The organism is Myxococcus hansupus, assembly GCF_000280925.3.
Taxonomy (GTDB): domain Bacteria; phylum Myxococcota; class Myxococcia; order Myxococcales; family Myxococcaceae; genus Myxococcus; species Myxococcus hansupus.
On the sequence record NZ_CP012109.1, the window covers coordinates 971,751 to 1,029,421 of the forward strand.

Here is a 57,671-nt window from a genome sequence, read left to right on the forward strand (position 1 = left end):
GACGCCCCAGCCGGAGCGTGTCCCGGCGCCACTCGCGAAGAGGAGGTAGAGCGCCGCCGGCGCGAGCATTCCTCCCAGCGCCGCCGCCACGGGGAGCGCGGCGCGCCGCCAGGTGGACAGCTCGCCGTGGTGAATCTCGCGGCGAATCTCCATGCCCACGACGAAGAAGAAGATGACCATCAGGCCGTCGTTGACGACCCATTCCAGGCTGCGCTCGAAGGTGAAGTCGCCCACGCGGATGCCCAGCGGCGTGTGCCAGAAGTGCGCGTAGCTCTCCGCCCACGGCGAGTTCGCCCAGAGCAGGGCCACGGCCGCCGCGACGAGCAGCAGGATGCCGCTGGCGGCCTCGATGCGGAGGAAGCGCTCGAGCGGCCGGCTCGCGAACCGTGAGAGCCGCAGCAGCGGCTCCCAGGCTTCAGGCGGAAGAGGGGCATTCCCCGGGGTGGAGGTGGTCGACATGCACAGTCCCCTCCGGTGGTGTCACCGGTGGGGATGGCGGCCCGACCATCCGTGGTCCTGCGGCGCGCATCGCCGCACCCTTCGATTGTGGGCGGCACCCTCCCATGAGGCCTCGTTCCGGTCGAGCCTTTCCGGCGTGATGGGCCGCGGGCGAACGTGTGGCAGGTGGGCCTGGTTCAGCGTGCCGCGCGGGCCTTGGCCAGCCGCTCGGGCGTCAGCGGCAGGTCGCGCAGGCGGATGCCCGTCGCGTCGAAGAGGGCGTTGCCCAGCGCCGCCGCGGAGGGGCCTTGTGAGGCCTCGCCCACGCCGAGGGAGGGCTCTCCCGGGCGCTCGATGAGCTCCACCTCGACCGATGGGACTTCGGAGAAGGTGAGGATGGGATACGTGCTCCAGTCGCGCGACGTGATGCGCCGCGCGTCGTAGCGGACCGCTTCCTTCAGGCTCCAGCTCAGCGACTGGATGAGTCCGCCTTCGAGCTGGTTCGCGGCCCCATCCGGATTCACCACCTCGCCCGCGTCGGCGACGAGCACCGCGCGCAGCACCCGGATGGCGTGCGTGGTGGCGTCGACCTCCACCTCCATGCAGACGGCGCAGTAGCTCGCGATGTTCTTGTAGCGCGCGAAGCCGATGCCTCGGCCTCGTTGGGGCGCGCGGGGTGTCTTGCTCCAGCCGAACCGCTCCACGGCCTTCTGGATGACGGCCTTCGCCCGTCCGTCCTGCAAGTGCCGGAGCCGGTACGCCACCGGGTCGACCTTCGCCGCGTGGGCCAGCTCGTCCATGAAGGACTCGATGGCGAACACGTTGCCGTAGGCCCCGAGGCCACGGAGCGAGGAGACGCGCACGGGCATCCGCGTGACGAGATGGGTCGTCACCTTCCGCCCGGGGAAGTCGTAGAGCGGGATGGCGTTGCGGTCCGCGGAGTAGTTCGGCGGCCCGCCGCCCCCTGGCACGGGCATGGGAAACGGCGCCTTCAACGAACGCCCCGCCAGCAGGTTGCCCGGGTCGCCGCCTGGCCGTGTGCCGTGCGGCGTGGACCAGAGCTCATAATCCCAATCGAGCACGTTCCCCTCGGCATCCACGCCCGCGCGCGCCTTCAGCACCATGGCGGAGCCGTAGGGCTCGCATGCGTGTTCATCCTCTCGGGACCACTGCACCCGGACGGGGTGCCCGGGAAAGGCGCGGGCCAGGAGCGCCGCGTCGGCGGCGGCATCGTCCGCGCCGTTGTGTCCGTAGCACCCCGAGCCGGGCAGGTGCATCCCGTGGACATGCTCCACGGGGATTCGCAGCATCCGCGCGATGGCGGCGCTGGTGTCGAAGACGCTCTGGCTGTGGGTGTGCAACGTCAGGCGCTCTTCAGCCCACTCCGCCACCGCGCATGACGGCCCGATGGCGCCGTGCATCTGGTAGGGCCGGTGGTAGCGCGCTTCGAGCGTGCGCTCGGGGGCGACGTCCGTCACCCGCACCGTCTCCTCGATGATGCTGTCCCGTGAGGGTTGCTTCAGCAGCCAGTCGTACGGGTCCGCGGGCAGGGCGGCCTGTTCCTTCCACCGCGCGCTCCGTGCGAGGGTCGCGGCGGCCTTGATGGCCTGCCACTCCTTCGTCGCGATGACCCCCAGGAAGTCACCGTCGCGGACGACCGTGTGGACGCCCGGCATGCGCTCCACCGTGGCGACGTCGGCGGACTCCAGCGTGGCGCCATAGGAGGGCGCGCGGACGACGCGGCCGTGGACCAGGCGCTCCGGCCGGTAGTCCTGCACGAAGCTCGGCTCACCGGCGATCTTGCCTGGCAGGTCCACGCGGGGCACGGCGCGGCCCGCTTGTTGTCGCTCGCCAGGAGCCTTGGGTTTCACGGTGCCCGTGGCCACCTGGTTCAGCGCCTTGCCGCCGACGAGGCTCCAGTAGGTGACGGAAGCGCCCCCCGAGGGCGCGGTGATGGTGCCATCGGTGACGCGCAGCCGCTCCGCTGGGACGCGTAGCTGCTGGCTGGCCATGCGCAGCAGGAGCGCGCGGACCTCCGCGGACGCGTAGCGCACCGCCTTGCCGCCCTCGGAGACGGAGTTGCTGCCGGCCGTGGTGCCCTCATAGGGCGAGACGGCGGTGTCGCCGGAGATGATGTGCAACCGGTCGAGGTGGATGTCGAGCTCGTCCGCGCAGAGCTGTCCGAGCGCCGTCAGGATGCCCTGGCCGAGCTCCACCTTGCCCGTCTTCAGCGTGACGACGCCGTCGGCGCCAATGCGAATCCAGGCGTCGAGCTGGCGGTTGCGCCGCAGGCTGCCCGGCAGCTCCGTGCCGCCCGCCGCCGCGCCCCATGCGCGCGGACCCGCGAGCGCGAAGGCGAGGAGGAGCGAGCCCTGGAGCACCGAGCGGCGGCTGATGTCTCCACTCATGGCGCCAGTTCCTTCGCCGCGCGCTGGATGGCGCGCACGATGCGGTTGTGCGAGCCGCACCGGCACAGGTTCGCGTCCAGCGCCGCGTGAATCTGGGCCTCGGTGGGTTGCGGCGTGTGCTTCAGCAGGGCCGCCGCGGTCATGACCATGCCGGGGATGCAGTAGGCGCACTGGCCGGCTTGTTCGGCGATGAAGGCGCGCAGGAGCGGGTGTTGCGAACCGTCCTCCGCGCGGAGTCCCTCCACCGTGGTGAGCGACCGTTCTCCCAGGGCCGAGGCGGGGACGACGCAGGAGCGAAGCGGGGAGCCGTTGCTCAGCACGGTGCAGGCGCCGCACTGGCCCACGCCGCAGCCGTAGCGGGCGCCGTGGAGCCCCAGCTCGTCACGCAGGACGTAGAGGAGCGGGGTGTCGTCCTCGGCGTCGATGGCGTGCTTGGTGCCGTTGACGTTGAGCGTGAAGGTCATGGCGCCGCTCCTCCGGTGGTCGCCGGAGCGTAGCGCATGGACGTGAAGTGTCCCGGAGGATGTGTCCCGTCGCCGCGATATCGGGCACCCGGGATGCCATGCCGTGCAGCAGTGCACATCGCAGGGGGCGGCGTTCAGCCTGGGTAATGGATGTGTATCGACGATGCGCGGTGGGAATGCGAGGCAGGGGTGGCCGTTGGCCACGCATCAGGTAGGGTGCGGCTTCCCTTGGAGGGGTGCAATGCGGTTGCGGACCTTCCTCACCCTTGGAGCAGTTCTCCTCGCGGTTCTGGGACTGGGGTCGGCGGGTGGTCTCTTCTGGATGACGACCCTGCTGCAGCGTCAGACCACCAGCCTCATCGACGCGGCGGAACGGGTGCGCGCGGCGGCGGAGCTGGAAATCACGCTGTTGCTGCTCCAGTACGCGCACGAGGTCGAAGTCATGGGTGCCCCCAACTTGCTGGGGCCCACCATGGACGTGGATGACCTGGTGGGGGAGGTGCCGGAGCGGCTCGCGCACGTGGAGCTGTACACGGAGACGGAAGCGGAGCGGGGGCTGGTGGCCGCGTCGCGCGCGAGCGTGGAGACCTACCTGAGCGCGTCCGAAGGGGAGCGGCGGACGCGGCTGGCGCAGGCCATTGATTCAACGCGCGCGGTGATGGATTCGAGCATCGCCCGGGCGCGCACCGCGCGGGATGACGCGCAGGCGGTGCGGCGGAACGTGCGGCTCATCGGGACGCTGCTTGCGATTTTCGTGCTGACGGGCGTGGTGCTGTTCCTGGCCATCGCGCAGACGCGCATCTACCGGCCGCTCGTCTCCATCCGCCGGGCGCTGAGTGCCTTCAAGTCGGGCCGGCGCGAATCCCGCGTGACTCGGGAGGGGCCTCCGGAGCTGCAGGAGATTGGCGCCGAGTTCAACGACATGGCGGAGACCGTCACCAGTCAGGACGCTCGGCAGCTCCAGTTCCTCGCGGGCGTGGCGCATGACCTGCGCACGCCGCTGAATGCGTTGAAGCTGTCCGCGCAGATGTTGCTGCGGGCGAAGACGCTGCCTCCGCCGGAGAAGGTCCGCGACTCGCTGGTGCGCATCTCCACCCAGGTCGACCGGCTGGAGCGCATGGTGGGGGACCTGCTGGACCGGACGCGCATCGAGGCGGGGAACCTGGAGCTGCGGCTGGAGGAGTGTGATTTGCGCTCGCTGGTGGAGGAGGTCGTGGAGCTGCACCGGCCTTCGAGCGAGCTGCACCGCTTCGAGTACACGGTGCCCGACACGCCCTTGCCGTGGCGGTGTGATTCGACGCGGTTGTCGCAGGTGCTCACGAACCTGGTGAGCAATGCCATCAAGTACTCGCCCAAGGGGGGGCTGGTGTCGCTCCGGCTCGAGGCCACGGACCGGGAGGTGGTGGTCTCGGTGACGGACGAGGGCTTGGGAATCGCGCCGGCGGACATCGACAGCCTGTTCGAGCCCTTCATGCGGAGCCGGTCGGCGTCGAAGGACATCCCCGGCGTGGGGCTGGGGCTCTCCGTCTCCCGCCGCATCGCGCTGGCGCATGGCGGGGATATCGAAGTGGAGAGCCGCGCGGGCATCGGCTCCACCTTCCGTTTGCGGCTGCCTCGCTCGGGGTAGCCCTGGCCGCCTCCGACGCCTGGAATGACGCTTCAGGCGCACTTTGACCTCATCGCATGAGGTGGAGGCGGCGCGGGCTGTCAGGTCAGTGGACGGGCGCGGCCGTGTGGACCGGCGGCCCCGCGGGCCGGCCCGGGGGCGGCGGCGGGGGCAGGACGTTCGCCATGCCGATGGAGGGCCCCGGCACGCGGCCGTCACCCACGCTGGTGGCCAGCCGCAGCGAGAGGATGGACCGCCCATCCAGGGACACGTCGCGGTGCTCCACCAGCTCCCGCATGGGAACCTCCGTCGAACCCAGCAGCTCGCTCCCGTGCGGACCGTCCATGAACACCTGGAAGATGACCCGCCGCTCGTCGAACGCGTTCGCGATGGCGACGAACTCGGCGTCATATGGCGTGTAGATGCCGTTGCGCGGCTGCGTCGTCAGGTGCATCCCGTCCGGGTGCCGGACCTCCACGCGGAGCGTCGGGCGATTCTCGTGCGGAAGGCTCATGGCCAGGTCGACCACCAGGTCCGTCATCTGACGCCGCTGGGCCATCTGCGTCACCCGGTTGGCCAGCCGCACGAAGATGTCGTTGTTCGGACCCACCCACGCCCGGCCATCCGGACGCCCCGGCGTCACCAGCACCGAGCGCAGGACGACGCGGTAGGGCCGAAGCTGCACGCGCTCCAACTGCTGCGCGGCGTAGCCGTCATCCTGACCCGTGTGCTGCGCCGCGCGGTAGCCGTCCGCCGCCCCGTGCCAGTCCTGGCTCGCGAGCCGCTGCTCGGCATGGCCCATGTGGCGCGAGTACGCCTCCAGCGACGCCGCACGGCCGCCCTGCCGCAGGCTCAGCGCGGAGGCGTAGCTCTGCTGCGCGCGAATCCAGTCGTGCTGCGCTCGCGCGGCGTCACCGTCGCGCGACAGCCGCTCGACCTCCTCGGTGATGAAGTGCTCGTACTCCGTCGCGATCTGCTGCGCCCAAGCGGACGCCGACCCGTCCAGCCGCAGCACCAACTGCGCCAGCTCGTGGGCCGCGATGTAGTTGCCCTCGTGAAGGTACCGGTCCGCCTGGACACGCCCCTGCGTGATGACGATGCGCCGCACGTCCTCCGCGCGCGTGGACACCTCGGGCACGGACGAGAGCTGCAGCGCCCGGTCCATCAGCGAGACGGCCTCGCCATACTGGCCCTGCTGCGCCTGGGAGACGGCCGTGTCCAACTGCCCCAGCGCCACCTGCTGCGCCGCGTGCGCGCGGAACCCGGCGATCTCCGCGTTGCCCGGCTCCACGGAGAGCGCGAAGTCGGATTCCGCCAGCGCGCAGCCCCAGTCATTCACCTGCGCGCACGTCTGGGCACGCTGCTGGGCATCCTGGAGCGCCCGCTCACGGGCATTGTCGAACTTGAGCTTGAGCTCGGGGTTGTTCGGCTCCTTGGCCACGGCCTGACGGTAGGACGAATACGCCGACTTCCAGTCGCCCACGGCCGCGGCGCGGTCTCCCGTCTTCTCGTGCGCGGCGCACGCATTCAGGAGCACGGCCGCGATCAATCCCAGAACCACTCGCTTCATGTCTGCTGACTCCCCTCGATAGGCGAGGGGACGATAGCCGACACGGTGTCTGGAATCAGGCCCCCTCCCTGGGTCGGGATTACCCCCGCTGCCCGGAGGCTGCCTGCCCGCTCGTCCTGTCCGGAGGGCCCCCTCCCACGGTGAAGAGGGGGCCTCGGCGTCGCGGCTCAGCCCGCGGTGGGTGCGGACGTGGCCGGAGCGGGCGTCGCGGCCAGGGCCGCCACCTGCGTCAGCAGCCCCGTCATGCGCCGCGCGAAGCGGTTGGGGTCGGCGATGGTGCTGCCCTCGGTGAGCAGCGCCTGGTCGTGCAGCAGCTCAATCCACTCCGCCACCTGGGTCGCGGCCGGGTCCTTCTCGTGGACGGCCTTGAGGTGCTCGATGATGGGGTGCTTGGGGTTCACCTCCAGGATGCGCTTCACGCGCGGCATTCCCGCGCCCCGGCCACGCTGCTGGAGCAGGCGCTCCAGGTACGCCGGCGAGCCGCCCTCGGGCACCACGAGGCACACGGGCGAGTCCGTGAGGCGGTCCGACACGCGCACCTCGCGCACCGACTCCTGGAGCACGTCCTTCATCTTCTCCGTGAGCGTCTTCAGGCCTTCGGCGTGCTGCTCCTGCGCCTTCTTCTCCTCGTCCGTGGACTGGAGCTTCAGGTCCGCCTGGAGCGCGGACACCAGCGGCTTGCCCTGGAACTCCCGCAGGCCCTGCGCGGCCCACTCGTCCACCGGGTCCGTCATGTAGAGGACCTCGAAGCCGCGCTGCTTCAGCGTCTCCAGGTGGGGGCTGTCCGCCACGGCCTTCCGGGACTCGCCGTAGACGTAATAGATGGCCTCCTGGCCCTCCTTCATGCGGCCCACGTAGTCGGCGAGGGACGTCAGGCCCTCCTCGCGCGAGCTCTCGTAGCGCAGCAGGCCGCCCAGCTTGTCCTTGTGCTCCGCCTCCGTGGCGAGGCCTTCCTTCAGCACGGTGCCAAAGGCCTTCCAGAAGGTGAGGTAGTCCTCCGGCTTGTCCTTGGCCAGCTTCTCCAGCAGGTCCACCGACTTCTTCACCAGGTGCTTGCGGATGGAGCGCACCACCTGCGAGTCCTGGAGCAGCTCGCGCGACACGTTCAGCGGCAGGTCATCCGAGTCGATGACGCCGCGCACGAAGCGCAGCCACTGCGGCACCAGCTCCTCGCAGCGGTCCATGATGAACACGCGCTTGACGAACAGCCGCACCCCGCGCTGCTGCTGCGAGTCCAGGTCGAACGGAGGCTGCTTGGGCACGAAGAGCAGGCCGGTGAACTGGGTGTTGCCGTCCGCCTTGAAGTGGGTCCACGCCAGCGGCGCTTCCCAGTCGTGCGTCAGGTGCTTGTAGAACTCCTGGTACTGCTCGTCGGTGATGTCCGACTTGGCGCGCTGCCACAGGGCGCTGGCCTTGTTGACGACCTCCAGCGACGTCTCCGTCTTCGCGTCGTCGCCCGTCCCCGTGGACTTGCTCACCTGGAGCTTGATGGGGTGGCCCACGTAGTCGGAGTACTGGGTGATGAGCGAGCGCAGCCGCCACTCGCCCAGGAACTCCTTCTGGTCCTCCTTCAGGTGCAGGGTGATGGAGGTGCCGCGCGTGGCGCGCTCGGCGGGCTCGACGGTGAAGGAGCCCTTGGCCTCGGACGTCCACCGCCAGGCGGACTGTTCCTGGCCGGCGGCGCGGCTGACCACCTCCACGCGGTCCGCGACCAGGTAGGCGCTGTAGAAGCCCACGCCGAACTGGCCGATGAGCTGCACGTCCTTCTGGCCCTTCTGCGCCAGCGTCTCCAGGAACTCGCGCGAGCCGGAGTGGGCGATGGTGCCCAGGTTCTTCACCAGCTCGTCATGCGACATGCCGATGCCGGTGTCCTCGATGGTGAGCGTGCCCTTCGCCTCGTCGGGGATGAGGCGCAGCTCCAGGGCCGGCTCGTCCGCGAGCAGCTCCGGCTCCGTGATGGCGCGGAACCGGAGCTTGTCGAGCGCGTCGGACGCGTTCGACACCAGCTCGCGGAGAAAAATCTCCTTGTGGCTGTAGAGCGAATTGATGACCAGGCTGAGGAGCTGGTTGATTTCCGCCTGGAAGGCGTGGGTCTCCCGCTGGGGGACGTTCTCGACGGTCATGTGAAAAGGGCCTCCGGGCGCTCGGTGGAGCGCCAGCGTCGCTCTCCCTTAACCATGGATACCGGCTTGTCGAGTCCGCGCCGTCCGCCCGGCCGCTCAGGGGCGGGTGTGCTGGTGGTTCACCCCGAAGTTGTTGTCCCAGTACGTCTGGCCCGCCACCTCGTAACGCACGGCGTAGAGCACCACGTTGCCGGGGAGGGCGGGGATGTGGGCCTGCCAGCGCTCCACGTTCTGGACGTTGGGGCTGGCGATGTAGGCATAGCCCGACGAGTAGCCGGAGACGTAGGACGCGGACGCCTCGTGCGAGGTGGCCCAGCCGTCCGTGGAGTACACCACCGTCACGTTCTTGGCGTAGGCCAGGTTGTGCACGTCGATGCTGACGTCCAGGTCGCCGTTGTCCCGCCAGAAGCTGGCGGCCACCAGCACCGGGTTGTAGGGCTGGTAGGGCCCGTCACCGCGGCCCACGTGGTGGTGGTTGAACTGGTTGGTGTCCCAGTACGTCTGGCCGGCGACGGTGTACTTGGCCGCGAACTCCAGGTCGCGCGAGGGCTGCGGGTCCAGGCCCCAGCTCGTGTACATGCGCGTCACCTTCCAGATTTCACGTCCGGAGGCGCCGCTGCCCGCGGGCCCCACGTAATAGGCGGGCAGGTCCGCCCAGGTGCCGTCCGGCTGCTTCATGCTGACGGAGACCTCCTTGTGGTACGCGAGGTTCTTCACCAGCAGGGTGATGGAGAGGTCCTGCCACGACTGGCCATAGCGGCTGCTGACGGTGCTGACCGCCTTCTGGACCAGGATTTCCTCGCCGGCCCGGGCGGGGGTGGCGCTGAATCCCATGGCCAGCGCGGCGAGGGCGCCAAGCAGGGACTGCCAGCGGAAGGGGGACTTCGCGGGGGACGTGGAAGTGGGCGTCATCAGGGGCCTCGGGGGGGGCGTGCGGGGATGCTGCCGCCAGCGCCTGGGACATCCAGGCGCGGGCATGGTGGCACAAGGCCCTGACTTCCGGGTGTGCCCGAATCACCTGGAAATGTCGGACGGTGGGTTTTCAATCGCGCGGAACGCTGGGAGGGCGCGGCGGGGTTGGAGTAGGGAAGGGGACATGAACCGTACCCTCCTGTCCCTGCTCGGCGCGGCGATGCTGTCCGGTGCCGCCTCCGCCGCGGAAAAGGCGCCGCCCACGCGGTTTCCGGATGCCGCGGAGCTTCAGCGCCTCACGGCGCGCTTCGCCCCCGTGGAGCTCCGGGTGGACCTGACGGCGCTGCCCGACACCGAGCGCCGCGCCCTGGCCCGCATCGTCCAGGCGTCGAAGCTGATGGACGCGCTGTTCCTGCGGCAGCGCTGGGCGGGCAACGAGACGCTGCTCCTGGACCTGCTCCACGACACGACGCCGCTGGGCCGCGCGCGGCTGCAGGCGTTCCTGTTGGACAAGGGGCCGTGGAACAGCCTCGACGAGGCCCGGCCCTTCCTCCCGGGCGTGCCCGCCAAGCCGGAGGCCGCCAACTTCTACCCCGCTGGCGCCACCAAGGCGGAGGTGGAGGCGTGGGTGAAGTCGCTGCCCGAGGCGCAGCAGAAGGAGGCCACCGGTTTCTACACCACGATTCGCCGGGGCCCGGACGGCCGCTTCATCACGGTGCCCTACAGCGTGGAGTACCAGGGCGAGCTGGCCCAGGCCGCCGCGCTCCTGCGTGAGGCCGCCGCGCTCACCCAGCAGCCCACGCTGAAGGCGTTCCTCACGTCCCGCGCGGACGCGTTCCTGTCCAACGACTACTACGCCAGCGAGGTGGCGTGGATGGAGCTGGACGCCAGCGTGGAGCCCACCATCGGGCCCTACGAGGTCTACGAGGACGAGTGGTTCAACTACAAGGCCGCCTTCGAGGCCTTCGTGGGCCTGCGCGACGACGCGGAGACGCAGAAGCTGGCGAAGTTCAGCGGCCAGCTCCAGGGCCTGGAGGACCACCTCCCCATCAACCCGAAGATGCGCAACGCGAAGCTGGGCGCCCTGGCCCCCATCCGCGTCATCAACAGCCTGTTCTCCTCCGGTGACGGCAACCGCGGCGTGCAGACGGCGGCCTTCAACCTGCCCAACGACGAGCGGGTGTCGGAGAAGATGGGCTCCAAGCGCGTGATGCTGAAGAACGTGCAGGAGGCCAAGTTCGAGCGCGTGCTGCTGCCCATCGCCAAGGTGGCGCTCACCCCGCAGGACCAGAAGGATGTCTCCTTCGACGCCTTCTTCACCCACATCCTGATGCACGAGCTGATGCACGGCCTGGGGCCCAGCAACATCACCGTGGGCGGCAAGGCCACCACCGTGCGCAAGGAGCTGCAGTCGGCGTCCAGCGCCATCGAGGAGGCGAAGGCGGACATCTCCGGCCTGTGGGCGCTCCAGCGCCTGGTGGACACGGGCGTCATCGACAAGTCGCTGGAGCGGACCATGTACACCACGTTCCTGGCCTCCGCGTTCCGCTCCATCCGCTTCGGCATCGACGAGGCGCACGGCAAGGGCATCGCGCTGCAGCTCAACCACTTCCTCGACACCGGCGCGGTGAAGGTGAACGCGGACGGCACCTTCTCCGTGGTGCCCGCGAAGATGAAGCCGTCCGTCGTCTCGCTGACGAAGCAGCTCATGGAGATTCAGGGCCGGGGGGATAGGAAGGCCGCCGAGGCGCTGCTGGCGAAGCAGGGCGTGGTGCGGCCTCCCGTCCAGCGGGTGCTGGAGCGCCTCCAGGGTGTGCCGGTGGACATCGAGCCCCGCTACGTCACCGCCGAGGAGCTGGTCCGCGACGTGAAGAAGTAGCCACCGGTGCATCGCCCTGGTCCGCCGCCTGGCGTTTCCCGTGCGCGGCGGGCCGGCGATGCTCAGAAAGCAGGAGAGATGGAGACTCCAGCCCGCCAACTCCGTCCGGCACCGCCCGGCCCTTGGGGTGTCATCCTCTCGCTCATCGTCATGGGCGCCTGGGGCGGGCACCTCGTCTGGGCGCTGACGCGGGCCGAGCTGCCGTGGGTGGCGCCGCTCACCTGGCTGCACGTCGCCCTGCAGGCGTGGCTGTGCACGGGGCTCTTCATCACCGGACACGACGCCATGCACGGCACCGTGTCCGGCCGCCGCTGGGTGAACGAGGCCGTGGGCACGGTCGCCTGCTTTCTCTTCGCGGGGCTGTCGTACCGGCGGCTGGTGGTGAACCACCGCGCCCACCACGCGCGGCCCACGAGCGAGGACGACCCGGACTTCTCCCTGCGCAGCCAGTCCTTCTGGCCCTGGCTGGGCACCTTCATGGCCCGTTACACCACGCTGCCCCAGATTGGGGTGATGGCGGCCAAGTTCAACGTGCTGCTCTTCCTGGGCGTGTCCCAGCCGCGCATCCTCGTCTTCTGGGTGCTGCCCTCGGTGCTGGGCACCTTGCAGCTCTTCTACTTCGGCACCTACCTGCCGCACCGCCGGCCGGAGACGCCGGACATGGCGCCGCACCACGCGCGCACGCTGCCGCGCAACCACCTGTGGGCCCTGCTGACCTGCTTCTTCTTCGGCTACCACTGGGAGCACCACGAGTCGCCCGGCACGCCCTGGTGGCGGCTGTGGCGCTTGAAGGACGCCCGGGCCCGCGAGGCCGCGCTGACGCAGGAGCCCGCGAGCACGCTCCCGGGACAAGAAGGCGCCACCCGGTAACGCCCGGCCGCCCTGGGCCGTTATACAGGGGCCATGAGCGACACGCCGCCCGCCGAGCCCCCCAGCTCCGAAGTCACGCCGGAGAAGACGTACTTGCGCCGGCGCGAGCTGCTCAAGAACGCGGGCCTCTTCGCCGGGACGGCCGTCGCCGTGGCGGGCGGGCTCCACCTGCTGGGCCGCAAGCAGACGCGCCCCATGGACCGCTTCGTGCCGGACGCGGGCCGGGTGACGTTTCCGGTGGTGAAGGGGCCGTACGACACGGACGAGCCGCCCACGTCCTACGAGGACGTCACCACCTACAACAACTTCTACGAGTTCGGCTTCGACAAGAACGACCCGGCCCGCTTCGCACACACGCTGAAGACGCGGCCGTGGAGCGTCGTCATCGACGGCGAGGTGCACAAGCCCCAGACGGTGGACATGGAGCAGCTCTCGTCCTGGTTCCCGTTGGAGGAGCGCGTCTACCGCATGCGCTGCGTGGAGGCCTGGTCCATGGTGATTCCGTGGTTGGGCTTTCCGTTGGCCGCGCTACTCCAGCGCGTGGCACCCACCAGCCATGCGAAGTACGTCGCGTTCACCACGCTGCTGGATTCGGAGCAGATGCCGGGTCAGCGCCGGGGGCTGTTGGACTGGCCCTACACGGAGGCGCTGCGGTTGGATGAGGCCCAGCACCCGCTCACGTTGATGGCCACGGGCCTCTATGGGCGCGAGCTGCCCAACCAGAATGGCGCGCCGCTGCGGCTCGTCGTTCCGTGGAAATATGGATTCAAGGGCATCAAGTCCATTGTCCGCATCACCCTCACGCGCGAGGAGCCGATGACGACGTGGCGGCTGGCCGCGCCGCGCGAGTATGGCTTCTACGCCAACGTGAATCCCGCCGTGTCCCACCCGCGCTGGAGCCAGGCCTCCGAGCGGCGCATCGGTGACTTCGAGCGCCGCCCCACGCTGCCCTTCAACGGCTACGCGGAGCAGGTGGCGCACCTCTACACCGGCATGGACCTGCGCCGGTTCTACTGAGTCCTCGCGCCATGGCTTCGTCTCCCTACCCGTGGTTGAACCCCGCGCTCGTCGTGGGCGGCCTGTCGCCGTTGGTGATGCTCGCCGTGCAGGGCCCTCGTGGAGAGCTGGGGCCCAACGCGATTGAGGCCGCGCTCCACCAGACGGGGCTGCTCGCGCTGGTGCTGCTGCTGGCGTCGCTGGCGTGTACGCCGCTGCGGCTGGTGGCGGGGTGGACGTGGCCCGCGCGCGTGCGCCGCACCCTGGGCCTGCTCGCCTTCACGTACGCGGTGGCGCACTTCCTCGTGTACGCGGTGGTGGATCAGGGCCTGGCGTGGGGCACCTTGTGGGCGGATGTCACCGAACGCCCCTTCATCACCGTGGGCTTCGCCGCGCTGGTGCTGCTGGTGCCCTTGGCGGTGACGTCCACGAATCGCTGGGTGCGGCGGCTGGGCTTCCCGCGCTGGCAGCGGCTGCACCGGCTGGCCTACGTGGCCGCGGCGCTGGGCGTGGTGCACTTCGTGTGGCGGGTGAAGAAGGACGTCACCGAGCCGCTCCTCTACGGCGCGGTGCTGGCGGTGCTGCTCGCCCTCCGCGTGGGGGAGGCCCTACGCAAACGCCGGGTCCGTGCCGCTGCGGCGGCCCGGAACCCGGCGTGAAGTCGCGCGTCTGGGCGCGGGGGCTTACTTGCGCGGCAGGGGAAGGATGGTGTCCACCAGCGTCATCAACTGTGCGCAGCTCACCGGCTTGCGCACGAAGGCGCTGATGCCGGCCTTCTGACCCAGGGCGCGCACTTCCGCCACGTTCGGGTCGCCCGTCATCATCAGGATGGGGACCTTGGCCAGCTTGGGGTTGCCGCTGGCGCGAATCTGCGCGGCGAAGTCCGCGCCGTTCATCCCGTCCATGTGGAAGTCGGTGAGGACCAGGTCCACCGGCTCCGCTTCCGACACCTTGAGGCCTTCCTCGGCGGACTCGGCCTCGAGGAACTCGAAGTTGCGGGCCATGAGGTAGATCTTCAGCAGCGTGCGGATGGAGCGGCTGTCATCCACCAGCAGCACGCGCTGCGGGACGGTGCCCGCGGCGGGGCGTGCCCCCAGGGGGCGGGTCGTCTCCGTGGCGGAGCGGATGGGGAGGGGCTCGGGGAGGGTTCCGGCCTTCATCGGATCATCAACCTCAAGAGGGGCAAGTCCCCTGGGGAACACCGGGCATGTTGGCGGATGGAGCGTTCGAAGTCAAAGCACCGCCACTCAGGGAACCTCCAGATAGAAAGCCTGACTTTCCACTGCGGGAAGGCCCAGTCCAGACGCGAGGGCGGGCGCCAGTTCGTTGGGCACACGCCACGTTTGACCACTGGGTTGGATCAGCACCACCGCGTAGCGACCCCGGGGCAACTCCATCAGGGGCACTGGGTTCTCGGGCACCCGGGCATCCAATGCCTGGGGGCGCACCACCACCTGCAACTCCGGGATGATGGCGCCCTCCATGCGAGGGTTGCCGTTTTCGTCGGTGAGCGCGGCGAGCGGGCCGTCCGGCAGGAGCCCCGCGGCGAGCACGACGACATCCGTCAGGCCATCCGGGGCGCCGGTGTCCGCGCGTGCGTAATCCACACCCACCGGGTCCGGCACGCCGTCGCGGTCGAGGTCATTCTCGTCCAGCAGGTTCGAGCCCTCGGCCGCCAGCTTGCGCACCACCACGCGCGGCCACAGGTCGGGGATGCCGTCGTTGTTGGCGTCATCCGGAATGCCGTCGTTGTTGGCGTCCACGTAGCTGACGGCGAACCCGTTCGGGCGCTGGTCCACCGCGCCGTCGTGGATGACCAGCGGCTGCAGCCGCAGCGTCTTCGTGGACATGCCCATCTGCGAGTCGCCCTGCACCACCTGGAACGTGGGCCTGTCGCGCAGCACGCGCGCCGCGTCCGAGAAGCTCACCGTGACGCCGGTGAGCGGCTGCGGTTGTCCGGCCTCGTTCTTGGCGACCTCCAGCACCAGCGGCCTGCCCGTGGTGGGGTCCACCGCGGCGCCGCCCACGTCACCCGCGTTGGGCTCGCCGGTGACGCCGTACCAGGGGTTGAAGTCGGGGTGGCGGCAGTACGCGCCCACCTCCGTGCCGCAGTCCTCCACGTCAATGAAGCCGCGGAGCATGTAACGCCCCGCGGGCACCAGGCTGAAGTTGAAGGGCGCGACGAAGGGACCGGCCGTGTCACCCGCCAGCGCCGGGCCAAAGACGCGCTCGGCGGGGACGACGGTGAAGGTGATGGGGCGCCCGGTGCCTTGCGGCGGAGGGGGCCGGTTCGCGTCGTAGAGGAACACCACCACGTTGCCACGCGCGCGCGAGTTCACCACCAGGTGGCCGTCGATGCGCGCCGTGCGGGTGTTCTGCCGCACGTCGGCGGTGGGCACCACGGGGGGCGAATCACAGCCAAGGCCCATGAGGGACGCGAGGATGAGGCCGCCAGCGGCCCGCTTCCAGGACAGGGTAGGGCGGCTCATGGAGTCACCGTCAGGGTCGCGTAGACGCGCCGCTCGATGCGATTGCCGAAGGGGTGCTGCGAGTGCGCGCCGCCCAGGTGGCTGCCCACCAGCGCGACGGTGACGGTGTCCTTCACCGCCGTGTAGCCCACGCGCGCGTTGACGACGGTGTAGGCCCGCAGCGGGTTGGACACCAAGTCGATGCGCGTGGGGTCCGCGGCGGCGGGCTCGCGCTCAATCCAGGTGGAGGCGGAGGTGTAGGCCGCGTCCACGCCGAACTCCAGGTCCGCGCGCGAACGGTAGGTGAGGCCGCCGTACAGCCGGAACTGCGGCGCCTGGTTGCAGGGCCCGCACTCGTCCGCGGACTCGCGGTCGGAGGTGATGTCCTGGAGCGACGCGCTCACCTTGAGGCCCAGGCCGTCCACCGGGGCCAGCGTGATGCCCGCCTCGGCGCCGCGCGCGGTGTAGATGGCGTCCTCGTTCACGAAGGACGACGTGCCCAGCAGGAACGAGCCGGTGCCCGGGTCATACGACTGCCCCGGGGGCAGCCGCCGTACCGCGGACAGGCCGATGAGGTCCCTCACCGTGTTCTGGTACGCGGCCACGTCCAGGTCGATGCCCAGCTCCGGGAACTCGCCGCGCCAGCCCAGCTCGAAGGCAGTGAGGCGCTCGGGGCGGAGCTGCTGGTTGCCGGTGGTCAGCGAGCTGGCGCCGTTGACGCCGGGCACGGGCACCGTGAGCTGCGTGTAGCTCTCCAGGAACGTGGGCTCGCGGAAGGCGGCGGCCGCGCTCGCGCGGAAGGCGTGGTTCTCCAGCGGCTTGAACAGCGCGGAGACGCGCGGCGAGTGCGCCAGGCCGGGGCGGCCCTGGTTGAGCAGCGGGTGCCGGTCCACGCGGTAGCTGGCCACCAGCGAGAGCGGCTCCACGATGCGCCAGTCATCCTGCACGAAGAACGCGGTGTGCACCTGCTCGCGCAGGGGGCCCAGGTAGTCACCCCAGGCCACGCGCTTGAGGCGGCCCTCCACGCCGACGTTGAGCTGGTGGATGCCGCCCAGCTCGAAGTCGCGCGCGAAGAGCAGCTCCGCGTTGAAGAGGTTGGAGCTGAGCGCCGTCACCAGCGAGCGCTGACCCGTGGGCTCGTACTGGGGCCCCGCGTCGCTGGAGATGTGGTTCCAGAACGTCTTCAGCTTCAGCGGCCCCAGCTCCACGTCGCCCTTGGCGAAGGCGTTGAGGCCGTCGATGAAGTAGTTGCGCAGCAGGCCCGGTGGATAGATTTCCGTGGTGAAGCGATTCACGCCGCCGGACAGGCCCACCTTGCGGCCCTCCGCGAAGGTGTACTCGGCGGACAGCGAGCCGCGAGCGCCGCGAGCGCCCAGGTCCGGGTCGGGGCCGCGCAGCGTGATGTCCGGCAGGCCGCCGTCGTAGTCGCGGCTCCACTTGTCCGTCTGCGAGTAGCCCGCCGCCGCCCGGTAGCGGAGCCCGCCCGAGCCGCCGTGGCTGACGAACGAACCCGCGGCGGTGTTGCCGGTGCCGCCGGTGACGGTGAACTGCGCGCGCGGGCCCGTGCCCGGGGCGCGGGTGATGATGTTGACCACGCCCAACATGGCGTTGGCGCCGTACAGCGCGCTGCCCGGGCCGCGGATGACCTCGATGCGCTCGATCTCCTCCAGGCCAATGGGAATGGAGGACCAGATGGTGAGGCCGAGGAAGTCCTGGTACTCCGTGCGGCCGTCCACCAGCACCAGCACCTTGTTGGCGATGCGCTGGTTGAAGCCGCGCAGCGACACGTTGGCGCTGCCCACGCCCAGGGCCATCACGTCCGCGCCCGGCACGCGCCGCAGCAGCTCCGGCAGCGTGGTGGCGCCCGACAGGCGGATGTCCTCGGCGGTGATGACGGTGGTGGCGTTGGGCGCTTCCAGCGAGGACTGCGCGCGGCGGCTCGCCGTGACCACGCGCTCCTCGTAGGGCACCGCGCCCAGGTCCTCGCCGCTGGCCGCCTCGTCGCCGCTGGCGGGCGCGACACCGCCCGGCGTCAGGCCGGGAATCGCCGCCGAGCCCACCGGCATGGCCTCCGCGCGCTCCACGGCCTTCTCCAACCGCTCCAGCAGCGTGACGAGCTGCTGCTGCGTCTGCACGCTGGCCGGAGGCGGCGGCATGGGGAGGGCGGACGTGTCCGGGGCGGGGGCGGCGGCCTGGGCCTCCGCCTCCTTCAGCTTCTGCTCCAGCGCCACCGCGATGGGCCGCACCGTCGCCGCGTCCGGCGGATTGGTGGCGAGGTAGCGCTGGTACACCTCCAGCGCGGCCTCGGGCTGGCCCGCGTCCTGGTATGCGCGGGCGATGTTGAAGAGCACGTTGGGGTGCGGCTTGATGGCGTACGCGGCCTCGAGCTCGGCGATGCCTTCGGCATACTGCTTCTGGGCGATGAGGCTCATGCCACTGCGGAAGTGGCGCCGGGCCTCAAGGCGGGCGTCCGCCAGGGCCTCCCCCGCGCACAGACACACCGCGAGGAGGCCCGCTCGTTTGAGGGCTGTCAGGGTTTTCACTAGTACGGGTCGTCCTTGTAGGGCGACGAGTCAGGGCCCTTTCCGGGCCGCGGGCTCGCCTTCTTCTTGGGCACGAGCTTCTGCGTGAAGCGCTCCTCGGGGCCCGCGCTTCGGGCCACGGAGCGCGCGCGCTGGTAGCCATCCAGGGTGAAGGTCAGCGCCGCTTGCGCCACGCCGCTTTCATCCGGGGCCACCTCGAGGTTCAGGGGCGTCTCCCCCAGGTCCTTGCCCTCGTACGTCACGCGCGCGCCCAAGGGCTCGCTGACGATGAGGAAGCGCACCGGCGCGGCCTTGATGCGCTCCAGCGGCGCCAGGTCCAGCTCCTCATCCCCCAAGCCCTCCTCGGGCGGCGGCTGCGCGGCGGGCTGCTGGGCCTCCGCGGTGGCCGGCTCACGCGGCGCGAGCGTGGGGGCCAGGGGATTGATGACGGGCTCTGGGGGCGCGGCGGGTCGCAACGCCAGGGTGACGGCCGCGCCGAGCCCCACCAGCATCGACGCGCCACCGAGCACCAGGGCCAGCGTCTTGGGGCTGCGCTTCGCCGGCGCCTCCTCCACGGAGATGTCGAGCGCCACGGTGGCGGGGCCGGAGCCCGGCGTGCCGTGGGGGCCGCTGATGGGGCCGCTGCCGCCGACGTTCCCCGCGCCGAAGCGCGCGCCGCTGAAGGCCCCGCTGACGCCCACCGTGGACAGCGTGCGGCGCGTGGCGTCCATGACCTCGTCCATGGACTGGTAGCGGTCCGCGGGCGCCTTGGCGAGGCACTTCATCACCAGGGCCTCCACCTCCGCGGGGATGCCGTGGCCGGGGTAGAGCGAGCCGAAGGCGGGCGGCGGCTCGTTGATGTGTTTGACGATGACGTCGATGCTCTGCGAGGCCAGGAAGGGCGGCCGGCCAATCAGCATCTGATAGAGCACCACGCCCATGCTGTACACGTCGCTGCGTGGATCGGCGAAGTTGCGCGCCTGCTCCGGCGCCATGTACTGCGGCGAGCCGAGGATGATGCCCGCCTGCGTGAGCGACGTGTCCTGCGGCACCTGCGCGGCGTCCCCGGTGAAGGACTTCACCAGGCCGAAGTCGAGCACCTTCACCACGTCGTGGTCCGTCTCCTGGTTGAGGACCATGACGTTGGCGGGCTTGAGGTCGCGGTGGATGAGGCCGACCTTGTGCGCCTCGCGCAGCGAGCGGGCGATCTGCTGGGTGATGTTCAGCGCGCGCGGCCAGGGCAGGGGCCCGAGCTGCGTGAGGAGCTGTCCCAGCGTGAGCCCCTCCAGGTACTCCATGGCGATGTAATAGATGCCGTCTTCCGTCTTGCCGTAGTCGATGACGGTGACGGTGTTCGGGTGGCGCAGCTTCGCGGTGACGCTGGCCTCCAGGAAGAAGCGCTTCTGGAAGCCGGGGTCCTTGCCTTCGCCGTACTGCGGATTGAGCACCTTCAGCGCCACCAGCCGGTCGAGCGGTGACTGCATGGCCTTGTAGACGCGGCCCATGCCTCCGGCTCCGAGCGTCTCCAGGATGCGGAAGCGCTCGTTGAGGACCCGGCCCAGCATGGGGTCCGCGACGTCGGGTGGGGCGCCATTCGTCGGGGCGTTGCTCTCCATCATGACTGCCCCCACCGACCGGTAAGGCACTGGACACGCCGGTCGAACATGAAGGCAGATGCTAACACTGCAATCGTCCACCTCCCAAGCGACCTGCCGGGTTGGCGCAGTGCGCCACCGGCCGAGAATCCGGCTCGGGCGCCGCAACGTTTCACAGCCGACACACGTGCGTGAATCCGTGACTCTGAGTGTGGCGCGCGCCCATGCACCGCGCACTGTCGCGTGCGACAGGCACGTTGCACGGAGGCGGGCGCGGTAGGTTGCGGCACCGCATGAATGCCCGACTTTCCGAGTTGCTGTCCGGAGCGCCGCCCTATCCCCGCCGCGTCGTGTGTCTCACCGAGGAGACGACGGAGGTGCTCTACCGCATCGGCGCGGAGGACCTGGTGGTGGGCGTGTCCGGCTTCACCGTGCGGCCGCCCCAGGCGCGCAAGAAGCCGCGGGTCAGCTCGTTCCTGGACGCGAACTTCGAGCGCATCCTGGAGCTGAAGCCGGACCTGGTGCTGGGCTTCTCCGACTTGCAGGCGGACATCGGCCGCGAGCTGGCGAAGCGGGGCGTGCCCGTCTACCTGTTCAATCAGCGCTCCATCGCGGAGATTCTCCAGTCGGTGCGGCTGACGGGCGCGCTGGTGGGCCGGCCCGAGGCCGCCGAGGCGCTGGCCACCGAGCTCACCGCCAACCTGGCGCGGCACGCGGACGCGGCGGAGTCGCTGCCACGCCGGCCGCGCATCTTCTTCGAGGAGTGGCATGAGCCGCTCATCTCCGGCATTCGCTGGTGTTCGGAGCTGGTGGAGCTGGTGGGCGGCGTGGACGTGTGCCGCGAGTCGCGCGCGTCGCAGGGCGCGCAGGGCCGCATCTTCCCGCCGGAGGAGGTGGCGCGCCGGGCACCGGAGGGCGTCATCGCGAGCTGGTGCGGACGCAAGGCGAAGCGGGAGAAAATCGTGGAGCGCCCGGGCTGGGCCCAGGTGCCCGCGGTGCTGGAGGATCAGCTCTACGAGGTGAAGAGCTCGCTCATCCTCCAGCCGGGGCCGGCCGCCCTGTCGGACGGCGTGGAGCGGCTGGCGCGCATCGTCGCCGCGGTGGCGCGAGGGGAGAAGCTGCCTCCCCTGCGCCAGGGCGAGCTGCGCTCGGCCGGGGCCTAGAAGTCCTTCACCCGGTCGGCGAGGCTCGCGTCCTCGACGAAGGCGTTGGAGTTGCCCTGGATGTTGGCGATGCGGCGGTTGCGCTCGAGCTCGGCGTCGTCCACCGCGTCGAGCTTGTTCCACGCCTTGAGCACCGCCTCCTCGGCGTTGGGGATGGACTTGTTGTAGGTGGCCGAGAAATAGAACATCGCCCGCGCCACGTTGCCCTTGTGGGAGTCGGGCGGCTCGAACACCATGTTGCCGCGCGCGTCGGTGCCCAGCTTGGCGCCATTCTGGCTCCACCGCACGTTCACCACTTCACCGAAGGGGAAGCTGCTGCGGCGCGAGTTGGCCTTGCTGTCGGTGGGGTAGAGGTGGTGCAGGTCGCTCTTGGCGGCGCCCGTGGCGCCCTTCGACTGCGGCCAGGTGTGCTCGGTGTTCATCACCGAGTTGTTGGGAATCTTGCCGCCTTTGACTTCGATGCCCGTGTAGACGCAGACGATGTTGCCGTTCGCGTTCACGTCCAGGCTGGAGAACATCAGCCGGCGGGCCTCGTTGTAGCTGACCACCTTCTTGCCGGACGAGTAGTCCTGGAGCGCGTCCAGCAGCGCCTCGTCGCGCAGGCCCTCGAAGAGGCCGCCTTCGGGCTCCTCCGGCTCCTCGGGGCCCGTGACGGGCGTCTCGGGGACGATGTCCAGGCCCCACTCGTTGAGCGTGCCGGTGTCGCCGCGCGCCGCGTCCTGCACCGACAGCGTCCAGGTGCCCTGCGCGGGCTCGCCCTTGAAGGCGGACAGGTCGAAGCTGCCCTTCAGGTCATCCGCGGATCCGCCCTTGCGGTCGGACACCACCGCGCTCTTGCCGGACGGCGACGTCAGCGTCACCTTCAGGTCGCCCCGGTAGGTGTGCTGGATGTCGAGGTTCAGCTTGAGCGACTCCACCGTGGCGTCCTCGGGGACGTCGATGGTGCTCTGGATGGTGGTGTTGTCCTTGATGTCCGCGTTGGGGCGGGTGCTGTGGACCAGCGGGGTGGCGCGCGCGCCCGCGGCGGCCTTCAGGCCCGCTGCCGGCGTCGGAAGCTGGGGAACGAAGACGGCGCCGAGCTTCGTCAGCATCGAGGGCGTCGAGCCCTCCAGTCCCGGCCGCGACGGCTGGAACGAGCTGGTGGCCACGGAGTTCGTCCGGGGGGCGGACGGTGTCTCACGGGCGGTTTCGGTGGTCGGGCGAGCGAGAAGGGGCGAGCGGCGGGGGCCGACGACGCTGGTCATGCCGTGATTATCCTCGGCCGGGGCTTCGCGGTTGCTTCCCCAGTGGATAATTTTGACGCAACCGCGAATGCAGAAAATCCGGTGAAGTAACAGTGAGCGGCATTGTCCAGAGGACAGTGGCGCGCTCGTGACAGGATGCCCACGTGCCGCTCCCGCTGCCTTCCCTGCTGTTGGTCTCCGCGCTCGCGGTGGCGCCTGCCCCGTCGGAGGCCACGTCCGACACCTCGGAGTCACAAAGCGTCGCGGCGGGCATCGAGAACTACGAGGACGCGCTCATCGAGGCGGCGCTGAAGCGGCACGGCCGGGAGCTGGAGCCCGCGCCCGCGGGCAAGGTGCTGTCCGAGGTGTTGGTGGACACCGAGGACGTGGTGGCGGAGATCGACCCGTTCCCGGACTTCCTCAACATCTTCCACGCCCGGACGCGGGAAAACGTCGTGCGCCGCGAGGTGCTGCTCACGGTGGGCAAGCCCTATTCGGAACAGCTCGCGCAGGAGACGGCGCGCAACCTGCGCGGCCTGCGTCTGTTCTCCATGGTGCGGCTGGTGCCGGTGAAGGGGCGCACGCCGGACACGGTGGGGCTGATGGCCGTCACCAAGGACATCTGGTCGCTGCGGCTCAACAGCGACTTCGCGGCGGTGGGTTCGCTGCTCCAGTACTTGAAGCTGCAGGGCACGGAGCAGAACTTCCTGGGGCGCGGCAAGCGCATCGCCGTGGACTTCGTCCTCCGGCAGGACACGCTCAGCCTGGGGCAGAGCTACACCGACCCGCGCGTGCTGGGGAGCTGGTGGTCGCTCAGTGAATCCATCGCCGTCATCCAGGGCCGGGAGAGTGGCCAGACGGAAGGCTCACGCGGCAGCCTCTCCGTGAGCCGGCCGTTGTATTCGCTGTCCACGCCGTGGAGCGCCAGCGCCTCCGTGGCCTGGAACGTGGAGACCAACCGCGTCTACCGGGGCGCGTCCATCTGGCAGCTCCCGTTCCCCGGCGGGCCGGCCGTGCCGTACGTCTACCGGACGGAGGAGGTGGTGGGCGGGCTCGCGTACACCCGCTCCTTGGGCACGCGCTACAAGTGGAACATCGGCGGCACGGTGGGCGCCTATCACTACGCCTACGGCGCGCCGCTGGCGTCCGGGCTCTCCCCGGAGCAGTCGGAGTGGTTCAACCGCAACTACCTGCCACGCGCCGAGGACGCGGGCTACGTGGGCCTCAGCCTGCGCGCCTTCGACGCGCGCTACGAGGTGCTGCGCGACGTGGACTCGTACGTGCTGGCCGAGGACTTCCAGATGGGGCACTGGATTTCCGCCACGCTGCGCTACGCGCCCCCGGTGTTCGGCGAGCGCAGCCACTTCGCCGAAGGTGGCCTCGCGCTGCGCTACCGCTTGCGGCTGGGCGACACGCTCACCACCGCGTCCGTGTCGGGCGCCATCCGCCGGCAGTTGGGTGAGCATGGCGCGTGGAACAACCGGCGCTGGGCGGCGGAGCTCATCGAGGTGTCCCCCAAGGTGCTGGGTGGACGCTTCGTGGCGCGCGGGCTGTTGGATGTGAACATCGACGACTTGTTCGACCGCATCCACCTGCTGGGCGGCGCCAACGGCCTGCGCGGCGCGGGCGCGGACGCGTACTCGGGCCGGCGGCTGCTCCTCTTCAACCTGGAGTACCGGAGCCGGCCCATCGTCGTGAAGACGGTGCACCTGGGCGGGGTGCTCTTCTGGGACTCGGGCAGCGCCTTCAATGACAGGCCCGCCATGGTGCACACGGTGGGCATGGGCCTGCGGCTGCTCTTCCCGCAGTTCAACGTGCTGCCGTTCCGCGTGGACTTCGGCTACGTGCTCAACGACGCCCGGCCGCCGGTGGGCAGCCGCTTCTCCTTCGCGGGCGGGCAGATGACGGACATCCGCCCCAACTTCATGGAGACGCCGCTGTAGCGCTCACGGCGGTTCGGTGCGCAGCAGTTCCCGGAAAAGCACGTCCGCGGCGTCTTGGAACAGCACCCCGGACGCGAGCAGCCCGCCGCAGTGGTGGGGCTCGCGCGCCAGCGTCAGCGCCACCGTCTTGCCCAGCACCGCGTCCCAGAAGGGGCCGGAGTCCGCGGGAAGCAGGAACTCGCGAATCACCTGTTGGGGCCAGGGCAGCACCGTCGTCGGGTCGGCGTCGCTCAGGGAGGTGAAGCAGTCCAGGTCCACGTCCAGCAGCACGCGCTCGGCGGCGTCCAGCACGTCGCGCACGGCGTCGCCGGGGCGGGGTGGCTCCAGGCCTCGGCGGCCCGGTCCACGGTGGGCACCGCCACCAGCCGGTGCGGGCGTCCCCGGGTGTCCACGTAGGTGTCGGCGGTGAAGGCGCCCCGGGGGCGGGTCCGGGCAATCAGGAGGGCGTCACCCACCAGCCCCGCCTCCATGGCCGCGAGGATGTGGTCGTAGTTGCGGACGTCCAGGGACCAGCGGGCGTGCTCGTCCAGCGCGCGCAGCCCGGCGGCCCGGTCCGGCACGGCGGCGGGCCGCTGGGGCACGACGGTGTCCAGGTGCCGGTCCAGCGTCACCAGCAGTGCGGGAGCGCCCGCGTCTCCTAGGGCGCAGGCCCAGGCGGGCAGGGCGAGCCGGTGCGGGTCGAACACGTACGCGTCCGAGGGGCCGCGGCCTCCGCCCAGGCCCAGCCGGATGATGCCGGCCAGCCGCAGGTGCCGCAGGGCGTCGTCTTCCGTGTCCATGACGTCGGGAATCCTCCAGCGCGCCGGGCGTTTGCTCCGGCCGCGTGGCCGCCGAGTGTAGGCTGCCTCACGCACCTTTCCACGAAAGGAGCCCCGCCCTTCCCGCGGGGATTCGACGACGCATGCGCCACGTCCTCACCGCCGCGCTCCTGCTTGCGAGCGCTACTCCCTCCGCCCAGGAGCAGAAGCCCCTGACCATGTCCAAGACGCAGGTGTCGCAAGACCCCTTCCTGCGCCAGTTCTCGGAGACGCGCCGCTTCATGAGCGGCCGGCCCGGCGGCGTGCGCATCTCCCCCGACGAGAAGAGCATCCTCTTCCTGCGCACCCAGCCCACGTCCAACGTGCAGACGCTCTACGCGTTCGACGTGGAGAGCGGGCAGACGCGGGAGCTGCTCACGCCCGAGGCCATCCTCAAGGGCGCCGAGGAGACGCTCACCACCGAGGAGAAGGCCCGCCGTGAGCGCATGCGTGTCAGCGCCCGGGGCATCACCAGCTACCAGGTGTCCGACGACGGCAACCGGCTGCTCGTGCCCCTGTCCGGCCGCCTCTACGTGGTGGACCGCGTCAGCGGCAAGGTGACGGAGCTGAAGACGGGCCCGGGGACGTTGGACCCGCGCTTCTCGCCGGACGGCAAGCAGGTGGCCTACGTGCGGGACAACGACGTGTACCGCATCGACGTGGCCGCCAACCGCGAGCAGCGCGTCACCAAGGGCGGCACCGCGGCGAAGACGCACGGCGTGGCCGAGTTCGTCGCCCAGGAGGAGATGGGCCGCTTCACCGGCTACTGGTGGAGCCCGGACGCGAAGTCCGTCGCCTACACGGAGTCGGACACGTCGGACGTGGAGAAGCTCACCATCGTCGACGTCATGCACCCCGAGCGCGGCGGCGAGGAGTTCGCGTACCCGCGCCCTGGCAAGGCCAACGCCAAGGTGCGCCTGGGCATCAGCCCCGCCGCGGGCGGTCGCACCGTCTGGGCGCAGTGGGACGCGGCGAAGTACCCGTACCTGGCCACCGTGGCGTGGCCCAAGGGCGGCCCGCTCACCGTGCTGGTGCAGAACCGGGAGCAGACGGAGCAGAAGCTGCTCGCGGTGGACCCGCGCACGGGCAAGTCGAAGGAGCTGCTCACGGAGACGGACAAGGCCTGGCTCAACCTGGAGCAGGCCTTCCCGCTGTGGCTGGAGGATGGCAGCGGCTTCCTCTGGTACACCGAGCGCAACGGCGGCCCGGAGGTGGAGTTGCGCAACGCGGATGGCTCGCTGGCGCGCACCGTGGTGAAGCCGGACGCGGGCTTCCGCTCGCTGGCGCGCTACGTCCAGAAGGAGGACACGCTCTACTTCAACGGCGGCCCCAACCCCACGCAGAGCCACCTGTGGCGCGTGAAGGCGGGCGGCGCGCCGGAGAAGGTGACGACGGGGCTCGACATCGAGTCGGGCACGGTGTCCAAGAGCGGCGGCCTGGTGGTGATGAACGGCCAGGGCCTGAAGGCCATGCCCAAGGTGCAGGTGGTGCGCGGCGACGGCACCCGCGTGGGCGAGCTGCCCTCGGTGGCGCAGGAGCCGCCCTACGTTCCCAACGTGGAGCAGCGGCAGGTGGGCCCCGAGCGCTTCTGGACGTCCCTGGTGCGCCCGCGCGACTTCAAGCCCGGCAAGAAGCTGCCCGTCATCGTCGAGGTGTACGGCGGCCCCACCACCACCGTGGTCCACAAGAGCATGGCCGCGCACCTGATGTCGCAGTGGGTGGCGGACCAGGGCTTCCTCGTCGTGAAGATTGACGGCCGGGGCACCCCGCTGCGCGGCGCGAAGTGGGAGCGCGAGGTGAAGGGCGACTTCGCCGGCGTCACGATTGATGACCAGGCCGCCGCCATCCAGGCGCTGGCGAAGGAAGTCCCGGAGATTGATTTGGCCCGCGTGGGCATCTCCGGCTGGAGCTTCGGCGGGTACATGTCCGCCCTGGCCGTGCTCAAGCGCCCGGATGTCTTCAAGGCCGGCGTGGCCGGCGCCCCGGTGGTGGACTGGCTGGACTACGACACCCACTACACCGAGCGCTACCTGGGCGTGCCGCAGCAGAACCCGGAGGCCTACGAGAAGAGCTCGCTGCTCACGTACGCCAAGCAGGACAAGCCCATGGGCAAGCTGCTGCTCATCCACGGCACCGCGGATGACAACGTGTACTTCTTCCACACGCTGAAGCTGAGCGACGCGCTCTTCCGCGCTGGCAAGCAGCACGACTTGCTGCCGCTCAGCGGCTTGACGCACATGGTGCCGGACCCGCTCGTCACGCAGCGCCAGTGGGAGCGCGTGATGGACCACTTCAAGCGCAACCTGTAGGCCGCGCGGCCGTCAGGCTTTGGATAAACAGAGGCCCGGTCCCCAGGTGGTGGGGCCGGGCCTCTTGTCATCGGCCAGTCCGGAAGGAATGGCTGACGGACGCGTTAGCCGGCGGCGCGGACGTTCTGCGCCTGCAGGCCCTTGGGGCCGCGGGTGACTTCGAACTCCACCTTCTGGCCCTCGGCCAGGGTGCGGAAGCCGTCCATGTTGATGGCGGTGTGGTGACAGAACACATCCTCACCACCGCCGTCCTGGGTGATGAAGCCAAAGCCCTTCGCGTCGTTGAACCACTTCACGGAACCGGTTGCCATTGCGCTTCCTTCAGTCTCGCGGGGCGGCGCGAGGAGAGCCGCCCGTTCTTCCCGCCCCCGACAACCGGGAGACACTCCCAGTCATAGTGAAACGGCCGGCTGGAAGTCCAGCCGGCCGCCCGGAATGCAAGTCTTGCCCGGATGCCGGGCCTGAAGTCAGACGTCGAGGAGCAGCCGCTCCGGGTCCTCGATGCACTCCTTCACGCGCACCAGGAACTGCACGGCCTCGCGGCCGTCCACCAGGCGGTGGTCGTAGGTGAGCGCGACGAACATGATGGGCCGGATGACGACCTGGCCGTCGCGGGCCACGGGGCGCTCGACGATGTTGTGCATGCCCAGGATGCCCGTCTGCGGCGGGTTCAGGATGGGCGTGGACAGCATGGAGCCGAAGATGCCGCCGTTGGTGATGGTGAAGGTGCCACCCTGCAGGTCGGACAGGGCCAGCTTGTCGTTGCGCGCCTTGGTGCCCAGCTCTCCGACGGTCTTCTCCAGCTCCGCCAGGCCCTGCTTGTCCGCGTTGCGCACCACCGGCACCACCAGACCGCGGCTGCCGCTGACGGCCACGCCGATGTCGTAGTAGTGCTTGAAGATGACGTCCTCTCCGTCAATCTCCGCGTTGATTTGCGGGAAGGCCTTGAGGGCCTCGACGGAGGCGCGGATGAAGAAGCTCATGAAGCCGAGCTTCACGCCGTGCTTCTGCTGGAACTTGTCGTTGTACTTCTTGCGCAGGGCCATCACCTCGCCCATGTCCACCTCGTTGAAGGTGGTGAGCATGGCGGCGGTGGACTGGGCCTGGATGAGGCGCTCGGCCACGCGCTTGCGCAGCGGCGTCATCCGCACGCGCTCCTCGCGGGCGGCGTTCGGGCGGGGGCCGGCGGGCTGCGCCGGGGCGGCGGGGGCCTGGGCGGGCGTGGACGGGCCCTTGAGCTGACCCAGCACGTCGTCCTTGTGCACGCGGCCACCGGAGCCGCTGCCCTTCACCTGGGAGATGTCCACCCGGTTCTCCTCGGCCACCTTGCGCGCGGTGGGCGTGGAGCGGGCGTCGGACCCGGACGCCGCGGGCGCCTCGGCGGCGGGAGCGGGCGCGGCCGGAGCCGGCGCCGCGGCGGGCTTGGAGGCGGAAGCCCCCGCGCCGGCCTCGATGAGCCCGAGCACGTCGCCCACGCGGACCTTGTCGCCCTCCTTGAAGGCGATGCTGGCCAGCGAGCCCGCGGACGGGGCCGGCACGTCGATGGTGACCTTGTCGGTCTCCAGGACGACGAGCGGCTCATCGGCGGTGACGGCGTCACCCGACTTCTTGTTCCACTTGCCGATGATGGCTTCGGTGATGGATTCGCCCAGGGGCGGCACTTTGATTTCAACGGCCATTCTTGGTCCCTCGGAGGATGGCTTCCTCGATGATGAGCTGCTGCTCGTACTCGTGGGTCTTGGGGAAGCCCGTGGCGGGGCTGGCGGCTTCGGCCCGACCGATGTAGCCGATCTTCACCTGCTGCTGCGACTGCGTGGACGCCAGGTCATGGAGACGGGGGAACATGAAGTGCCACGCGCCCGCGTTGCGCGGCTCCTCCTGCACCCAGAGCAGCTCACCGAGCTTCGGCATCTTCGCGATGAGCCCCGTCAGCGCGTCGGCGGGGAACGGGTAGAGCTGCTCCAGCCGGACGATGGCGATGCTGTCGTCCTTGCGCTCGTCCCGCGCCTTCACCAGGTCGTAGTACACCTTGCCGCTGCACAAGAGCAGCCGCGTCACGTTCGCCGGGTCCACCCGGTCCAGGATGACTTCCTGGAAGGTGCCCGTGGCCAGCTCGTCCACCTTGCTGGTGGCCTCCGGCCGGCGCAGCAGGCTCTTGGGCGACATGATGACCAGCGGCTTGCGCACCGGGCGCAGCACCTGGCGGCGCAGCAGGTGGAAGATCTGCGCCGGCGTCGTCGGGTAGCAGACCTGGATGTTGTCCTCGGCGCACAGGTCCAGGAAGCGCTCCAGGCGCGCGCTGGAGTGCTCCGGGCCCTGGCCTTCATAGCCGTGGGGCAGCAGCAGGGTGAGGCCGCTCAGGCGGCGCCACTTGCTCTCACCGGCGGCGATGAACTGGTCGATGATGATCTGCGCGCCGTTGCCGAAGTCGCCGAACTGCGCTTCCCAGGCGGTGAGGCCGTCCGGCACGTCCAGGCTGTAGCCGTACTCGAAGCCGAGCACGCCCATCTCCGACAGCGGGCTGTTGTAGATGTGGAAGCCGTTCTTGCCCTTGCCGCTGACGAACTGGCGCAGGGGGACGAACTTCTCGCCCGTCTTCACGTCGTGCACCACCGCGTGGCGGTGGCTGAACGTGCCGCGCTCGCTGTCCTGGCCGGTGATGCGGATGTTGTAGCCCTCGGAGAGCAGCGTGGCGTAGGCCAGCGACTCGCCCTCGCTCCACTGCAGCTCGCCGCTGTCCAGCATGCCCAGGCGCTTCTTGATGACGGTGCGCTCCACGTCGCGGTGGACGTTGAAGCCCTCCGGCAGCGTGGACAGCGTGCGCAGCGCATCGCAGAGCACCTGCTTGTCCACCGCGGTGGACACGTCCGGCGCGCTCTTCAACGAGCCGCCCTGGTAGGGCTTCCACAGGCCCTCCAGCGCGCTGGGCTCCTTGAACTGGCTCTCCTGGCGCGCGCGGGTGAGCGCCGCGTCGAAGTCCTGCTGGCACTTCTGCTTGATGGCCTCGGACTCCTCGGCCGGAATCTTGCCCTGCTCCGCCAGCTTCGCCGCGTAGCGCGTGCGCACCGTCGGGTGCTTGCGGATGATTTCGTACATCGCCGGCTGGGTGAACGCGGGCTCGTCACCCTCGTTGTGGCCGTAGCGGCGGTAGCAGACCAGGTCGATGACGACGTCCGTCTTGAACGTCTGGCGGTACTCGGCCACCAGCTTCGCCACGTGGACGCAGGCCTCCGGGTCATCTCCATTCACATGGAAGATGGGGATGTCCAGCATCTGCGCGATGGCGGTGGAGTAGAGGGACGAGCGCGAGTCGTGCGGGTCGGTGGTGAAGCCGACCTGGTTGTTGATGACGACGTGGACCGTGCCGCCCGTGGTGTAGCCCTTGAGGCCGGACAGGTTGAGCGTCTCCGGCACCACGCCCTGACCGATGAAGGCCGCGTCGCCGTGGATGAGCAGCGGCATCACGCCGGTGCGCTCCGTGTCGCCGCCGCGGTCCTGCTTGGCGCGCACGCGGCCCTCCACCACCGGGTCCACCGCTTCCAGGTGGCTGGGGTTGAAGGCCAGCGACAGGTGCAGCTTCTTGCCCTGGCGCGTGACGTGGTCCGACGAGAAGCCCATGTGGTACTTCACGTCGCCGCGGCCCAGGTAGGCCTGCGGGTTCCGGGGACCGTCGAACTCGCTGAAGATCTGGTCCGGCTGCTTGCCCAGGATGTTCGTCAGCACGTTGAGGCGGCCGCGGTGGGCCATGCCGATGACGATCTCCTTCAGGCCCATGCCGGTGGCCACTTCACCCAGCGCGTCCAGCATGGGGATGAGCGACTCGCCGCCGTCCAGGCTGAAGCGCTTGGCGCCCACGTACTTGGTGTGGAGGAAGTGCTCGAATCCCTCCGCGTAGGACAGCTTGGTGAGGATGTGCCGGCACTCGTCGGGGGAGAAGTCCGTGCGGTTCTCCACCGACTCCATCCGGTGCATCAGCCAGCGGCGGCGCTGGCTGTCGAGCATGTGCATGTACTCGATGCCGATGGTGTCCGTGTACGTGCGGCGCAGGCGCGTCAGCAGGTCGCCCAGGCGCACGCGCTGGTCGCCGAACACGCCGTTGGTCTCCACGAGCTGCTGGGACTCGGCGTCGGTGAAGTGGCTGTCGTCCACCAGCGCGACGTCCGCCACGTGCTCCAGCGCGGGGCGCGCGCGGCCGAGCGGATCCAGCTTCGCGCGCAGGTGGCCGCGCAGGCGGAAGGCGAAGATGACGTGGTCCACGCGGGCCTGCAGCGCCGCGATGTCCTGCGTGGGCGCGGCGGCGGGCGTCGCGACCGGCGCGGGCGCGGCGGGGGCCTGCTGCGCCTTGGCCGCCTTTCCGTTGGCCTTGTTCGCGGCGGGAGCCGGTGCCGGCTCCAGCAGCTTGGTGCTGAAGATGGGTCGGCCGGCGCCGTTGCTGCGGTCGAAGACCTCGCGCCAGCTTGTATCCACGCTGGCGGGGTCCTCCAGATATCGGGCGTAGAGGCCCTCGATGAAGTCGATGTTGGCGCCGGAAAGGAACGTGTCCTGGAAATTCGCCATGGCGGTGTCGTCTTTTACTGGAAGGGCGCCCCGTTGGGGGGTTTTCGCAGCACCTTTTTGTCGCGGTTGCCCGGCGGGCGATAAGCCACACCACCTGCAGGGGAGCAGGTGGATTCATGCGCGGCGTGAGCGCAACTTCAACCGTTCCTTCCGGAAGGAATGCTAGAGAGCGCGTTTCGTCCTTTTCCCCTTCCCGCAAGAGGCCGTCTCCATGCTGCTCCAAGGCAAGAAGCTGCTCATCACCGGGGTGCTCACCCCCCAGTCCCTGGCCTACGGCATCGCCGAGCACGCGCTGGCGCAAGGCGCGGAAATCCTCCTCACCGGCTTTGGCCGGGCGAAGTCGCTCACCGAGCGGAGCGCCAAGCGCCTCAAGCCGGGGCTCGAGGTGCTGGAGCTGGACGTCACCAACCCGGAGCACTTCACCGCGCTCACCGCGTCGCTGCGTCAGCGCTGGGACCGGCTGGACGGCGTGCTGCACTCCATCGCCTACGCGCCGGAAGATGCTTTGGGAGGCAACTTTCTCAACACGCCGTGGGAAAGTGTACAGACGGCGTTCCGCATCTCCACGTTTTCCCTGAAGGAGCTGGCGGTGGCGTGCCTCCCGCTGATGACGCAGGGGGGCTCCATCGTCACGCTGGACTTCGACAACCGCGTCGCCTGGCCCATCTACGACTGGATGGGGGTGTGCAAGGCGGCGCTGGAGTCCACGGTGCGCTACCTGGCGCGCGACCTGGGGCCCCAGGGCATCCGCGTCAACGCGCTGGCCGCCGGGCCGCTGGCCACCATCGCCGCCAAGGGAATCCCGGGCTTCAAGGCGCTGGAGCAGGGCTGGGGGACCCAGGCGCCGCTGGGCTGGAGCGCCAAGAACAGCCATGACCTGGTGGCCCGCACGGCCTGCGCCATGTTGTCGGACTGGCTGCCCTCCACCACGGGCGAAATGATCCACGTGGATGGTGGCTACCACGCCATTGGCGCGCCGCCGGTGGCGCCCGAGGCCGACGAGGCCCCCGCGCAGCCCGCTTCGAAGCCCGCCGCCGAGTAGGCGCGCCCCGTGTCCCCCGGGGGCATTCGGACCCAGGGGATAACGCATCAGGTCATCCGACACCTGGCTGCCCGGCTGGACGCCGGGCCGGCCCTCCCCCAGTTCTCACGTGAGAGCCCTCACGGTAGAGTCGTGAACGTTTCGCAGGACGTTCCGCACGTCGCGGGCCTGCGCAGGAGCCGCCGCACAGTGAGCACCCACAGCACCAACGTCTTGCTGGTGGACGACAGCCCGACGGTTCGCAACATCGTCAAAATCTACTTGATGAACCTGAAGGTCTCGACCGTCGAGGCCGACGATGCGGCGCGGGGGCTTCAGATTCTCCGGCTGGTGCCGGTGAGCCTGGTCATCGCGGACATCAACATGCCGGGGATGGACGGCATCACCTTCGTGAAGGAGGTCCGCGCCAGCGCGATGCCGCAGGTGCGGTCGGTCCCCATTCTCCTGCTGACGGCGGAGAAGAACGTGGACCTGCGGCAGCGCGGCACCGAGGCCGGCGCGAACGCCTTCATCCAGAAGCCTGTGTCCCACCACGAGCTGACGGAGACCGTCCGTCAGTTCCTCACCAAGGCCTGACCGCCGTGAGCCTGCCGTCCCTGCTGCTCGTCGACGACAGCGACGCGATTCTCGCGCTGGAGCGGGCCATCCTCTCCGGCCACTACACCATCCACACCGCCAGCAACGGCCGCGAGGCCCTGGAGAAGGTGGGGCGCCTGCAACCGGCGGCGGTGCTGTTGGACCTGTCCATGCCGGAGATGGATGGGGACGAGGTCCTCCAGCGGATGAAGGCGGACCCCGCCACCGCGGGCATCCCCGTCATCATCATCTCCTCGGAGAAGTCGCGCGCCGAGGCCTGCCTGGGGCTGGGGGCGGAGACGTTCCTGGCCAAGCCCTTCCGCGCGGACGAGCTGCTCCAGGCGGTGGGCGAGGCCATGGCCAGCGCGCGGCAGCGCGCGCGCACCGGCTCGCTGCTGGCCCTGCGCCTGACGGTGGGGGACCTGGAGTTCGCCATCCCCCTGGACGCGGTGCGGGAGGTGCTGCTGCAGCCGGCGACCCGGCCGCTGCCCACCGGGCCCTCCTACCTGCGCGAGTACGTGGAGGTCCGGGGCTCGTCGCTGTGCGTGCTGGACGTGGCGTGCCGGCTGGGCGTGGAGCACAAGCTGTCCCGCGTGGAGCGCATGCTCGTCGTCATCGAGTCGGAGGGCGTGGCGCTGGCGTTGGCGGTGGACACGGTGAAGGACCCGGAGGAGTACGCGTCGGAGGACATCGACCGGCGCGAGCGTCTGGGCGGGGCCGACCATGGTCCGCTGCGCGAGGGGCTCATCGGCATGCTGCGGCAGGCGGGGCGCTCGCTGCCCATCCTGGACCCGCGGGTCTTCATCTCGCGGGGGCTGCTGCGAGAGCTGCCGTCGATGCTGGAGGCCGCGGAGGCCAGGCGGAGCGCATGAGCGGCGAGCTCGACCCGCGCCTCCTCACCCGCGCGCGGGAGGTGGTGGCCGGCATCACCGGCTTTCGTGAGGACGCCATCGCCGCGGAGGCGGTGGACCGCGTCATGCGCTCGGAGCTGGCGCGCGGACGCACCCCGGCGGACCTGCTGGGAGAGCTGCTGTACCCCAGCTCCTCGCTGGCCACCGTGCTGGTGAAGGCCATCCTGGTGGGGGAGACGTACTTCTTCCGTCACCCCGAGCACTTCCGTTTCCTCTCCCATGAGGCCGTGCCCGCGGTGCTCCAGCGCGGCAGCCTGGCCCTGCGCGGCTGGAGCGCGGGGTGCGCCTCCGGCGAGGAGACGTACTCGTTGGCCGCGTGTCTTCAAGCGTCCGTGCCCCACGGCTTTCCGGTGGAGGTGCTGGGCACCGACATCCACGAGGCCAGCCTGGAGGCCGCGCGCCGCGCCACCTACGGCACCTGGTCCCGCCGCGAGTCGGCGCCGCGCCTGTTCCCGCTCTACACGGAGACGGGCGAGCGCGAGGTCACCATCCTCCCCGTCGTCCGCCGCATCACCACCTTCGCCCAGGCGAACCTGCTGGCGCCGCTGCCCGAGCGCTTCGGCCGCTTCGACTTCATCCTCTGCCGAAACGTGCTCACGTACTTCACTCCCGCCGCGCGTGACGCGGTCATCTCCCTTCTGTCGCGCACGCTCAACCCCGGCGGCTGGCTCTTCCTGGGCGCCGTCGAGGTGGACCGCGTCCCCGCGGGCATGGTCCGCGAGGGCCCCCCGGAGCTGCAGGCGTTCCGGCTGCTCACGCCGGAGGAGCTGAACGCGCGCGCCGCTGCCGCGTCTCGCGCCGCCGCCGCGTCCCGTCCCTCGGTGACGCCGGTGCGCCGGCCGCCGCCGCCGGTGGCCGCGCCCGCGCGCGAGGTGGCCGTGGCGCCGCCTCCGCCGCCCACCCGGCTGCACCTGAATGCGCTGGAGCGCATCGAGGAAGGCGACGAGGTGGGGGCCTCCTCCGTGCTGGAGGCGCTGGTGCGACAGGCGCCGGACTACCTTCCGGGGCTGTTGGAGCTGGCCCTGCTGCGGGAGCGCTCCGGGGCGCGTGAGGGGGCCGTGCCGCTGATGCGGGCGCTCCGAACGCGCGCCGAGCGGCTGCCGCCCGACCAACTCGTGGACGGGCCCGAGGCCCTGCCCGCGCGTTTCTACCAGGCGTCCGCTGACGCCTACCTCAACCAGGGGGCGCTCGAATGAAGGTCACCCCGCGGACGTTGGAAGAGAGCCAGGAGGCGGAGGCGCGCGAGCTGTTGGAGCGGCGCGCGGCCCGCCTGCGAGAGCAGGGCGAGAACACCGTCGAGGAGGCGGTCCATTGGATCGCCGAGTTCCCGCTCGGTGAGGAGCGTTACGCGCTCTCCCTGGAGTCGCTGCGGGCGGCGCTGCCCCTGAAGATGGTGTCGCCGGTGCCGCTGTCCGCGCCGCACGTCGTCGGGGTGCTGCGCTTCCAGGGCCAGGTCCTGGCCGCGCTCAGCCTGGCGTCGCTCCTGGGCGGCCATGGCTGGCGGCAGGACCCGGCGGTGCTGCTGGTGGTGGACCGCGGGGACGGCGAGCTGTGCGCGCTGGACTGCGAGGCCATTCCCCGGCCCACCACGCTGCCCATGAGCGCGGTGGAGGCGGCGCGCGTGCGCGCCGAGGGCGCGGTGATGGAAGTCTTCACGCAGGACCGGCAGCTCATCCACCTCATCGACCTGAAGCGCCTGTTCTCCGTGACGCGCGGCGCGGGAGCCCGTCATGCCCGTTGATCCGATGCTGCAGGGGCTCGTCGCGGGCTTCGCCATCGAAGCCCAGGAGGTGGTCCAGAAGGTCACCATGGACCTGCTGGAGCTGGAGCGCGAGGGCCTGGAGACGGACGCCCTCACCAAGCTCTACATCCGGCTGGGCCGCCACCTGCACACGCTGAAGGGCAGCGCCGCGTCGCTCGGCATGCAGGACCTGAGCGACATCGCCCACAAGCTGGAGGACGCGCTCGCCCCGCTGAAGGCGAATCCGCAGAAGATGCCCCGGCCCGTGGTGGACGTGCTGCTCCACGGCCTGGACCTCTTCCTGCTGCGCGCGCAGGCGCACGCGGACGGCCGTGGCGACGCGCTGCCCGACCCGGCCGCCGCCCTGGCGCAGCTCGTGGCGGAAGCCCCGCCGCCCGAGGCGGCCGCCGCGATGGGCTCCGGCGCCCGTGGCGGCTCCGGCGTCTGTCTCGCCCGAGCCCGTCGCCGTCCCGGACGCGCTGCCCGAGTCCGCGGACGCGGGCTGGCGCGTGTCCGCGTGGCAGGTGACGGCGCTGATGCGCGAGGTGGAGCGCCTGCGCGAGGTGCGCCTGCGGGTGGAGGAGCGGGGCCGCGAGCTGGAGCGGGCCGCCCAGTTGCTCGCGAAGCAGGGGCTGCTCGCGGAGACGGCCGAGGCGCGCACGGCGCTGTCGGGCACCGCGCGCTCGCTGCGCACCGACGGCGAGGAGACGAGCGACATCGTGGACGCGCTGGAGGAAGGCCTCAAGGCCATCACCACGCGCCCGGTGCGCACCATCCTGGACCCGCTGCAGCGCATGGTGCGGGACTTGTCGCGCCAGTTGGGCAAAGAGGCGCGGCTGTCGGTGGTGGGCGCCGAGGTGTCGTTGGACCGGCGTCTGCTGGAGAAGCTGCAGGGCGCGCTGGTGCACCTGCTGCGCAACGCGGTGGACCACGGCCTGGAGCTGCCGGCGGACCGCGAGCGCGCGGGCAAGCACCACGAGGGCGCGCTCACGCTGCGCGTGGAGCAGCAGGGCAACCTGCTCTACCTGGAGGCGTCGGATGACGGCGCCGGCATCGACGTGGAGACGGTGCGCCGGCTGGCCGAGCAGCGCGGCGTCGTCACCGCCGAGGAGACGGCGCGGTTCAACGACAACCAGCTCCGCGACCTCATCTTCCGGCCGGGCTTCAGCACCCGCACGGACGTGACGGACACCTCCGGCCGCGGCGTGGGCCTGGACGCGGTGCGCGCGTCGGTGGAGGGGCTGCAGGGCCGCATCGAGGTGGCCAGCACGCCGGGGCAGGGCACGCGCTTCATGCTGACGCTGCCCACGGACCTGGGCAGCTCGCCGGTGCTGGTGGTGCGCGTGCTGGAGCAGCTCGTGGGCCTGCCGATGCTGGCCGTGGAGGCCACGCAGCTCGCGCGCGCGGAGTCGCTGCGCCTGGGCAAGCGCCGGGCCCACCTGGAGTACCAGGGGCAGCTCGTGTCGGTGGTGGACCTGGGCGCGCGGCTCGGCCTGCGGGCCCTGGCGCCTCCGGCGGAGGGGCAGCCGCTGCTCATCGTGCAGAGCGGTGGCAAGCGCGTGGCGCTGGTGGTGGACGCGGTGGTGGGGGACCGTGATTTGGTCATCCGCCCGCTGCCGTCCGAGGTGCGCGACGTGCCCGCCTGGCAGGGCGCGGCCACGCTCAGCCGGGGCGAGCTCTTGCTCATCTGCCGTCCGGACTGGCTGGTGACGGAGACGGTGCAGGTGCAGGTGACGGCGCAGCGCCGGGCGCTGGTGGTGGACGACTCGCTCACCGCGCGGGCGCTGCACCGGGCCATGCTGGAGGCGGGCGGTTTCACGGTGCACCTGGCGGCCAGCGGGGCGCGGGCCCTGGACCGGCTGGCCACGGACACCTACGACGTCGTCATCTGCGACCTGGACATGGAGGAGATGGACGGCATCCAGCTCATCGCGAAGCTGCGGGAGCGGTCGGAGACGGCGTCGCTGCCTGTCATCCTCGTCTCCGCGCACGACAGCGCGGTGGCGCGCGAGCGGGGCCTGAAGGCGGGGGCGGACGGGTATCTGAGCAAGCGTGAGTGCGCCGCGGGCCGTCTCCTGGCCGAGGTGCTCGACGTCATGAGCCGCCGGGGGAGTCGCGCGTGAGCGTCAAGCGGCCCCCCATCCGGGTCCTCGTGGTGGACGACTCGCCCACCATGGCGAACATGCTGACGGCCCTCCTCACGGAGGAGCCGCGCATCGAGGTCGTGGGCCGGGCGGGGGACGGCAACCGCGCGGTGCAGTTGGCGCGCCTGCTGCGTCCCGACGTCATCACCATGGACCTGCTGCTGCCGGGCCTGGATGGACCGGGGGCCATCGCCGCCATCATGTCGCAGTCCCCCGCGCGCATCCTGGTGGTGAGCGCGGTGGCCGAGCAGCGCGGCGTGGACCTGGGCTTCCAGGCCATGAGCGCCGGCGCGCTGGAGCTCATCGGCAAGCCCAACGTGACGAACGCGGAGGAGCTGCGTCGCTGGGGCCGGGATTTGGCGCACTCGGTGTGCCTGATGGCGGAGGTGCCCGTCATCTCCCGCCGCGCGCGCGCCGCCGTGGCGCCGCCGCTGCCCTCGGGCGCCCGGGTGGACATCTTCGGCGTGGTGGCCTCGACGGGTGGCCCGCCCGCGCTGGCGGAGGTGCTGTCCAAGCTGCCCCGCTCGTTGCCCGTGCCGCTGCTCATCGCCCAGCACATCACCGTGGGCTTCACGCAGGGCATGGTGCGCTGGCTGTCCCAGGTGACGCCGCTGCCGGTGGCCATCGCCAAGGACGGGGAGCGGCTGGAGCCCGGTCACGTGTACTTCCCGCTGGACGGGCATGACCTGCTGGTGGACGCGGCGGGGCTGGCGCGGCTGCAGCTCAGCCGGGGCGGTCCGTGCCCCAGCGGAGACCTGATGCTGTTGTCGCTGGCCTCCGCCTTCGGGCGGCGCAGCGGCGGCGTGGTGCTCACCGGCATGGGGGAGGACGGCGCGCGGGGCCTCCTGGCCGTCCGCAAGGCGGGCGGCGTCACCTTCTCCCAGGACGAGGCGTCCTCCGTCGTCTTCGGCATGCCTCGCGCCGCCATCGAATTGAAGGCCACCGACCAGGGAGTGCCCCTGGCCTCGGTGGCGGAGCTCATCCTCCAGAGTTGTACGTTCGCGCCCTTCCGGGGCGGACGCACCGAGGGCGGAGGTCCCCCCCGGTGAGCCCTTGTCCGTGCTTCAACGGCCCGCCTCCGCGCGGGGGCCGTCCTGACGTCGCTTCCCCGGCGGTGATTTCGTGAGCCTCCCGCAGCAATCCTTCGCCACCCAGTTGTCGCAGCAGTTCCGCCAGTCGCTGGGGCTGGCACCCAAGTTCGTCCTCGTCACGGCGCTCATCAGCGCGACGGCGGCCGCCCTGCTCACCGGGGTCGCCACGCGGCGTCTGGAGAGCGACCTGGTGGACAGCTACCTGGGGGCCGGCCGGCACGTGGCCCGGGGGCTCGCGGTGGCCGCCGAGCAGGGCGTGGTGGCGGGCGCCAGCGCGCTGCAGCCCATGCTGGACTCCAGCACCGGCCACTCGGACCTGGCCTATGCCTTCATCCAGGACTCGGCCGGCAACGTGGTGGCCCACACCTTCACGGACGGCTTCCCGGAGGCGCTGAAGGAGGCCGTCACCACGTCGGGCGCGGGCTCCGTGCTGGACGTGGAGGCGGGCGGCCAGCACCTGCGCGCCCTGGACGTGGTGGCGCCGGTGGCCGGCGGCCGCCTGGGCGCGGTGCACGTGGGCGTGTCGAGGGACCACATCGACACCCTGGTGTCCGGCCTGCGCGTGCGCATGGTGGGCTTCGCGGTGTTGCTGGTGGCGGTGGGCGTGGCGGTGTCCGCGCTGTTCGGCCGCAGCATCGTGGGCCCGCTCAAGAGTTTGACGGAGGTGGCCGGCCACATCGTGGAGTCCGGTGACTTGACGCGGCCCATCCAGGTGAAGAGCGGGGACGAGGTGGGCCGGCTGGCCAGCTCCTTCTCGCAGATGGTGAGCCGGCTGCGGGAGGTGACCGTCAATCTCCAGCAGGCGGCGGTGGCGCTCACCCAGTCCACCGAGCACCTCAACACGTCCTCCACCGAGCAGGCGCAGACCATCTCCCGGCAGGCCGCGGCGCTGCAGGAGACGCAAGTCACGGCGCAGGAAATCAAGCAGACCTCCATGCTGGCCGCGCAGAAGGCGGAGAGCGTCCTGTCGGTGGCCGAGCGCGCCGACACGCTGGCCAAGTCGGGTGAGGAGTCCATCGAGCTCACCATGGCGGGGCTCAACGACATCCGCGTCCAGGTGGGGGAGATTGCGCAGAAAATCGTCGAGCTGGGCGAGCGCACGCAGCAGATTGGCGGCATCACCCAGACGGTGAAGGACCTGGCGGACCAGTCCAACATGCTGGCGCTCAACGCCGCCATCGAGTCCGTCCGCTCCGGCGAGCACGGCAAGGGCTTTGGCGTGGTGGCGCGCGAAATCCGCGCCCTGGCGGACCAGTCCATCGAAGCCACCACGCGCGTGCGCGAGCTGCTGGACGACATCGCCAGCCAGGTGTCGGCCGCGGTGCGAATCACGGAGCGCGGCGCCGAGCGCATGGAGTCGGGCCTGGCCCAGGTGCGCACCAGCGGGCAGAACCTGCGGGAGCTGTCCTCCATCGTCCAGGACAACGCCGCCGCCGTCCGCCAGATTGCCGCCGCGGTGAGCCAGCAGAACGTGGGCATCAATCAAATCACCCTGGCCGTGAATGACTTGTCCAAGATGATGGACGAGACGGTGGCCCGCATCGGCTCCACCGGCGAGGCCGCCACCACGCTGCAAATCATCTCCGAGCAGCTCTCCAGCGCGGTGAAGAGCTACCGCGTCGAGTAACCCCGCGGCTCGCTGGAAAGACGAAGGCCCCGGCTCCCACTTGAGGGGACCGGGGCCTTGTCATGTCCGCGGCCAGCGCGGGCAGGGGGCCTACGCCACCTCGGCGGTGGCGGGCTCCGTACTCAACTTGAGGCTCTCACCTTCCACGTCGTAGTGGGCGGTGCCGCCATTCTTCAGGTCGCCAAAGAGGAGCGCCTGGGCCAGCGGCTTCTTCAGCGAGTTGTCCACCAGCCGGGCCATGGGCCGCGCGCCGAAGGCCGGGTCGTAGCCGTGCTCGGCCAGCCACGCGCGGGCGGCGGGCGTCAGCGCCAGCTTCACCTTCTTCTCTTCCAGCATCTTCTGGAGCAGGCGCACTTCCTTGTCCACCACCTTGAGGATGACCTCGGGCGGCAGGCCGGAGAAGAGAATCCACCCGTCCAGGCGGTTGCGGAACTCCGGCGTGAAGGTGCGCTCAATCGCCTTCTTCGCGCGGGTGGCGTCCGCGGGCTTCGTGAGGTCACCGAAGCCCATGGCCTTGGTGCTCATCTCCTGGGCGCCGGCGTTGGTGGTGAGGATGAGGACGATGTTGCGGAAGTCGGCCTTGCGGCCGTTGTTGTCCGTCAGCGTCGCGTGGTCCATCACCTGGAGCAGGATGTTGAAGAGGTCCGGGTGGGCCTTCTCGATTTCATCCAGCACCACGACGGCATAGGGGTGCTTGCGCACGGCGTCCGTGAGCAGACCGCCCTGGTCGAAGCCGACGTAGCCCGGAGGCGCGCCGATGAGCCGGCTCACGGTGTGCTTCTCCGAGTACTCGCTCATGTCGTAGCGCAGGAACTCCACGCCCAACGACTGCGCGAGCTGCTTGGCCAGCTCCGTCTTGCCCACGCCCGTGGGGCCGGAGAAGAGGAACGAGCCAATGGGCTTCTCCGGCGCGCGCAGGCCGGAGCGCGCCAGCATGATGGCGCTGACCAGGTCCTTGATGGCCGGGTCCTGCCCGAAGATGACGCCCTGGAGGTCCTTCTCCAGGTTCTGGAGCTGCACGCCCTCGCTGGCGGACACGCTCTTGGCGGGGATGCGCGCCATCTTCGCGACGACGGCCTCCACGTCCGCGCCGGTGACGGTGTTGGAGCGCTGGCCCTCCGGCTTGAGCCGCTCCGCCGAGCCCGTCTCGTCGATGACGTCGATGGCCTTGTCCGGCAGGAAGCGGTCGTTGATGTGCTTGGCGGACAGCTCCGCCGCCGCGCGGATGGCCTCGGGCTGGTACTTCACCCCGTGGTGCTCCTCGTAGCGGCTCTTCAGGCCCTCCAGGATGAGGACGGTGTCCTCGATGGAGGGCTCGCCCACTTCAATCTTCTGGAAGCGCCGCGACAGGGCCCGGTCCCGCTCGAAGGCGGACTTGTACTCCTGATACGTCGTGGAGCCGATGCACCGCAGCCGGCCGCTGGCCAGCGCGGGCTTGAGCAGGTTGGACGCATCCATGGAGCCGCCGCTGGTGGCGCCAGCGCCGACGATGGTGTGGATTTCGTCGATGAAGAGGATGGCGTTCGGCTGCTCCTTCAGGGCCTTGAGCACGCCCTTGAGCCGCTCCTCGAACTGGCCGCGGAACTTGGTGCCCGCCAGCAGCGCGCCCATGTCCAGCGAGTAGACGACGGCGTCCTTCAGCACCTCGGGGACGCGGCCCTCGTGGATGTGCAGCGCCAGCCCTTCGGCGATGGCCGTCTTGCCCACGCCCGCCTCGCCCACGTAGAGCGGGTTGTTCTTCCGGCGGCGGCAGAGCACCTGGATGGTGCGCTCCAGCTCCTTCTCGCGGCCGATGAGCGGGTCGATTCGACCTTCCTGGGCCTCGATGTTGAGCTGCACGGTGTAGGCCTCGAGCGGGCTCTTCTTCGGCGCTTCGCCCTCCTCGTCATCGCCCGCGGGGGCGGCGTGGCCACCCGTGCCGTCCTCACCCTCACCCTCCTCGCCGTCCTTGGTGACGCCGTGGGAGATGTAGTTGAGCAAATCCAACCGGGTGACGCCCTCCTGTTGGAGCAGGTAGAGCGCGTGGCTCTCGTCCTCGCGGAACAGGGCCACCAGCACGTCCCCGCCGTCGATGAGCTTCTGCTCGGCGGACAGCGCGTGCATGGCGGCGCGGTGGAGCACGCGCTCCACGCCGATGGTCTGCTGGGGCTCGGCGTCCACGCCGTCGGGCAGCCGTTCAACTGTCTCTTCCAGGAAGGACTCCAGGCGCTCCTGGAGTTGCTTCACGTTGGCTCCGCACCCCTTGAGGACCTCGCGCGTGCGAGCGTCCTTGGTGAGGGCCAGGAGCAGGTGTTCCAGCGTCAGGTATTCGTGGCGCATCTTCCGCGCCTCATCCAGGGCGGTGCGGAAGCTGGCCTGCAGCTCTTTGGCAATCAGCGGTCCTGCCACGTTTCAACCTTCCTCGGGTTCCATGGAGAGCCGCAGCGGCATGTCGTTCTCCTTCGCCGCGGCCTCCACCGTCTCAATCTTCGTTTCGGCGACGTCGTATGTATAAACGCCGGCCACCCCGACACCGTTGTAATGAACGTGCAGCATGATCTGCACGGCATCCGTCTCCGACTTGTGGAAGACCTCCCTCAGCACGGCCACGACGAACTCCCGGGTCGTGTAGTTGTCGTTGTGCAGGAGCACCTTGTAGAGCGGCGGTTTCTTGAGCTTCTGCTTGGGGACGGTCTCCGTGATGACGGAGGTATCGTGCTCATGCTTCTGCGCCATAAGTCGTTCGGACTCCCTTGCTGAACAGCCGAGGGACGTTCAGTCCCCCTCCTTGAAACCTGTTTCGGCCCGCCACTGGGGCAGGCTCCCTTCGACGGCTGCCCGCTCGTGGGCCAGGAAGCCGCGCACCGCCTTGTCCATGCCCGGGTGCAGGAGCAGGTGGGCACTGTACGTGAGGTGCGGCTCGAAACCCCGGGTGAGCTTGTGCTCGCCCCCCGCGCCCGGCTCGAAGCGCGCCAGCCCCTGGGCGATGCCCTCCGCCACGGGGTGGTACAGGCAGACGTTGAAGTGCAGGAAGGGGTGCTCCTCGAAGCCCCCCCAATAACGGCCATACAGGACATTGGCACCGGTGAAGTTGAACGCACCGGCCACCAGGCGGCCTTCCCGGCGCGCCTCCACCCACTCGCAGCGGTGCCGGAAGCGGGCGAGCAGGCGGGCGAAGAAGTCCGGGGTGAGGAAGCGCTGGCCCCACGGATACTTGTCCACCGTGGTGGCGTACAGGCGGTAGACGGTGTCCGCGTCCACGTCCGCCAGGGCGTCGCCGCGCAGCGTGCGCACCTCGAAGCCGCGCTCGCCCAACGCGCGCATCTCCCGGCGGAGCTGGTGCCGGCGCCGCGCGTGGAAGCGGGCCAGGAAGTCGTCCAGCGTGCGGTAGCCGCGGTTGCGCCAGTGGTACTGGACGCCGAGCCGCACCGCGAAGCCCTGGGCCTCCAGGACGGGCAGCTCGTCCTCGGTGGGGAAGAGGACGTGGATGCCGGACAGGCGCTCGGCGCGGGCGTACTCGTGGGCGGCGGCGTACAGCTCCGCCTCGCGCGCGGGGCGGTCCTCGCCCGGGGCCACCAGCACGCGGCGGCCGGTGGCGGGCGTGAAGGGCACGGCGAGGACGAGCTTCGGGTAGTAGCGCAGGCCCGCGCGCTCGGCGGCGGTGGCCCAGGGGCTGTCGAAGACGAACTCGCCGTCGCTGTCGTCCTTGAGGTACGCGGGCGCGGCGGCCACCAGGCGCGCGCCGCGCCAGAGCGTCAGGTGGCGGGGATGCCAGCCCCGCTCCGGCACCGCACAGCCGCTCTCCTCCAGCGCGTGGAGGAACGTCCACTCCAGGAAGGGCACCGCCTGGGCGTCCACCAGCGCATCCCACGCGGCGCGGGGGATTTCGGTGAGGGAGCGCAGGATGCGCAGCGTCGTGGGGAGCGGGGTGGACATCGTCGGTGCCTGGGCCAGGGCGAGCCTATAACGATGCGTGCCCGCTCCTGCCACGGCGGACCGGGACTACTTCCCGCGAGTCAGCTCCGCGGCGAGGAAGCGTCCGGCTTCCGCCAGTCCCTCGGCCCCGCGTCGGCGGCCCTCGTCCGATTCCATCACCCGCCGCGCGGCGTCACCCGCGGTGCCCACCTCCAGGTCCACCAGGATGAAGAAGGCGCTGAGCGCCGGACCCACCTGGGCCATCCGCCCCGGCCGCATGGGCCGCTCCCCCAGGGTGGTGGCCACCTTCTCCACCAGCCCGTCGTCGGTGAGCCGCTTCGCGGTGCCGCGCATGGCCGTCCAGGTGGACTCCAACAGCGAGGGCAGCATCCGGCCGGCGAGCGCGCTGGACAGCCGCTGCGCCGCTTCTTCCTCGTCGATGTGATGGGCCTGCGCGTAGGTGGGGGCGAGCTTCGCGACCACCACGGCGCGGGTGGCGAGGTGGGCCAGTCTGGGTGGATAGGACACGCGGTGCTCCCGGGAGGGCGCCAGCGGGTTACCAGCGCACGGCCAGACGGTAGCCGCCCGCGCTCCGCTCCTCCACGGTGATTCGGGGCTGGGCGTTGGCCATCACCAACAGGCCCTCCAGCCCCCCGGCCATCAGGTCCGGCCGGTTGTAGCGGTCCGACAGCGAAATCCGGCGGCCCCGCTCGCCCTCGGCGGCGATGGAGACGTCCACGTCCGTGCGGCCCATCATCGCCAGGTAGCGCGGCAGCCGCTCCAGGGCGCTCGCCGGGCCAATCATGGGCAGGGCCACCGCGGCCACGCGGCCCACCAGCGTCTGGGCGAAGCCGTCCACCGCCCGGCGGCCAAGCTGCCTGTAGGCGTCCTCGTCGCAGAGCTCCGGGAACCGCTCGTGGCGGGCCAGCGCCACGGCGCGCTGCCAGAGCGTGATGGGGTAGTCCAGCTCCGGCCGGCGGCTGTCATAGCCCAGCGCTTCCAACTGCTGCGCCAGCCGCCCCTCGGCCTGGAGGCCCCGGACGAAGAGTCCCTCCATCACGCTCGCGGGCACTCGGGGCACGACGGGCGGTGCGGGCATGGGCGGTCGAAAGGTGGGCTGCGGGTTGCCCCGAGGGGTGTACATGCTCCCAGTCTACGCAAAGTGCACAGGGAGTCCTGGTTTTGCCCTCATTTCGCAACGATTCCTGGCGGCCGCATCCAGCAGGTCAGGTGATTGCCAGCCTGCGAGCCGTGTTGCTATGGGGCCGCGAGCGCCTTAGAGGAGTCCTCCCAAGGAGATTTGCATGTCGGTGAACATCCAGCTCGAGTGGACCCCGAACCCCAGCACGCTGAAGTACGTGGTGGACCGGCGGTTGTTGGCGGGCGGGGCCGTGAACTTCACGAACCTCGAAGAGGCCAAGGCGAAGTCTCCGCTGGCGCGCAAGCTGATGGACGTGCGCGGCGTCACGGCGGTCATGATTGGCACCAACTTCGTGACGGTGACCAAGGGCGACGAGGGCGAGTGGGACGAACTCAATGACGAGGTGATGTCCACGCTCGACACCCACCTGACGTCCGACGAGCCGGTGGTGGACGAGGCCGCGCTGGCCGCGGCCCGCGAGGCGGCGGGGCAGGGCGCGGGTGGCTCGATTGAGGGCCGCATCCAGGACATCCTGGACAGCGAAATCCGCCCGGCGGTGGCCATGGACGGTGGCGACATCACCCTGGACCGCTTCGAGGACGGCATCGTCTACCTGCACATGAAGGGCTCGTGCGCGGGGTGTCCGTCGTCCACGGCGACGCTGAAGATGGGCATCGAGGGGCGCCTGCGGGAAATGATTCCCGAGGTCCTCGAGGTGGTGTCCGTCTGAGGCGCAACGTCAAGGCCTCGCAGGTCCGGCGGGAGCTGCTGCCGGACCAGTCCCCCGCGCTGCTGCGCGAGCTGCACCTGCTCACGCGCGAGGGGCATCTCAACGCGGATGCGCTGCGCAAGCTCAAGCAGGTGAACCACCTGATGGGCTTGCTGCGCCCGGCCGTGGAGGACGTCCAGGCACGCCACCCGAACGCGGTGATGGTGGACGCGGGCAGCGGCAACGCCTACCTGGGCTTCGTGCTCTACGAGCTGTTCCTCAAGGGCGCGGACACCGGGGCGCTGTTGTCCATCGAGGGCCGTCCGGACCTGACGGAGCGGGCCCAGGGGCGCGCCCAGCGGTTGGGCTTCACGCGGATGCAGTTCCAGACGGCGCACATCGACACGGCGAAGTATCCGGAGCGCATCCACCTGCTGATGGCGCTGCACGCGTGCGACACCGCCACGGATGACGCGCTCGTCGCCGCCATCCGCCACGGCGCGGACCACGTGGCGGTGGTGCCGTGTTGCCAGGCGGAGGTCGCCGCGCAGCTCAAGGAGAAGCGTCCTGTCGTGACGGGCAGCGGCACCCTGTCGCTCCTGTACGCGCACGCGTGGCACCGGCGCGAGTTCGGCTCGCACCTGTCGAACGTCATCCGCGCGCTGACGCTGGAGGCCTTCGGCTACCAGGTGACGGTGACCGAGCTGACGGGCTGGGAGCACTCGCTGAAGAACGAGCTGATTCTGGGGCGCAGGGTGCACCGGGAGAACCGGCGCGCCCGCGTGCAACTGGAGCGGCTGCTCGCGGAGACCGGGGTGAATCCCAAGCTGACGCGGGAGCTGGGCGTGAAGCCCGCGGCGTCGGTAGGGGCGCTGGCTGCTTCGACGGAGCCGGAGGTGCCGGTGGTGGCCTCCTCCGAGCCTGGGGTGGACGTGTCCGAGCATCCCCCGGTGGAGGGGGCCGAGCGGGTGGCGCCGTCGTCCTCTTCCGAGACGTGAGACGCACCGTGTCGTGGTCGGTCCTTCGCGCCTGAATTGGCAGCCACTCGGGCACTTGGCATCGTGATGCGCGCCTCGCGTTGTCTGGCGAGGCGTGCGTATCCGCTGTGCCAACCCTGGAAGAGGCTCCCATGCGCAACAAGAAGGGCGTGTCCGTCGCGTTGCTGTTGTTGGCTGTTTCCGGTGTCACCCTGGCCTCGCAGCGCGCGGCGCCGGATGAGGTCCATGTGGACGAACCCGTGTGTGTCGCCACGGGGGTGATGGCTCGCGAGGCTCCCGGGCCCCTGGCCGCGTGTCCTTCGTTCTGTGGACCGGACCGCGTGGCATGTCTCGCCGCCTGCAATGGTGACGTGGCCTGCCGCGGCAGTTGCCAGGATGCGTACATCTCCTGCTGCGGCTTCTGACGGGCACTGGCGTTCACGCCGCCGTGGGGTACTCGCTCCGGGCGGGTGCCTCGATTCATGGGCGGTCGGGACGCACTTGCGGCCAGGCTGTTGGAGCGGCGTGACGCCCCGCCACCTGCGCGTCCTCTTCTTCAGGTCATGGCGTCACGCCCCCGGTAAGAGGGTGGCGGAGGCGGGTCGAGGGCTCGCTGTTCGGAAATGTCGGGACATTTGCGGCAGGCGCTGGCGCTCGAAACCCCCGACATTTCCGAACAGCGAGGTCCAACGCCGCCCCCGGCGGCGTCGGCGCGGGGCCTGCTCACACGCAGGCGTCCGTCCGCACGAACTCAGAAGGGCGCGGGCCGTTCCAAGGCGATGGGCTGGCCCGTGACGGGATGTCTGAACGCGAGTGCCTCCGCGTGCAGATGCAGCCTCGTGCCCGGATGGCCGTAGAGGCGGTCTCCGACGATGGGCGCACCGAGCCCCAGCGGATGCGCCGCGTGCACACGCAGTTGATGCGTCCTCCCGGTGAGCGGGAAGAGGGCCACCTTCGTCCGGCCGTCGCGCCGTTCGAGCACGCGCCACTCCGTCACCGCGGGCTTTCCATGGACCGGGTCGTGAATCTGGCGGGGCCGGTCGTCGAGGTCCACGCGCATGGGGAAGTCGATGGTGCCGCGCTCACCGGCGACCTCTCCGTCGACCCAGGCCACATAGCGCTTGTGGACCTGCCGCTGCGCGAACAATCGCTGAAGCGCCGCATACGTGCGCAGGTCCTTGGCGGCGACGAGCAGTCCCGAGGTGTCCAGGTCCAGCCGGTGCGCGAGCAGGACTTCGGGCGCATCGGGATACCGCGTTCGCAACCGGGCCTGCACGGAGTCCTCCACGGAGGTGTCCTTCGCGGGCACGGAGAGCAGGCCTTCGGGCTTGTCCACCACCACGAACCACTCGTCCTCGAAGAGGATGTCCAGTTCCCGCGAGGCCATCGCGCGAGGGGTGAAGGGCCGGGGGGCGGAGACGGGGAGGCCCTCCAACATGAATGGCAGCAGGGGGCCGCACTTGTCCTTGCACGCGGGGTAGTACGCGCCGCTGGCTCGGCCTCCGGCGGGAGGTGGCGCGCCCCACCAGAACTCAGCGAGCGCCAGCGGACGGAGTCCTTGGTCGAGTGCATGCGCCAGCAGCTTGGGCCCCGCGCAGTCGGCCGCGCCCGAGGGCGGTTCGCCGCCAGGGTACAGACGCCTGAGGGGCTGGCGCTCGCCCCGGGCATTGGGCACCACGTAGGTGTCGTGCAGGCGCTTCATCAGGGCTCGGCAGACGAAGAGCCGCAGTCGCTCCATGGCGCGCAGCCGGCGCTCCAGCCGTGTCCGCTGAGGCGTGAGCAAGCGCAGCGCTTCATCGTGAGCCGCTTCCAGTCTGCGCAGCTCGGCCTTGTCGCCGCGGCTCTCCTGGTCGAGCGCGTGCAGTGCCGTGCGCCGCGACTCCGCGTCCAACGCCGCTGACGCGGTGAGCTCCGCGCGCCGCGCATGGCGTTGCTTGCGGCGGGCCTCATGGTCTGCGCGCATCCGAGCACGGGCCGCTGCGTGGTTCGCGGTCAGCGCATCGTGCGCGACCCGCGTGGACACAAGCTCCTCCGAGGACCGGAACGCTTCCTCGCGCGCCCACAGTCCTTTCACCTGGGCTTCGCCCGCCGGTTCCAGTTGCTCGCGAGCGTCCCGTTGGAAGAGGGGCGGCACGAATCCAGAGACGTCCCAACGTCCGGCGAGCATCCCGGAGAAGGCGCGCAGGAAACCCACGCGTCCGTCGGGCGCCTGGGCGACAAGGACGCCGAACATCTTCCCGCCCTCGGCCGAGTCGAGGCACGACGCTGGCAATCCAGGCGCGATGTCCCCCGCCCGCAGCGCGGCCTGGAGCAGCTCCGCGGCCCGCCTCGCGAGCGCATGGGGCGCACCCTCGTCGAAGGGATGGGGGAAGCTCCCGGGCAGGTGCTCGGTGAGGGGCTGCGGCTCGAAGGGCGTGAACCACGTTTCCACGGCGCTGCGTTACCACGGCAGGGGTGGAGGGGCCCACCGGGAGTCTGTCGCGCGTGGAACTCGGAGGCGCCACGCCGTCGGGTCGAGGGGCCGTCCTCACGGAACGTCAGCGCGAGCCGAAATCCGCCACGGGGCACGCAGGCGTCCGCTTGCACCGGCAGGCTCCGTGCGCTGAGCCGGCGCGAGGCAGTGCCCCGCACCACCGTGTTGGGACGCTCAGCGGCTCACCGCCGGAGGTCAGCGCGAGCCGAGGTCCGCGAGCAGCAGCCGGCACCGAAGCCCGCCATTGCGCACCGGCAGGCTCCGCGCGCCCGTCAGGCCCAACGCCTTCACCAGCCCCGCGTCATCGGGGAGGATGACCGCCCCACGCCACCCGGCGAAGCCCGTGCGCAGCGTATGCCCCAGTGCCCGGTACAGCTCCGGGAGGTCCTCGGCTTCGCCCACGCGCTTGCCGTAGGGCGGATTCGCCACCACCAACCCGGGCCCGCCCACGGGCGCCTTCAGCGTCCGCAGGTCCTGTCGCTCCAGCGCGAGCGTCACCCCCGCGCGTCGGGCGTTGCGCCGCGCCGTGCCCAGCGAACCCGCGTTGAGGTCGTAGCCATGAATCGCCGCGCTCGGAGACGCCAGCGCCTCCGCCTCCACGCGCGCCTTGCGGCGAGCCCAGTCCTCGGCGGAGAAGGAAGGGAAGCTCTCGAACGCGAAGGCACGCAGCACCCCCGGCGCCCGGCGCATGGACATCCAGGCGCCCTCCACCAGGAAGGTGCCCGAGCCACACATCGGGTCCACGAGCGGCTCCTGGCCGGTGTACCCCGCGAGCCGGAGGATGCCCGCCGCCAGCGTCTCGCGGAGCGGCGCGCGGCTGACCTCCTGCCGATAACCCCGGCGATGCAGCGCCTCGCCCGTGGTGTCGGCGCTCACGGTGAACACGTCACGGTCCACGCGCACCAGCAACGTCAGGCCGGGACCGCCACCGTCATCATCGAGCGGCCCCGCTTCCTCCACTGACGGCAGGTCCCAGGCATAGGCCGCCGCGTCGAACACGACGTCCGGGCCCGGCACCGGCGAGCGATGCATGCTCACCGACAACCTGGGAGCCGAGGCCTTGCTCCAGACCCGAGACAGGTCGAGCGCCTTCAGCCGGTCCGCCAGGGTGTCGGAGTCCCCGGCCCGGAAGCTCCCGAGCCGCAGCAGGACACGGCTGGCGCAGCGCAGGCGCAGGTTGGCGTCCTGATGGAGCCCTGGGGGACCTTCCAGCTCCACACCGCCCTCCACGAGGCGAGGCCGCCAGCCCAGCGCGGAGGCCTCCGCTTCCAGGGCGGGCTCCAGGCCGGGGAGGGTGGAGACAAAGAGCTGTTCGTCAGTGGGCGCGCGCGTCACGGGAAGCGCCATTGTCCGCGTCCCAGCGCGCGCCGCAATGCCTCATTCAGGGCGCGGGTGCGGAAGGCCGCTGCCAGTCCGGCGCGGAGGCCGCGGGCGGCGGGTCGTCGGCGTAGACGCCCCGGTACCTGTCCGGCAGCAGCGCGGCGACCTTGCTCATCATCGCGTCCACCAGCGCCTGCCGGGGGTCCTCGGCGCTCGCCACCTGGGCGTCCAGGTCCTCCACGCGGAAGGGGGGGCCGAAGCGGACGAAGACGTCCGCCTGGAACAGCCGTTCTCCGCCCATGTCGGAGTCGTTGATGGGCATCAGTTGCTCGGTGCCCTGGAGCGCCACCGGCACCACGGGGACGCCCGCGCGCCGGGCAATCAAGGACAGGCCCTTCTTCGCCTGGGTGAGCGTGCCGGTGCGGCTGCGAGCGCCCTCCGGGAAGATGAGCACGGACTTGCCGGCCTTGAGCGTCTCCAGGGCCCGCCGCATGGCCTCGATGTCGGGCGAGTTGGGGCGGATGGCGATGGTCTCCATCGTCTCCGACGCCAGGCGCGTCATCACCGTGCTCTGCAGCTTCACCCCGGCCAGGAAGACGACCTTGCGCGGCCGGAAGGCCCGGTCCAGCGTGAAGCCGTCCGCGTTGGACAGGTGGTTGCAGATGAAGAGGCAGGGCTGGTCCGGGATGTTCTCCCGTCCGAGGACCTGCTCCCGGGCCAGGGCATTCCAGACGCCGTCCATCAACACGCGGACCGCCTGCTGGCGGGGGCCGTCGGGCAGCTTCGACAACAGGAAGAAGAGAGTGCGCAGCACGGGTCGATTGCCTCTGGCTTGGGGGACGGTCGCCCCCCAGGCCCTCAACGTTCCACCTTCAGATGTAGTTCCGAAGGAGGTCGTCCGTCAGCACCTACACCGTCCGCCGCCCTGGCTGCCAGACAGGCCGTCGTACAGCCAACGCTCATTTCGGACCGGGGGGCGGGGTAGTCATGCATTGCCGTCTGCGCGCGGCCACGGCTTGGGCTATGGGAGACGCATGAGTTCGGTCGAAGCCCGCGCGTCCCGCGCGAAAAAGCCAGTGGAGTACGAGGTCACCGTCGACCACGTGCGCATGGACACGCATGACACGGCGACGCTCTTCCTCGATTTCGGCGGCGTGCCGCTGGACTACAAGGCCGGGCAGTTCCTCAACATCGACCCGCACCAGTTCCCAGCCCTGGCGCGCCTGTCGTCCTATCTCCAGGAGCAGAAGGGGCGAAAGGAGCCGCAGCGCTCCTACTCGCTCGCCTCCGCGCCGCACGAGCCGCTGGTGGCCATCACCGTGAAGGACGAGGAGTTCATCCCCGGCCTCACCCGCTATCCGCCCCTGCTGTCGCCCTACCTCGTGCACGGCCGGCTCACCGGCGCGCGCATGAAGGTGATGGCCTTCATGGGGCCCTTCGTGCTCCCCGACGACGTGGAGGAGCGCACCGGCCACATCGTCCACCTGGTGGCGGGCTCGGGCGCGGTGCCCAACTTCGCCATCCTCAAGGACGCGCTCCACCGGGGCCTGAAGCCGCGTCACACCTTCGTCTTCTCCAACAAGACGTGGGGCGACGTCCTCTACGGCGAGGAGCTGGCCGCGCTGGAGCGCCAGCACCCGGACCGCGTCCGCGTGGTGCACACGCTGACGCGGGAGACGGATGACGCACGCTACGGGCACAACGTGCGCAAGGGCCGCGTGGGCCAGGCGCTGTTGGAGGAGCTGATTCAGGACCGTGACACGTGCCTGGTGTACGCGTGCGGCCCCGCAATCACGCCGTGGGACCGGCGCAAGGCGCTGGAGACGCGCACGCCCTCCACGCCGCGCTTCATCGAGACGGTGCTGGGCCATCTCCACGCGCTCGGCATCGAGGACAAGCGCATCAAGCGAGAGACATACGGTTAGGCACCAGCGGCAGCCACAGCTCGAAGCGGGCGCCGCCACGCGGCCGGCTGCTGGCGCGCACGCTGCCTTCGTGGGCCAGCACCACGCGCCGGACGATGGCGAGCCCCAGGCCCCGGCCATTGGCGCGCGTCAGGAAGAAGGGCTGGAAGACGCGCTGCGGGTCCACGTCGGGGATGCCGGGGCCTTCGTCCTCCACCACCAGGCGCACGCCGCCGTTCGCAGGCTCCACCGTCATGCGCACCTTGCCGCCCGCGGGCGACGCCTGCACCGCGTTGCGCACCAGGTGCGTCACCGCGAGCTGCAACAGCGTCTCATCCCCTTCGAGTGACGGCGTCTCCGCGGCCTCGTCCACGCTGAAGCGCAGCGTGGGCGCGTCCGGCGGGCCGTGCATCTGCCCCAGCGCGCGCCGCACCAGCTCGCCCAACTGGAGCGGACGGGGGCGCGGCTCCAGCGGGCGCACCACGTCCAGCAGGTCCCGGACGATGTCCTCCAGCCGGATGGCCTCCTCCTCCAACATGCCCACCGCGGCCTGCCCCGTGGGGCCCAGGTGGGCCTCGCGGCGGAGCACCGCCACCGCGTTGAGGATGGCGCCCAGCGGGTTGCGGACCTCGTGGGCCACCACGCCCGCGGCCTCGCCCAGCACCTCCAGCCGCTCGCGCGCGACCAGCTCGTCCTGGAGCCGGGAGACCTCCTCCAGCCGCACCGCGGATGTCTCGTGGTGGCGCACGTTCTCCAGCGCGCCGCCCACCAACTGCGCGAACAGCTCCAGGGTGCTGGCGCCCGCCGGGGTGAGCGCGGGGCCCTGCACCGAGAGCACGCCGTAGGGATGACCCTCCACGAGGATGGGCGCGTCCAGGCCCCGGCTGTCGGGAGGGTGGAGGCGGCGGAAGGTGCCCACCGCGTCGGGCGTCGTCTGGATGTAACGGGCCACGCCGAGCATGTCGTGGTGGAAGGCCGCCTTGCGCCGCTCGAGCACCTCCAGGAAGTGCGGCATGGCGGCGCCTGGAATCCGCACGTCCCGCAGGGGCATGCCGTACATCTGCTCGGCCTCGGCCTCGCTGAAGGGATGCTGGCGCATGGGCCCGTGTCCGAACGTGTCGCCGTCCAGGTGCATGACGGACACCGCGAAGCCCTGGCGGAACACGGCGTCCACCGCCGTCTCCAGCACCGACCGCTCGTCACGGCAGCGCAACATCGTCGACGCGGCGGCCACCAGCGCCTCGGTGAGGCGCCGCACGGAGTCCTCCGCGTCCGCGTCCATCAGCACCACCACCCGCTCCTCCGGGTGGGCGCCGGGGGCGTAGCGCATCGACAGGGTTCGCTGTGTTCCATCCGCCCGGTGGATGCGCATCCACAAGGGGCCATCGGGCAGCGGCTCGCCTCGCGCGACGGCCTCGTACATCGCCGACACCCGGTCGCGCTCCTCGGGCACGAAGCGGCGGATGTTCTCGGAGACGGTGGCGGCCAGCAGCTCCGCGCAGGGGACACCCAGCAAGGAGGCGAGCGCCGCGTTGACCCGCAACACCTGCTCGCCGCGGAGGACAGCGGTGGGGATGGGCAGTGTTTCGAGCAGCCGGTAGTCGGTGGACACGGCGGTCATCCTCTGGGGCCGCTTCGCCATCCGCAAGCGAACTTCCGCGGTGTCAGGTGCGGCGGACGCAATGGGTTTTCCCGCACCCCGTATGGAGGGGCGAGGGGCAACACTCGGAGGGCACGACAATGAACTTCATGAACCTGATGGACCGCGATGACCTGGAGTTGAAGGCTGTCATGGCCGTGATGGCGGCCTTCGTGCTGACGGGGGCCGTCTTCCTGGGGCAGATGCTCTGAGCGGCGCTGGGGACTACTTCTTCTTCTCCTTCGCGCGAGCCAGATACTTCTGCACGAACTCCTTCTCCTCCGGGCGAAGGTGGCTCAGACGCAACCCGTAGCCGCGCGGGTTCTTTCCGTCTTCCAGTGAGTTTTCCCAGATGACGGCGCTGCGGAGCGTGATGACCCGCAGGGGGTCGTCGAAGCGCAGGGTCAGCTCCACCTGCGTCCCCAGCCGCAGCGGCTTGTCCGTGGCGATGAAGAGTCCGCCAGAGGACAGGTTGATGATGCGGTGGTCGGTGAAGATGCCCGCGTTCTGCAGCGTCACCTTCACGTCCGCGTGGATGCGGTCGTCCGAGCGGCGCTCGAGTCCGACGAACTCGGCGCTGGAGTAGGTGGGCGCGGCCGCCGCCCGGCGGACAGAGGGTGCCGGGGGCGGCGGTGCGGGCGTGGGCGCGATGGGGGCCCGGGCCATCACTGGCGCGGCCTGCACGGGGCGCGGCGCGGGGGCGGCGGTCATCACCGGCGCAGGCGCGGCGGCCATCACCGGCGCGCGCGCCGCGGCGGCGGGCGAGGCCTGCACCACCGGCGGCGGCCGGGGCGGCGCGGGCGGCTGTGCATGCGGCACGGCGTGCATGACCGGCGGAGGCGGCCGTGGGGGCTGCGTCGCCTGGGCCCACGAGGCCTCCGCTTCCCGCATGCGTCGCGACAGGAAGTCGAAAATCTCCGCCGACACCTTCTTCAACTCCGGATGGGTCTCCGGCGCGATGTGGTCCGGCGTGAAGCGCTTGGCCATGCGGAAGTAGGCCAGGCGCAGCTCGTCCAGGTTGGAGGTGGGCTTGAGGCCGAACACCTCGTGGACGGGCAGGTTCTGCATGGCGCGCATCTGCGCGCGCAGCCGCTCCGCCTGCTGCAGCTCCACGGAGGGCGAGGGCCGCGCGCTGGCGAGCAAGTCGCTCAGCTCGGGCAGCTCCGGGAGCGTCACCCAATGGGTTCCGTCCCGCGAGGCGCGCACCGCGGCCTTCAAGCGTCCGGAGGCAATCAACTCCCGGAGGGCTTGGAGCGCCAGGGGCCCCAGCACACGCCCGAGATTGTCCGCTACCCAGTAACCGACAACAGGAGACGACACGCAGACACCTCGGGGTCAGTGAGCCAACGCCTGGCGCACGGCCGAGGCGATCTCAAGCGGATGGAAGGGCTTGCCCACGAAGCCCACGGCGCCTGCCGCCATGGCCTGCTCCACGACGGGCTCCGCATCCATGCTGCTGATGACCAACACCCGCGTGGTGGGCGACACCGTCTTGATGGCGCCCAACACCTCCAGGCCGCTCTTCTTCGGCATGAACAAGTCGAGGAACATCACCGCCGGCTTCTCGCGCGCGGCGACCGCCAGTCCTTCCTCGCCGTCCGCGGCCTCGAGCAGACGCAGCTCGATGCCCGTGTCGGCGATGACGTCCTTGAGGATACGGCGCACGAAACTGTCGTCATCGACGAGCAGCAGGGTCGGGGTGTCGGACATGGTTGGAGATGATACTTGGACCGCGCAACATCCGCGCGGGGACATGGGGCGCCTGCCCGCCTTTTTGGGTTAAGGGGTGAGCATGTCCACCGACCACGCTCTCTCACACTTCGAGTCGCGGAAGCAGACGTACCTCGAGGACCTCAAGTCGCTCGTCCGAATTCCCAGTGTCTCATTTCCTGGCTTCGATGCGACGCAGGTACGACGCAGCGCGGAAGCCACCGCACGCCTGTTGAAAGACCGTGGTTTTGAAAACGTTCAGCTACTCGAAATCGAGGGCACGCATCCCTACGTCTACGGCGAGGTGCTCAAGGCGCCGGGCAAGCCCACGCTGCTGCTGTACGCGCATCATGACGTGCAGCCCGCGGGAGACGCGGCCGCGTGGAAGAGCCCTCCCTTCGAGCCGGTGGAGCGGGACGGGCGGCTGTACGGGCGCGGCTCGGCGGACGACAAGGCGGGCATCGTCGTCCACACCTCCGCGGTGGAGGCGTGGCTGAAGGGGGCGGGGCAGCTCCCGCTCAACGTGAAGGTCATCATCGAGGGCGAGGAGGAGATTGGCAGCAACTTCCTGGGCGACTTCCTCCAGAAGCACGCGGCGCTGCTGAAGGCGGACGCCATCGTCCTCACGGACACGTCCAACTTCGACACCGGGCTGCCTTCCATCACCACCGCGCTGCGCGGCCTGGTGACGGTGGACGTGGAGGTGCGCGCGTTGCGGCAGGCGGTGCACTCGGGCATGTGGGGCGGGCCGGTGCCGGACCCGGCCATGGCGCTGTGCCGCATGCTGGCCACGCTGACGCACGCGGACGGCTCCATCGCGATTGAAGGCATCCGCGAGCGCGTGAAGCCGCTGACGGACGGGGAGCGCCAGAGCATCCAGTCGTTGCCGGGAGACGAGGCGCACTTCCGCGCGCAGGCGGGCCTGCTGC

Annotated in this window: 45 protein-coding genes and 2 pseudogenes (2 of these 47 cut by a window edge); 21 read left to right on the forward strand and 26 right to left on the reverse strand. The window is 70.3% G+C overall.

Going from position 1 to position 57,671, the window contains the following annotated elements; all coding sequences use genetic code 11:
- From nhaA to A176_RS04095, 3 genes are all read right to left on the reverse strand, one after another.
- Positions 1–459: the 5' portion of a Na+/H+ antiporter NhaA gene (gene nhaA / locus A176_RS04085; protein WP_002635888.1), read on the reverse strand. Its footprint begins 954 nt before the window's first position; only the first 459 of its 1,413 coding nucleotides appear in the window; the start codon lies at positions 457–459; its stop codon lies off the left edge, out of view.
- Between the two features lie 176 nt (positions 460–635).
- The gene (locus A176_RS04090) at positions 636–2,846 is read right to left on the reverse strand and encodes a xanthine dehydrogenase family protein molybdopterin-binding subunit (RefSeq protein WP_002635887.1); all 2,211 of its coding nucleotides are present in this window, start codon (positions 2,844–2,846) and stop codon (positions 636–638) included.
- Entirely contained in the window at positions 2,843–3,310 is a 468-nt protein-coding gene (locus A176_RS04095; RefSeq protein ID WP_002635886.1) for a (2Fe-2S)-binding protein, read from the reverse strand. The genes A176_RS04090 and A176_RS04095 overlap by 4 nt, the downstream gene beginning before the upstream one ends.
- 241 nt (positions 3,311–3,551) lie before the next feature.
- Between A176_RS04095 and A176_RS04100 the strand changes: the two genes are divergently transcribed.
- Positions 3,552–4,937, forward strand: a complete 1,386-nt coding sequence (locus A176_RS04100) for a HAMP domain-containing sensor histidine kinase (protein ID WP_002635885.1) — start codon at positions 3,552–3,554, stop codon at positions 4,935–4,937.
- An 85-nt stretch (positions 4,938–5,022) separates the two neighbouring features.
- Here A176_RS04100 and A176_RS04105 read toward each other — a convergent pair whose 3' ends face one another.
- From A176_RS04105 to A176_RS04115, 3 genes are all read right to left on the reverse strand, one after another.
- The gene (locus A176_RS04105; protein WP_002635884.1) at positions 5,023–6,486 is read right to left on the reverse strand and encodes a hypothetical protein; all 1,464 of its coding nucleotides are present in this window, start codon (positions 6,484–6,486) and stop codon (positions 5,023–5,025) included.
- Between the two features lie 167 nt (positions 6,487–6,653).
- On the reverse strand, positions 6,654–8,609 hold the full coding sequence (gene htpG / locus A176_RS04110; RefSeq protein WP_002635883.1) for a molecular chaperone HtpG: 1,956 nt from the start codon (positions 8,607–8,609) through the stop codon (positions 6,654–6,656).
- A gap of 96 nt (positions 8,610–8,705) precedes the next feature.
- A complete protein-coding gene (locus A176_RS04115) occupies positions 8,706–9,521 on the reverse strand; it encodes a carbohydrate-binding protein (protein ID WP_002635882.1) in 816 nt (271 codons plus the stop codon).
- A gap of 184 nt (positions 9,522–9,705) precedes the next feature.
- On the opposite strand from A176_RS04115, the gene A176_RS04120 reads away from it, so the two are divergent.
- The 4 genes from A176_RS04120 to A176_RS04135 all read left to right on the forward strand — a co-directional run bounded on the left by A176_RS04120 (position 9,706) and on the right by A176_RS04135 (position 13,925).
- Positions 9,706–11,400, forward strand: a complete 1,695-nt coding sequence (locus A176_RS04120) for a dipeptidyl-peptidase 3 family protein (RefSeq protein WP_002635881.1) — start codon at positions 9,706–9,708, stop codon at positions 11,398–11,400.
- 78 nt (positions 11,401–11,478) lie between these two features.
- A complete protein-coding gene (locus A176_RS04125; RefSeq protein ID WP_002635880.1) occupies positions 11,479–12,270 on the forward strand; it encodes a fatty acid desaturase in 792 nt (263 codons plus the stop codon).
- A gap of 33 nt (positions 12,271–12,303) precedes the next feature.
- On the forward strand, positions 12,304–13,287 hold the full coding sequence (gene msrP / locus A176_RS04130) for a protein-methionine-sulfoxide reductase catalytic subunit MsrP (RefSeq protein ID WP_002635879.1): 984 nt from the start codon (positions 12,304–12,306) through the stop codon (positions 13,285–13,287).
- A gap of 11 nt (positions 13,288–13,298) precedes the next feature.
- Positions 13,299–13,925, forward strand: coding sequence for a protein-methionine-sulfoxide reductase heme-binding subunit MsrQ (locus A176_RS04135; protein WP_002635878.1), 627 nt, complete (start codon positions 13,299–13,301; stop codon positions 13,923–13,925).
- 24 nt (positions 13,926–13,949) lie between these two features.
- Here the strand turns inward: A176_RS04135 and A176_RS04140 are convergent, their stop codons facing one another.
- From A176_RS04140 to A176_RS04155, 4 genes are all read right to left on the reverse strand, one after another.
- A complete protein-coding gene (locus A176_RS04140) occupies positions 13,950–14,426 on the reverse strand; it encodes a response regulator (RefSeq protein WP_002635877.1) in 477 nt (158 codons plus the stop codon).
- 87 nt (positions 14,427–14,513) lie between these two features.
- The gene (locus A176_RS04145; RefSeq protein WP_002635876.1) at positions 14,514–15,755 is read right to left on the reverse strand and encodes a hypothetical protein; all 1,242 of its coding nucleotides are present in this window, start codon (positions 15,753–15,755) and stop codon (positions 14,514–14,516) included.
- Complete coding sequence (locus A176_RS04150) at positions 15,752–18,277, reverse strand: TonB-dependent receptor domain-containing protein (protein ID WP_002635875.1); 2,526 nt, start codon at positions 18,275–18,277, stop codon at positions 15,752–15,754. The genes A176_RS04145 and A176_RS04150 overlap by 4 nt, the downstream gene beginning before the upstream one ends.
- Positions 18,277–19,875 carry a protein kinase domain-containing protein gene (locus tag A176_RS04155; protein ID WP_002635874.1) on the reverse strand — a complete coding sequence of 533 codons (1,599 nt, stop codon included), beginning with the start codon at positions 19,873–19,875 and terminating at the stop codon, positions 18,277–18,279. The genes A176_RS04150 and A176_RS04155 overlap by 1 nt, the downstream gene beginning before the upstream one ends.
- Positions 19,876–20,144: 269 nt before the next feature.
- Here A176_RS04155 and A176_RS04160 point away from each other — a divergent pair, with 269 nt between their 5' ends.
- On the forward strand, positions 20,145–21,014 hold the full coding sequence (locus tag A176_RS04160; protein ID WP_002635873.1) for a cobalamin-binding protein: 870 nt from the start codon (positions 20,145–20,147) through the stop codon (positions 21,012–21,014).
- Here the strand turns inward: A176_RS04160 and A176_RS04165 are convergent.
- Positions 21,011–22,258, reverse strand: coding sequence for an endonuclease (locus A176_RS04165; RefSeq protein WP_044889710.1), 1,248 nt, complete (start codon positions 22,256–22,258; stop codon positions 21,011–21,013). The two genes, A176_RS04160 and A176_RS04165, sit on opposite strands and share 4 nt — an antisense overlap.
- A 143-nt stretch (positions 22,259–22,401) precedes the next feature.
- Here A176_RS04165 and A176_RS04170 point away from each other — a divergent pair, with 143 nt between their 5' ends.
- Positions 22,402–24,180 carry a BamA/TamA family outer membrane protein gene (locus tag A176_RS04170; RefSeq protein ID WP_002635871.1) on the forward strand — a complete coding sequence of 593 codons (1,779 nt, stop codon included), beginning with the start codon at positions 22,402–22,404 and terminating at the stop codon, positions 24,178–24,180.
- A gap of 3 nt (positions 24,181–24,183) precedes the next feature.
- On the opposite strand, the pseudogene A176_RS04175 reads toward A176_RS04170, so the two are convergent.
- Positions 24,184–24,959, reverse strand: a pseudogene (locus A176_RS04175) (hypothetical protein).
- Between the two features lie 122 nt (positions 24,960–25,081).
- Between A176_RS04175 and A176_RS04180 the strand changes: the two are divergent.
- Positions 25,082–27,286: a S9 family peptidase gene (locus A176_RS04180; protein WP_002635869.1), complete on the forward strand. Its 2,205-nt coding sequence runs from the start codon at positions 25,082–25,084 to the stop codon at positions 27,284–27,286.
- Between the two features lie 104 nt (positions 27,287–27,390).
- Here the strand turns inward: A176_RS04180 and A176_RS04185 are convergent, their stop codons facing one another.
- From A176_RS04185 to A176_RS04195, 3 genes are all read right to left on the reverse strand, one after another.
- Positions 27,391–27,597, reverse strand: coding sequence for a cold-shock protein (locus A176_RS04185; RefSeq protein WP_002635868.1), 207 nt, complete (start codon positions 27,595–27,597; stop codon positions 27,391–27,393).
- Between the two features lie 156 nt (positions 27,598–27,753).
- Positions 27,754–28,965 (reverse strand): 2-oxoglutarate dehydrogenase complex dihydrolipoyllysine-residue succinyltransferase, encoded by a 1,212-nt coding sequence (odhB, locus tag A176_RS04190; protein WP_002635867.1) that lies wholly within the window; start codon positions 28,963–28,965, stop codon positions 27,754–27,756.
- Positions 28,955–31,843 carry a 2-oxoglutarate dehydrogenase E1 component gene (locus A176_RS04195; protein ID WP_002635866.1) on the reverse strand — a complete coding sequence of 963 codons (2,889 nt, stop codon included), beginning with the start codon at positions 31,841–31,843 and terminating at the stop codon, positions 28,955–28,957. Before A176_RS04195 ends, odhB begins: the two co-directional genes overlap by 11 nt.
- Positions 31,844–32,054: 211 nt before the next feature.
- Here A176_RS04195 and fabI point away from each other — a divergent pair, with 211 nt between their 5' ends.
- The 8 genes and pseudogenes from fabI (at position 32,055) to A176_RS04235 (ending at position 40,975) form a co-directional block, all read left to right on the forward strand.
- Complete coding sequence (gene fabI / locus A176_RS04200; protein WP_002635865.1) at positions 32,055–32,885, forward strand: enoyl-ACP reductase FabI; 831 nt, start codon at positions 32,055–32,057, stop codon at positions 32,883–32,885.
- 189 nt (positions 32,886–33,074) lie between these two features.
- On the forward strand, positions 33,075–33,461 hold the full coding sequence (locus A176_RS04205; protein WP_002635864.1) for a response regulator: 387 nt from the start codon (positions 33,075–33,077) through the stop codon (positions 33,459–33,461).
- Between the two features lie 5 nt (positions 33,462–33,466).
- Positions 33,467–34,333 carry a response regulator gene (locus A176_RS04210; protein ID WP_002635863.1) on the forward strand — a complete coding sequence of 289 codons (867 nt, stop codon included), beginning with the start codon at positions 33,467–33,469 and terminating at the stop codon, positions 34,331–34,333.
- A complete protein-coding gene (locus A176_RS04215) occupies positions 34,330–35,568 on the forward strand; it encodes a CheR family methyltransferase (RefSeq protein WP_002635862.1) in 1,239 nt (412 codons plus the stop codon). Before A176_RS04210 ends, A176_RS04215 begins: the two co-directional genes overlap by 4 nt.
- Positions 35,565–36,113: a chemotaxis protein CheW gene (locus A176_RS04220; protein ID WP_002635861.1), complete on the forward strand. Its 549-nt coding sequence runs from the start codon at positions 35,565–35,567 to the stop codon at positions 36,111–36,113. The genes A176_RS04215 and A176_RS04220 overlap by 4 nt, the downstream gene beginning before the upstream one ends.
- Positions 36,103–38,236: pseudogene (locus tag A176_RS04225) on the forward strand (hybrid sensor histidine kinase/response regulator). The gene A176_RS04220 and the pseudogene A176_RS04225 overlap by 11 nt, the downstream one beginning before the upstream one ends.
- Positions 38,233–39,306 carry a chemotaxis protein CheB gene (locus tag A176_RS04230; RefSeq protein ID WP_002635859.1) on the forward strand — a complete coding sequence of 358 codons (1,074 nt, stop codon included), beginning with the start codon at positions 38,233–38,235 and terminating at the stop codon, positions 39,304–39,306. The pseudogene A176_RS04225 and the gene A176_RS04230 overlap by 4 nt, the downstream one beginning before the upstream one ends.
- A gap of 73 nt (positions 39,307–39,379) precedes the next feature.
- Positions 39,380–40,975: a methyl-accepting chemotaxis protein gene (locus tag A176_RS04235; RefSeq protein ID WP_002635858.1), complete on the forward strand. Its 1,596-nt coding sequence runs from the start codon at positions 39,380–39,382 to the stop codon at positions 40,973–40,975.
- A 90-nt stretch (positions 40,976–41,065) separates the two neighbouring features.
- Here A176_RS04235 and clpA read toward each other — a convergent pair whose 3' ends face one another.
- The 5 genes from clpA to A176_RS04260 all read right to left on the reverse strand — a co-directional run bounded on the left by clpA (position 41,066) and on the right by A176_RS04260 (position 45,968).
- The gene (clpA, locus tag A176_RS04240; RefSeq protein ID WP_002635857.1) at positions 41,066–43,363 is read right to left on the reverse strand and encodes an ATP-dependent Clp protease ATP-binding subunit ClpA; all 2,298 of its coding nucleotides are present in this window, start codon (positions 43,361–43,363) and stop codon (positions 41,066–41,068) included.
- A gap of 3 nt (positions 43,364–43,366) precedes the next feature.
- Positions 43,367–43,690: an ATP-dependent Clp protease adaptor ClpS gene (locus tag A176_RS04245; RefSeq protein ID WP_002635856.1), complete on the reverse strand. Its 324-nt coding sequence runs from the start codon at positions 43,688–43,690 to the stop codon at positions 43,367–43,369.
- A gap of 39 nt (positions 43,691–43,729) precedes the next feature.
- A complete protein-coding gene (locus tag A176_RS04250) occupies positions 43,730–44,890 on the reverse strand; it encodes a GNAT family N-acetyltransferase (RefSeq protein WP_002635855.1) in 1,161 nt (386 codons plus the stop codon).
- A 66-nt stretch (positions 44,891–44,956) separates the two neighbouring features.
- Positions 44,957–45,397, reverse strand: a complete 441-nt coding sequence (locus tag A176_RS04255; protein ID WP_002635854.1) for a hypothetical protein — start codon at positions 45,395–45,397, stop codon at positions 44,957–44,959.
- A 28-nt stretch (positions 45,398–45,425) separates the two neighbouring features.
- A complete protein-coding gene (locus A176_RS04260; protein ID WP_044889796.1) occupies positions 45,426–45,968 on the reverse strand; it encodes a DUF2378 family protein in 543 nt (180 codons plus the stop codon).
- 205 nt (positions 45,969–46,173) lie between these two features.
- Between A176_RS04260 and A176_RS04265 the strand changes: the two genes are divergently transcribed.
- The 3 genes from A176_RS04265 (at position 46,174) to A176_RS04275 (ending at position 48,121) form a co-directional block, all read left to right on the forward strand.
- On the forward strand, positions 46,174–46,740 hold the full coding sequence (locus tag A176_RS04265) for a NifU family protein (RefSeq protein ID WP_002635852.1): 567 nt from the start codon (positions 46,174–46,176) through the stop codon (positions 46,738–46,740).
- A 143-nt stretch (positions 46,741–46,883) separates the two neighbouring features.
- Positions 46,884–47,717, forward strand: a complete 834-nt coding sequence (locus A176_RS04270) for a class I SAM-dependent methyltransferase (protein ID WP_002635851.1) — start codon at positions 46,884–46,886, stop codon at positions 47,715–47,717.
- Positions 47,718–47,848: 131 nt separating this feature from the next.
- Entirely contained in the window at positions 47,849–48,121 is a 273-nt protein-coding gene (locus A176_RS04275; protein WP_002635850.1) for a hypothetical protein, read from the forward strand.
- A gap of 326 nt (positions 48,122–48,447) precedes the next feature.
- Here the strand turns inward: A176_RS04275 and A176_RS04280 are convergent, their stop codons facing one another.
- The 3 genes from A176_RS04280 to A176_RS04290 form a co-directional block, all read right to left on the reverse strand.
- Entirely contained in the window at positions 48,448–50,127 is a 1,680-nt protein-coding gene (locus A176_RS04280; protein WP_002635849.1) for an RluA family pseudouridine synthase, read from the reverse strand.
- A gap of 237 nt (positions 50,128–50,364) precedes the next feature.
- On the reverse strand, positions 50,365–51,516 hold the full coding sequence (locus tag A176_RS04285) for a THUMP domain-containing class I SAM-dependent RNA methyltransferase (protein ID WP_002635848.1): 1,152 nt from the start codon (positions 51,514–51,516) through the stop codon (positions 50,365–50,367).
- 34 nt (positions 51,517–51,550) lie between these two features.
- Positions 51,551–52,303 (reverse strand): lysophospholipid acyltransferase family protein, encoded by a 753-nt coding sequence (locus tag A176_RS04290; RefSeq protein ID WP_002635847.1) that lies wholly within the window; start codon positions 52,301–52,303, stop codon positions 51,551–51,553.
- 220 nt (positions 52,304–52,523) lie between these two features.
- Here A176_RS04290 and A176_RS04295 point away from each other — a divergent pair, with 220 nt between their 5' ends.
- Positions 52,524–53,414, forward strand: a complete 891-nt coding sequence (locus A176_RS04295; protein ID WP_002635846.1) for a ferredoxin reductase domain-containing protein — start codon at positions 52,524–52,526, stop codon at positions 53,412–53,414.
- Here the strand turns inward: A176_RS04295 and A176_RS04300 are convergent.
- The 3 genes from A176_RS04300 to A176_RS04310 all read right to left on the reverse strand — a co-directional run bounded on the left by A176_RS04300 (position 53,392) and on the right by A176_RS04310 (position 56,742).
- Positions 53,392–55,014 (reverse strand): ATP-binding protein, encoded by a 1,623-nt coding sequence (locus A176_RS04300; RefSeq protein ID WP_193409851.1) that lies wholly within the window; start codon positions 55,012–55,014, stop codon positions 53,392–53,394. The genes A176_RS04295 and A176_RS04300 overlap by 23 nt on opposite strands.
- Before the next feature lie 243 nt (positions 55,015–55,257).
- Positions 55,258–56,352: a TIGR02266 family protein gene (locus A176_RS04305; protein WP_226994192.1), complete on the reverse strand. Its 1,095-nt coding sequence runs from the start codon at positions 56,350–56,352 to the stop codon at positions 55,258–55,260.
- 15 nt (positions 56,353–56,367) lie between these two features.
- Positions 56,368–56,742, reverse strand: coding sequence for a response regulator (locus A176_RS04310; RefSeq protein ID WP_002635842.1), 375 nt, complete (start codon positions 56,740–56,742; stop codon positions 56,368–56,370).
- An 82-nt stretch (positions 56,743–56,824) separates the two neighbouring features.
- Between A176_RS04310 and A176_RS04315 the strand changes: the two genes are divergently transcribed.
- Positions 56,825–57,671: the 5' portion of a M20/M25/M40 family metallo-hydrolase gene (locus A176_RS04315; RefSeq protein ID WP_044889793.1), read on the forward strand. 554 nt of this gene lie beyond the right edge of the window; only the first 847 of its 1,401 coding nucleotides appear in the window; its start codon is at positions 56,825–56,827; its stop codon lies off the right edge, out of view.

Coding starts and splice junctions, on each gene's coding strand:
- A176_RS04275 (WP_002635850.1), top strand. CDS start 47,849: ATGCGCAACAAGAAGGGCGTGTCCGTCGCGTTGCTGTTGTTGGCTGTT.
- fabI (WP_002635865.1), top strand. CDS start 32,055: ATGCTGCTCCAAGGCAAGAAGCTGCTCATCACCGGGGTGCTCACCCCC.
- A176_RS04145 (WP_002635876.1), bottom strand. CDS start 15,755: ATGAGCCGCCCTACCCTGTCCTGGAAGCGGGCCGCTGGCGGCCTCATC.
- A176_RS04220 (WP_002635861.1), top strand. CDS start 35,565: ATGAAGGTCACCCCGCGGACGTTGGAAGAGAGCCAGGAGGCGGAGGCG.
- A176_RS04310 (WP_002635842.1), bottom strand. CDS start 56,742: ATGTCCGACACCCCGACCCTGCTGCTCGTCGATGACGACAGTTTCGTG.
- A176_RS04245 (WP_002635856.1), bottom strand. CDS start 43,690: ATGGCGCAGAAGCATGAGCACGATACCTCCGTCATCACGGAGACCGTC.
- A176_RS04165 (WP_044889710.1), bottom strand. CDS start 22,258: ATGACCAGCGTCGTCGGCCCCCGCCGCTCGCCCCTTCTCGCTCGCCCG.
- A176_RS04100 (WP_002635885.1), top strand. CDS start 3,552: ATGCGGTTGCGGACCTTCCTCACCCTTGGAGCAGTTCTCCTCGCGGTT.
- A176_RS04195 (WP_002635866.1), bottom strand. CDS start 31,843: ATGGCGAATTTCCAGGACACGTTCCTTTCCGGCGCCAACATCGACTTC.
- A176_RS04120 (WP_002635881.1), top strand. CDS start 9,706: ATGAACCGTACCCTCCTGTCCCTGCTCGGCGCGGCGATGCTGTCCGGT.
- A176_RS04095 (WP_002635886.1), bottom strand. CDS start 3,310: ATGACCTTCACGCTCAACGTCAACGGCACCAAGCACGCCATCGACGCC.
- A176_RS04115 (WP_002635882.1), bottom strand. CDS start 9,521: ATGACGCCCACTTCCACGTCCCCCGCGAAGTCCCCCTTCCGCTGGCAG.
- msrP (WP_002635879.1), top strand. CDS start 12,304: ATGAGCGACACGCCGCCCGCCGAGCCCCCCAGCTCCGAAGTCACGCCG.
- A176_RS04185 (WP_002635868.1), bottom strand. CDS start 27,597: ATGGCAACCGGTTCCGTGAAGTGGTTCAACGACGCGAAGGGCTTTGGC.
- A176_RS04135 (WP_002635878.1), top strand. CDS start 13,299: ATGGCTTCGTCTCCCTACCCGTGGTTGAACCCCGCGCTCGTCGTGGGC.
- A176_RS04265 (WP_002635852.1), top strand. CDS start 46,174: ATGTCGGTGAACATCCAGCTCGAGTGGACCCCGAACCCCAGCACGCTG.
- A176_RS04155 (WP_002635874.1), bottom strand. CDS start 19,875: ATGATGGAGAGCAACGCCCCGACGAATGGCGCCCCACCCGACGTCGCG.
- htpG (WP_002635883.1), bottom strand. CDS start 8,609: ATGACCGTCGAGAACGTCCCCCAGCGGGAGACCCACGCCTTCCAGGCG.
- A176_RS04160 (WP_002635873.1), top strand. CDS start 20,145: ATGAATGCCCGACTTTCCGAGTTGCTGTCCGGAGCGCCGCCCTATCCC.
- A176_RS04270 (WP_002635851.1), top strand. CDS start 46,884: ATGGGCTTGCTGCGCCCGGCCGTGGAGGACGTCCAGGCACGCCACCCG.
- A176_RS04250 (WP_002635855.1), bottom strand. CDS start 44,890: ATGTCCACCCCGCTCCCCACGACGCTGCGCATCCTGCGCTCCCTCACC.
- A176_RS04285 (WP_002635848.1), bottom strand. CDS start 51,516: ATGGCGCTTCCCGTGACGCGCGCGCCCACTGACGAACAGCTCTTTGTC.
- A176_RS04140 (WP_002635877.1), bottom strand. CDS start 14,426: ATGAAGGCCGGAACCCTCCCCGAGCCCCTCCCCATCCGCTCCGCCACG.
- A176_RS04090 (WP_002635887.1), bottom strand. CDS start 2,846: ATGAGTGGAGACATCAGCCGCCGCTCGGTGCTCCAGGGCTCGCTCCTC.
- A176_RS04105 (WP_002635884.1), bottom strand. CDS start 6,486: ATGAAGCGAGTGGTTCTGGGATTGATCGCGGCCGTGCTCCTGAATGCG.
- A176_RS04215 (WP_002635862.1), top strand. CDS start 34,330: ATGAGCGGCGAGCTCGACCCGCGCCTCCTCACCCGCGCGCGGGAGGTG.
- A176_RS04125 (WP_002635880.1), top strand. CDS start 11,479: ATGGAGACTCCAGCCCGCCAACTCCGTCCGGCACCGCCCGGCCCTTGG.
- A176_RS04180 (WP_002635869.1), top strand. CDS start 25,082: ATGCGCCACGTCCTCACCGCCGCGCTCCTGCTTGCGAGCGCTACTCCC.
- A176_RS04260 (WP_044889796.1), bottom strand. CDS start 45,968: ATGCCCGCACCGCCCGTCGTGCCCCGAGTGCCCGCGAGCGTGATGGAG.
- A176_RS04300 (WP_193409851.1), bottom strand. CDS start 55,014: ATGACCGCCGTGTCCACCGACTACCGGCTGCTCGAAACACTGCCCATC.
- A176_RS04295 (WP_002635846.1), top strand. CDS start 52,524: ATGAGTTCGGTCGAAGCCCGCGCGTCCCGCGCGAAAAAGCCAGTGGAG.
- odhB (WP_002635867.1), bottom strand. CDS start 28,965: ATGGCCGTTGAAATCAAAGTGCCGCCCCTGGGCGAATCCATCACCGAA.